This is a genomic window from Maritimibacter sp. 55A14, from assembly GCF_003122205.1.
Classification (GTDB): domain Bacteria; phylum Pseudomonadota; class Alphaproteobacteria; order Rhodobacterales; family Rhodobacteraceae; genus QEYE01.
Genome location: NZ_QEYE01000002.1, coordinates 1 through 57061 on the forward strand (window position 1 = coordinate 1; position 57061 = coordinate 57061).

General features: G+C 66.9%; 49 protein-coding genes and 2 pseudogenes (1 of these 51 cut by a window edge). 13 read left to right on the forward strand and 38 right to left on the reverse strand.

The genetic code is table 11. The features are described 5' to 3' along the window. Positions 1 to 272: 272 nt before the first annotated feature. From DDZ14_RS19925 to DDZ14_RS01640, 5 genes and pseudogenes are all read right to left on the reverse strand, one after another. Positions 273 to 505: pseudogene (locus DDZ14_RS19925) on the reverse strand (IS6 family transposase); the annotation flags it as partial. A 70-nt stretch (positions 506 to 575) separates the two neighbouring features. Continuing rightward, positions 576 to 2591, reverse strand: coding sequence for a CocE/NonD family hydrolase (locus DDZ14_RS01625; RefSeq protein WP_109423208.1), 2016 nt, complete (start codon positions 2589 to 2591; stop codon positions 576 to 578). 82 nt (positions 2592 to 2673) lie between these two features. Next, positions 2674 to 3972, reverse strand: a complete 1299-nt coding sequence (locus tag DDZ14_RS01630) for an acetyl-CoA carboxylase biotin carboxylase subunit family protein (protein ID WP_109423209.1) — start codon at positions 3970 to 3972, stop codon at positions 2674 to 2676. 81 nt (positions 3973 to 4053) lie between these two features. Next, on the reverse strand, positions 4054 to 6696 hold the full coding sequence (cphA, locus tag DDZ14_RS01635; protein WP_109423210.1) for a cyanophycin synthetase: 2643 nt from the start codon (positions 6694 to 6696) through the stop codon (positions 4054 to 4056). Beyond that, positions 6683 to 7543, reverse strand: a complete 861-nt coding sequence (locus DDZ14_RS01640; RefSeq protein WP_109423211.1) for a cyanophycinase — start codon at positions 7541 to 7543, stop codon at positions 6683 to 6685. The genes cphA and DDZ14_RS01640 overlap by 14 nt, the downstream gene beginning before the upstream one ends. Before the next feature lie 203 nt (positions 7544 to 7746). Here DDZ14_RS01640 and DDZ14_RS01645 point away from each other — a divergent pair, with 203 nt between their 5' ends. Then, on the forward strand, positions 7747 to 8673 hold the full coding sequence (locus tag DDZ14_RS01645) for an isoaspartyl peptidase/L-asparaginase family protein (RefSeq protein ID WP_109423212.1): 927 nt from the start codon (positions 7747 to 7749) through the stop codon (positions 8671 to 8673). On the opposite strand, the pseudogene DDZ14_RS20200 reads toward DDZ14_RS01645, so the two are convergent. The 4 genes and pseudogenes from DDZ14_RS20200 to DDZ14_RS01665 all read right to left on the reverse strand — a co-directional run. Beyond that, positions 8667 to 8969 (reverse strand): annotated as a pseudogene (locus tag DDZ14_RS20200) (DUF2783 domain-containing protein); the annotation flags it as partial. The gene DDZ14_RS01645 and the pseudogene DDZ14_RS20200 overlap by 7 nt on opposite strands. 220 nt (positions 8970 to 9189) lie before the next feature. Beyond that, the gene (gene der / locus DDZ14_RS01655) at positions 9190 to 10665 is read right to left on the reverse strand and encodes a ribosome biogenesis GTPase Der (protein WP_109423213.1); all 1476 of its coding nucleotides are present in this window, start codon (positions 10663 to 10665) and stop codon (positions 9190 to 9192) included. Between the two features lie 58 nt (positions 10666 to 10723). Further along, positions 10724 to 12043, reverse strand: a complete 1320-nt coding sequence (locus DDZ14_RS01660; RefSeq protein ID WP_233252436.1) for a PQQ-binding-like beta-propeller repeat protein — start codon at positions 12041 to 12043, stop codon at positions 10724 to 10726. A gap of 61 nt (positions 12044 to 12104) precedes the next feature. Continuing rightward, positions 12105 to 12740 (reverse strand): hypothetical protein, encoded by a 636-nt coding sequence (locus DDZ14_RS01665; RefSeq protein WP_109423215.1) that lies wholly within the window; start codon positions 12738 to 12740, stop codon positions 12105 to 12107. Positions 12741 to 12961: 221 nt separating this feature from the next. Between DDZ14_RS01665 and DDZ14_RS01670 the strand changes: the two genes are divergently transcribed. Further along, complete coding sequence (locus DDZ14_RS01670) at positions 12962 to 14065, forward strand: efflux RND transporter periplasmic adaptor subunit (RefSeq protein ID WP_109423216.1); 1104 nt, start codon at positions 12962 to 12964, stop codon at positions 14063 to 14065. Next, positions 14062 to 17838, forward strand: a complete 3777-nt coding sequence (locus DDZ14_RS01675; protein WP_109423217.1) for an efflux RND transporter permease subunit — start codon at positions 14062 to 14064, stop codon at positions 17836 to 17838. The genes DDZ14_RS01670 and DDZ14_RS01675 overlap by 4 nt, the downstream gene beginning before the upstream one ends. Positions 17839 to 17931: 93 nt before the next feature. Here the strand turns inward: DDZ14_RS01675 and DDZ14_RS01680 are convergent, their stop codons facing one another. Further along, positions 17932 to 19785, reverse strand: coding sequence for an ABC transporter ATP-binding protein/permease (locus DDZ14_RS01680; RefSeq protein ID WP_109423218.1), 1854 nt, complete (start codon positions 19783 to 19785; stop codon positions 17932 to 17934). 62 nt (positions 19786 to 19847) lie between these two features. Next, complete coding sequence (locus DDZ14_RS01685) at positions 19848 to 21251, reverse strand: LysM peptidoglycan-binding domain-containing protein (protein ID WP_109423219.1); 1404 nt, start codon at positions 21249 to 21251, stop codon at positions 19848 to 19850. Between the two features lie 128 nt (positions 21252 to 21379). On the opposite strand from DDZ14_RS01685, the gene DDZ14_RS01690 reads away from it, so the two are divergent. After that, a complete protein-coding gene (locus DDZ14_RS01690) occupies positions 21380 to 21937 on the forward strand; it encodes a TIGR00730 family Rossman fold protein (protein ID WP_109423220.1) in 558 nt (185 codons plus the stop codon). On the opposite strand, the gene rarD is transcribed toward DDZ14_RS01690, so the two are convergent. The 7 genes from rarD to yajC all read right to left on the reverse strand — a co-directional run bounded on the left by rarD (position 21874) and on the right by yajC (position 27859). Then, a complete protein-coding gene (gene rarD, locus DDZ14_RS01695) occupies positions 21874 to 22818 on the reverse strand; it encodes an EamA family transporter RarD (protein WP_109423221.1) in 945 nt (314 codons plus the stop codon). The two genes, DDZ14_RS01690 and rarD, sit on opposite strands and share 64 nt — an antisense overlap. A gap of 214 nt (positions 22819 to 23032) precedes the next feature. Then, entirely contained in the window at positions 23033 to 23641 is a 609-nt protein-coding gene (locus DDZ14_RS01700; protein WP_109423222.1) for a superoxide dismutase, read from the reverse strand. 98 nt (positions 23642 to 23739) lie between these two features. Further along, positions 23740 to 24093: an Mth938-like domain-containing protein gene (locus tag DDZ14_RS01705; RefSeq protein WP_109423223.1), complete on the reverse strand. Its 354-nt coding sequence runs from the start codon at positions 24091 to 24093 to the stop codon at positions 23740 to 23742. 13 nt (positions 24094 to 24106) lie between these two features. Continuing rightward, positions 24107 to 24859, reverse strand: a complete 753-nt coding sequence (locus tag DDZ14_RS01710) for a TSUP family transporter (protein WP_233252437.1) — start codon at positions 24857 to 24859, stop codon at positions 24107 to 24109. Further along, the gene (gene secF, locus DDZ14_RS01715) at positions 24856 to 25827 is read right to left on the reverse strand and encodes a protein translocase subunit SecF (protein ID WP_109423224.1); all 972 of its coding nucleotides are present in this window, start codon (positions 25825 to 25827) and stop codon (positions 24856 to 24858) included. Before secF ends, DDZ14_RS01710 begins: the two co-directional genes overlap by 4 nt. Positions 25828 to 25837: 10 nt before the next feature. Further along, the gene (gene secD / locus DDZ14_RS01720; protein ID WP_109423225.1) at positions 25838 to 27502 is read right to left on the reverse strand and encodes a protein translocase subunit SecD; all 1665 of its coding nucleotides are present in this window, start codon (positions 27500 to 27502) and stop codon (positions 25838 to 25840) included. Positions 27503 to 27526: 24 nt separating this feature from the next. Further along, positions 27527 to 27859, reverse strand: a complete 333-nt coding sequence (yajC, locus tag DDZ14_RS01725; RefSeq protein ID WP_109423226.1) for a preprotein translocase subunit YajC — start codon at positions 27857 to 27859, stop codon at positions 27527 to 27529. A 191-nt stretch (positions 27860 to 28050) separates the two neighbouring features. On the opposite strand from yajC, the gene DDZ14_RS01730 reads away from it, so the two are divergent. From DDZ14_RS01730 to DDZ14_RS01755, 6 genes are all read left to right on the forward strand, one after another. Then, positions 28051 to 28740 (forward strand): serine protease, encoded by a 690-nt coding sequence (locus DDZ14_RS01730; RefSeq protein WP_109423227.1) that lies wholly within the window; start codon positions 28051 to 28053, stop codon positions 28738 to 28740. Positions 28741 to 28920: 180 nt separating this feature from the next. Beyond that, positions 28921 to 30213 (forward strand): serine--tRNA ligase, encoded by a 1293-nt coding sequence (gene serS, locus DDZ14_RS01735; RefSeq protein ID WP_109423228.1) that lies wholly within the window; start codon positions 28921 to 28923, stop codon positions 30211 to 30213. Positions 30214 to 30249: 36 nt separating this feature from the next. Then, on the forward strand, positions 30250 to 30960 hold the full coding sequence (locus tag DDZ14_RS01740) for a hypothetical protein (protein WP_109423229.1): 711 nt from the start codon (positions 30250 to 30252) through the stop codon (positions 30958 to 30960). A 93-nt stretch (positions 30961 to 31053) separates the two neighbouring features. Beyond that, a complete protein-coding gene (gene surE / locus DDZ14_RS01745; protein ID WP_109423230.1) occupies positions 31054 to 31839 on the forward strand; it encodes a 5'/3'-nucleotidase SurE in 786 nt (261 codons plus the stop codon). Next, complete coding sequence (locus tag DDZ14_RS01750; RefSeq protein WP_109423231.1) at positions 31836 to 32477, forward strand: protein-L-isoaspartate(D-aspartate) O-methyltransferase; 642 nt, start codon at positions 31836 to 31838, stop codon at positions 32475 to 32477. The genes surE and DDZ14_RS01750 overlap by 4 nt, the downstream gene beginning before the upstream one ends. Before the next feature lie 72 nt (positions 32478 to 32549). Beyond that, the gene (locus DDZ14_RS01755) at positions 32550 to 33725 is read left to right on the forward strand and encodes a peptidoglycan DD-metalloendopeptidase family protein (RefSeq protein WP_109423232.1); all 1176 of its coding nucleotides are present in this window, start codon (positions 32550 to 32552) and stop codon (positions 33723 to 33725) included. A gap of 150 nt (positions 33726 to 33875) precedes the next feature. Here DDZ14_RS01755 and DDZ14_RS01760 read toward each other — a convergent pair whose 3' ends face one another. The 7 genes from DDZ14_RS01760 to DDZ14_RS01790 all read right to left on the reverse strand — a co-directional run bounded on the left by DDZ14_RS01760 (position 33876) and on the right by DDZ14_RS01790 (position 40129). Further along, positions 33876 to 34715 carry an ATP-binding protein gene (locus tag DDZ14_RS01760; RefSeq protein WP_109423233.1) on the reverse strand — a complete coding sequence of 280 codons (840 nt, stop codon included), beginning with the start codon at positions 34713 to 34715 and terminating at the stop codon, positions 33876 to 33878. Further along, a complete protein-coding gene (tatC, locus tag DDZ14_RS01765; protein WP_109423234.1) occupies positions 34712 to 35665 on the reverse strand; it encodes a twin-arginine translocase subunit TatC in 954 nt (317 codons plus the stop codon). The genes DDZ14_RS01760 and tatC overlap by 4 nt, the downstream gene beginning before the upstream one ends. Continuing rightward, positions 35662 to 36279: a Sec-independent protein translocase protein TatB gene (tatB, locus tag DDZ14_RS01770; RefSeq protein ID WP_109423235.1), complete on the reverse strand. Its 618-nt coding sequence runs from the start codon at positions 36277 to 36279 to the stop codon at positions 35662 to 35664. Before tatB ends, tatC begins: the two co-directional genes overlap by 4 nt. Before the next feature lie 23 nt (positions 36280 to 36302). Then, positions 36303 to 36521, reverse strand: coding sequence for a twin-arginine translocase TatA/TatE family subunit (locus tag DDZ14_RS01775; RefSeq protein ID WP_109423236.1), 219 nt, complete (start codon positions 36519 to 36521; stop codon positions 36303 to 36305). A gap of 146 nt (positions 36522 to 36667) precedes the next feature. Beyond that, complete coding sequence (locus DDZ14_RS01780; RefSeq protein WP_109423237.1) at positions 36668 to 37792, reverse strand: ABC transporter ATP-binding protein; 1125 nt, start codon at positions 37790 to 37792, stop codon at positions 36668 to 36670. Positions 37793 to 37854: 62 nt separating this feature from the next. After that, complete coding sequence (locus DDZ14_RS01785; RefSeq protein WP_109423238.1) at positions 37855 to 39255, reverse strand: sodium:proline symporter; 1401 nt, start codon at positions 39253 to 39255, stop codon at positions 37855 to 37857. Positions 39256 to 39349: 94 nt separating this feature from the next. Further along, positions 39350 to 40129 (reverse strand): SDR family oxidoreductase, encoded by a 780-nt coding sequence (locus DDZ14_RS01790; RefSeq protein WP_109423439.1) that lies wholly within the window; start codon positions 40127 to 40129, stop codon positions 39350 to 39352. A 342-nt stretch (positions 40130 to 40471) separates the two neighbouring features. Here DDZ14_RS01790 and DDZ14_RS01795 point away from each other — a divergent pair, with 342 nt between their 5' ends. From DDZ14_RS01795 to DDZ14_RS01805, 3 genes are all read left to right on the forward strand, one after another. Beyond that, positions 40472 to 41560: a Hint domain-containing protein gene (locus DDZ14_RS01795; protein ID WP_109423239.1), complete on the forward strand. Its 1089-nt coding sequence runs from the start codon at positions 40472 to 40474 to the stop codon at positions 41558 to 41560. A 69-nt stretch (positions 41561 to 41629) separates the two neighbouring features. Beyond that, positions 41630 to 43237 carry a peptide chain release factor 3 gene (locus DDZ14_RS01800; protein ID WP_109423240.1) on the forward strand — a complete coding sequence of 536 codons (1608 nt, stop codon included), beginning with the start codon at positions 41630 to 41632 and terminating at the stop codon, positions 43235 to 43237. A 199-nt stretch (positions 43238 to 43436) separates the two neighbouring features. Beyond that, positions 43437 to 44924 carry a DEAD/DEAH box helicase gene (locus DDZ14_RS01805; protein WP_109423241.1) on the forward strand — a complete coding sequence of 496 codons (1488 nt, stop codon included), beginning with the start codon at positions 43437 to 43439 and terminating at the stop codon, positions 44922 to 44924. 209 nt (positions 44925 to 45133) lie between these two features. Here DDZ14_RS01805 and DDZ14_RS01810 read toward each other — a convergent pair whose 3' ends face one another. From DDZ14_RS01810 to nuoG, 13 genes are all read right to left on the reverse strand, one after another. Then, entirely contained in the window at positions 45134 to 46804 is a 1671-nt protein-coding gene (locus DDZ14_RS01810) for a ribonuclease J (protein ID WP_109423242.1), read from the reverse strand. Positions 46805 to 46806: 2 nt separating this feature from the next. Then, positions 46807 to 47580: a type III pantothenate kinase gene (locus tag DDZ14_RS01815; protein ID WP_109423243.1), complete on the reverse strand. Its 774-nt coding sequence runs from the start codon at positions 47578 to 47580 to the stop codon at positions 46807 to 46809. Between the two features lie 14 nt (positions 47581 to 47594). Continuing rightward, positions 47595 to 48344, reverse strand: a complete 750-nt coding sequence (locus DDZ14_RS01820) for a biotin--[acetyl-CoA-carboxylase] ligase (protein ID WP_369914302.1) — start codon at positions 48342 to 48344, stop codon at positions 47595 to 47597. Then, on the reverse strand, positions 48345 to 49784 hold the full coding sequence (gene nuoN, locus DDZ14_RS01825; RefSeq protein ID WP_199221260.1) for an NADH-quinone oxidoreductase subunit NuoN: 1440 nt from the start codon (positions 49782 to 49784) through the stop codon (positions 48345 to 48347). Positions 49785 to 49795: 11 nt separating this feature from the next. Then, the gene (locus tag DDZ14_RS01830; RefSeq protein WP_109423244.1) at positions 49796 to 51346 is read right to left on the reverse strand and encodes an NADH-quinone oxidoreductase subunit M; all 1551 of its coding nucleotides are present in this window, start codon (positions 51344 to 51346) and stop codon (positions 49796 to 49798) included. Continuing rightward, positions 51346 to 53316, reverse strand: coding sequence for an NADH-quinone oxidoreductase subunit L (nuoL, locus tag DDZ14_RS01835; RefSeq protein ID WP_109423245.1), 1971 nt, complete (start codon positions 53314 to 53316; stop codon positions 51346 to 51348). Before nuoL ends, DDZ14_RS01830 begins: the two co-directional genes overlap by 1 nt. Before the next feature lie 6 nt (positions 53317 to 53322). Next, the gene (nuoK, locus tag DDZ14_RS01840; RefSeq protein WP_109423246.1) at positions 53323 to 53628 is read right to left on the reverse strand and encodes an NADH-quinone oxidoreductase subunit NuoK; all 306 of its coding nucleotides are present in this window, start codon (positions 53626 to 53628) and stop codon (positions 53323 to 53325) included. Positions 53629 to 53717: 89 nt separating this feature from the next. After that, entirely contained in the window at positions 53718 to 54332 is a 615-nt protein-coding gene (locus DDZ14_RS01845; RefSeq protein ID WP_109423247.1) for an NADH-quinone oxidoreductase subunit J, read from the reverse strand. Continuing rightward, complete coding sequence (locus DDZ14_RS01850; RefSeq protein WP_109423248.1) at positions 54329 to 54739, reverse strand: carboxymuconolactone decarboxylase family protein; 411 nt, start codon at positions 54737 to 54739, stop codon at positions 54329 to 54331. The genes DDZ14_RS01845 and DDZ14_RS01850 overlap by 4 nt, the downstream gene beginning before the upstream one ends. 58 nt (positions 54740 to 54797) lie before the next feature. Continuing rightward, the gene (gene nuoI, locus DDZ14_RS01855) at positions 54798 to 55292 is read right to left on the reverse strand and encodes an NADH-quinone oxidoreductase subunit NuoI (RefSeq protein ID WP_109423249.1); all 495 of its coding nucleotides are present in this window, start codon (positions 55290 to 55292) and stop codon (positions 54798 to 54800) included. A gap of 2 nt (positions 55293 to 55294) precedes the next feature. Further along, entirely contained in the window at positions 55295 to 56332 is a 1038-nt protein-coding gene (gene nuoH / locus DDZ14_RS01860) for an NADH-quinone oxidoreductase subunit NuoH (RefSeq protein ID WP_109423250.1), read from the reverse strand. Positions 56333 to 56347: 15 nt separating this feature from the next. Next, positions 56348 to 56761, reverse strand: a complete 414-nt coding sequence (locus DDZ14_RS01865) for a hypothetical protein (RefSeq protein ID WP_109423251.1) — start codon at positions 56759 to 56761, stop codon at positions 56348 to 56350. Between the two features lie 6 nt (positions 56762 to 56767). After that, positions 56768 to 57061: the 3' end of an NADH-quinone oxidoreductase subunit NuoG gene (nuoG, locus tag DDZ14_RS01870; protein ID WP_109423252.1), read on the reverse strand. Its footprint extends 1725 nt past the window's final position; the window shows 294 of its 2019 coding nt (coding positions 1726–2019); its start codon lies beyond the right edge, outside the window; its stop codon occupies positions 56768 to 56770.

A 57061-nucleotide genomic window follows, 5' to 3' on the forward strand; every position in this document is an offset into this window, starting at 1 on the left:
GCCTGAAGTATCAGACCCCGGAGGAGTTCGCAGCCGCGCGCCCCTTCGACAAGACGCAATGGGCGCAGCCGCTTGAGCTACCTGATGGCTCCGCGCCTGCGCCCATTGCTCATGCCGCCGAATGATGACACACAAAAGGGGAACAAGCTCGACTTACGAGTGGCCCTGAAAAAAGGGGCAGGTCAGCGGCCGCAGCCAATTACGTGAGAAACCACAACTGGTGCTGTCGGACAGATTCTAACCAGTCTCGTCAAGGGCAGGAAGACGGTCCCTTATGCCGCGCCCAGACCTCGCCACTCGGCGAGAGCGGCGGCGCGGTTCTTCTTGAAGATGGCGCGCGAGGTCAGGTTGCGGTCGGAGTTGAAGCGGTTCGTGACAGAGGCATGAACGGAGGCAACATCTCAGGATTTCGAATGCGCCGAAACCGCTGCATCGCCCTTTCCCGCCTTCGGAGCGGAAGGTGAGAGTTCTCCGCCCGATGGTTCAACCAACGGCCAGTTTCCTGCCCGCCTCGGGACAAGTACCTCCGATATGACCGTCCATGCCGTTGTCACCGTTGGATGGAGGGTGGACGGTTAAACAAGGTTGCGCGGGATCGAGACGTCCCAATCCTGGTCCCGGACCAGCGTCTCACCCTCCCAGGCTTGAAGCCGGGCGGCGATGTGAAAGCTGCGCGCATCACCCGTCAGGCGCGTGGTCGTGACGGTCTTGACAGACCATCCGTTGCGGCGCATCTCGTGCGTCCAGCAGGCCTCACCCTCGGCGGATGCCGGATCGTCCGGCAGGATGGAATAGCGTTCGCGGCCCTCGGCGGAATGATAGAATTCGTGCGCCTTGATCACCGCGCCGCCTTCGTGATCGCGGACGATGACGGTCGTGCGGCCGGTGTCGCGGTCCTCTTCCACGACCCACTCCGCCTGCGGCGCCACCTCGAAGCTCATGTCGAGCGGCTGCCCCGCGCGCGGCGGACCGAAGGCGGGAACGTCCCGATCACCGGCCGCGCGGACCGGCAGGTCGAGTTGCGAGCGCCCCGGCAGTACCGTCAGGGTGACGGGCTCCGGCGTCGGCCAGGCCAGCGGGAAATAGCTGGTCGAAAGCGCCAGGCGAATCCGGTGCCCGGCGCGGAAGGTCTGCGCCACATGCTTGAATGGCACCTCCACCACATAGTCGCGCCCCGGCTCAAGCGGCTCGGGATGCTCATGACTGTCCCGGTGGGTCAGGTTCAGCAACCCGTAGCTGACCCGTGTCGCGGCACCGTCCGGCGCAACATCCGAAAGCCGCGCGGCAATCTGGGCAACCGGACGGTCTGACCGGATCGCAAGGCGCAGTCGGGCATCGCCCGCAATGTCCAGATCCGCATCAAGCGGCGCGGTCTCGAAGACAAGGCTGCCGGCATCGTCACGGCGCTGATCGCCCGGCTGGTCGCCGGGATGCGCATAGGAACACCATTTGCCCCCCTGCACCCCGACCCAGAGCGGGGATCTGATCGCAAGGCTGGCCGCCGGGTCCGCCGGCTCGCCTCCCAGCCCGCCGTCGGCCCCAAGCGCAAGGGCCTTGCGCGTGATATTGGGGGAAGGCCAGGCCGGTTCGGTAATCCAGCGCCCCTCGCGGCTGTCATAGTGGCTGCGCGGTTCGGCATGGTCCTGAAGAAAGAGCCGCAACGGCGGCTCGTCCATTATCCCGGTGTCCCGTCCCTTGAGCCACTGATCCCACCAGCGCGTCTCCTCGGTCAGCCAGTCGATGGCCGGACCCGGCGCGCCCAGATACGGATATCTGTGCGCCCAGGGACCAATGAGGCCCTTGACGGGGCTCTTGAGGTTTTCAACCAGCCGGAACACCGACCTGCAATAGCCATCGGCCCAGCCGCTGACCGCGTAGACCGGAACCTCGATATCCGAGTAGTCTTCGCTGACCGAACCGTGTTTCCAGAATGCGTCCCGCGTCTGATGCTCCAGCCACGTCTTCAGCCACAGCCCGGACCCGTCGAGCCGCGCCTCCCACATCTCGCGCCAGCGGTCGCCCACATGCACGGGATCGGGCGGCAGGCTGTTGATGCCGAACATCACCGACGCCCAGGAGAGTTGATCGCAAAGCAGCGTGCCCCCCATGTAGTGAATGTCGTCGGCATATCGGTCGTCGGTCGAACAGATTGTCACGACGGCTTTCAGCGCGGGCGGACGCAGCGCCGCGATCTGCAATCCGTTGAACCCGCCCCAGGAAATGCCGACGATCCCGACCCCGCCATCGCACCATGCCTGATCGGCGATCCAGGCGATCACGTCGCAACCGTCCTGCAACTCGATCTCGGTGTATTCGTCGGTCATCACGCCTTCGGATTCGCCGGTGCCGCGAAGGTCGACGCGGACATAGGCGTAACCCTGTGCCGCGAGCCAAGGGGCACGGGCATGATCGCGCTCCAGCGTCTTGTCGTTCTTGCGGTAGGGGATGTATTCGAGGATCGCCGGGACCGGCCGCGCTTCGGCGTCCTCGGGCACCCATATTCGTGCCGCGACCCGCACACCATCGGGCATCGCGATCTCCACGTGCTCGATTTCCCGCACGGAAATAGGAAGTTGGCTGTCGATATTCATGGAGAACTCGAAGTGATCCGGGGCCGTTTTCGACTGCCGGTTATCGCTGGCGGACCGCTGAAAGTCCAGCGTCTTCGCGCCACTATTCGACGATATCGGTGAACTCGTAATTGAGCTTCTTCATCACCTGTTCGTAGTTCCACAGAAGTTTCGACTGCTTTTTCGCCCCCATCCAGACAGAGGCCACCGCGTAGCTGTAGGCATCCTGCTCGGGCAGATCGGAGAGTTGCGTGTTCTTCGAAACGTAGGAGACGATGCGCGTACCCTCGACCTGCTCCGCCGCCACCTCGATCTCGGCGCGGGACGGGACGCGAGCGACGGTCGCATCGTTGAAAAAGACCCTGTAGAAAAACTCCGCCGCAACGTTGTCGGTGCCTTCGCCCTGCGGCATGTCCGGCTTGCGCCCGAGGCCCAGATCGACCGTAACCTGCTGATGGCTGACGCCATCGACCATTTCAAACAGATCGCAATGCGACTGCGCGATGCGGGTGTTGATCTCCAGCAGCCAGATCCTGTTCTGCACCTCGTCCCAGTAATACTCGACATTGAAGCCGGCATTGTCGTAGCCGATATGGCTCATCACCTTGCGGGTGACCTCCCACATGGTTTCCTGCACGCGGCGTGGCAGAGTCGAGGGGTAGAGATAGTAGAAAAAGCTCAGAACCTGTGGATATCGAATCGAATCCACCGTGCCATAGGGGACGACATCGCCGTCATGGACATATCCCTCGACCGTGCATTGGCGCCCGCCGATGACCTGCTCGGCCATGCAGTAATGCCCTTCCACCGCCTTGATGTCGTCGGGCAGGTCGGCCTGATCCAGGACATAGTTGAACGGCTCGGAAATCTGGCCGATCTCGGCGCGCAGCTTTTCCGTCGCGTAGTCGAAATCCTCGGGGCTGTCGATGCGAAAGCCCAGCCGCGAACCCGAAGACTTGATCGGCTTCACGAAAAAGGGAAAGCGCAGATCGGCCTCGCCGATCCTGGACAGGGCATTGTCGTCGAACGGGTCGAAGGCGGTGAAGTTCGGCGTGTGCTCGGGGATGACCTCGGCCATTGCCTTGCGCGACCAATACTTGTGCTCGCATTTCAACAGGCTTTCCAGGGACGCGTTGCGGGTTCCGTATTTCTTGCACAGCAGCGGCAGCATCGTGGAAACGGGAAAGTCGATATAGCCGACGATGGCGTCGATAGAGCCGTCGAAGGCGTCGAGCTTCGCTTCGGCCTCCATCAGCATCGCGGGGATATCGAAATCCTGCGTCTCGGACACCTGCGCCGGAGTCAGAAGCTGGTGGAACACGACATCTTCTACGCCGCGCAGACGCTTCAGGCGCTCTGCGTTCATGTCGTTAAGACCGATGACGAATACGTTCCTGGTCATTGTTTTTCTTCTCCCTGTCAAAGCGTTAACGCGGTGGACGGCCATAGGGTTCCGCCCCCAACATGCGCGTTTGCTGAGATGTCAGGCCTGCGCGAGTTCCGCCTGGGTCGGAAAGCTCCGCCCCTTGAGGCGTTCGGTCGTGCCTTCGATGTCGTCGACAAGAAGCAACAGGAAATCGCCCGGCTTCGCATCGCCGATGGCCTTCGCCACGGCCTCATGTTCGCTGAGGATCGTCTCGACGCGCGTGGCGCCGCCGGCCCCCACCGCGCCGTCACGGATCAGCTTCGCAGTTTCCCCCGTCTCGCGTCCGCGCGAATCCGTTTCGTAGATGAAGAGCAGGTCGCACATCCCGGCAAGCTGTTCGCCGAGCGCCGACAGGTCTTCGTCCCGGCGGTTGCCCGGCGCGGTCGCGACGCCGATTTTCCGCTTCGTGGCCAGCCCCTTGACGAGAGGTTCGAGCGCCTGCAAGGCGGGCACGTTGTGGCCGTAGTCGATCAGGCATTTCACACCGTCGGCCTCGAAATAGTTCGTGCGCCCCGGCATCTGCGCCGGCGTCGGGTGAAACGTCAGCAGCCCGGCCCGGATGTGGTCCATCTCGACCCCGAGGGCGATGGCCGCGGCGGCCGCGGCCATAGCGTTCTGCACGTTGAACGGAGCATGGCCCTCGAATGCGATGGGCACGTCGTTGACCTCGACGATCTCGACCGTGACCTTGCCGCGCAGAAGCACGATCTTGCCATGCTTGACGGTCAGCAGCATGCCGAGATTGGCCAGATGTTCCTTCAGCGCCGGGTTGTCGGGGTTCATCGTGAAATAGATGATCTCGCCCCGCGCCCAGTAAGTACCGTATTCCATCACCATCGGGTCGTCGGCGTTGAGGACACAATAGCCGCCCTCCTTGCGCACGGCATCTACGACCACGGTCTTGCAACGGGCAAGCTCCTCGAGCGTGTGGATATCGCGTTCCCCAAGATGGTCGGAGGCGATGTTGAGCAGCACGCCCACGTCGCATTCGTCGAAGCCGAGTCCCCGGCGCATGATCCCGCCGCGGGCAACCTCGAGCACGGCATGTTCGACTGTCGGCTCGCGCAGCACCGTCTGCGCCGCCGCCGGGCCGGAATAGTCGCCGCGCAAGATCACGTGGCTGTCGATTTCAACTGTCCCGGTGCAACCCATGCCGACCGAGTTGCCCGCCTGCCGCAGGATATGCGTGGTCAGCCGGGTGGTCGTCGTCTTGCCGTTTGTCCCGGTGATCGCGGTGATCGGGATCCTGCCATTGTCGGTCGGATCCGGGAACAGCATTTCGACCACATGCTCGCCCACCGGGCGGGGCGTGCCGTGGGTGGGAGCCATATGCATCCGGAAGCCCGGCCCCGCATTGACCTCGACCACACCGGCCGATTGCTGGTCCAGCGGAACGGAGAGGGTTTCGGCAAGAAGGTCGATGCCGATCACGTCGAGCCCGACAAGCCGCCCTATCCGCTCCATGGTGAACTTGACCTTCGGGTGCACCTCGTCTGTGAGATCGGTCGCCGTGCCGCCGGTGGAGATGTTGGCGGTCGATTTCAGGAATGCGATTTCGCCCTTGGGCAACACGGTCTCGAGCGTATGGCCCGCCTGATCGAGCAACCGCAGGGTTTGCTCGTCGACATGTATCTGCGTCAGCAGGTTCTCATGGCCGACACCGCGGCGGGGATCGGAATTCTCGATATCTATGAGTTCCTGCACCGTGTGCCTGCCGTCGCCGATGACATGGGCCGGACGGCGGCGCGCCGCCGCGACGAGTTTGCCGCCGATCACCAGAATCCGGTGATCCTCGCCCTTGATGCAGCTTTCGACAATCACCGCCCCTGAATCGTCGCGCACGCGGGCCAGCGCGGCATCGAAGCCGGCCTTAAGGTCCTCGGCGCTGGCAATGTCGGTGGAAACGCCACGGCCGTGATTGCCCGACAGAGGCTTGGTCACCACCGGCCAGCCGATCCAGTCGGCCGCGGCCTGCGCGTCCTCGTAGGAATGGCATATCTGCCCGCGCGGAACCGGCACGCCGGCATCCTCGAGCACCTGCTTGGTCCATTCCTTGTCGTCGGCGATGGAATGCCCGATGATGCCCGACGCGTCCGTCACCGTGGCTTGGAACCGGCGCTGCTTGATGCCGTGGCCAAGCTGGGTATAGCTCGTCCCCTCGGTCAGATTGTACCACGGAATGTTGCGCGCCTTCGCGGCGTTGACGATCGACCCGGTCGATGGGCCCAGCGCGTTGGCGTCGCGCACTTTCTTCAGATGGTCGATGATGGGGCCGAGCGCGACCTCTTCGCCATCATAGAGCTTCTGGACGATTTCGACCGCAGCCTCCCCCGCCGCGAGGCCGCTCGCCTCGTCCCGGTAGCGGTAGATGATGTTGTAGATGCCGGGTTCGTAGCTGTCGACGCACTTGCCGTATCCGACGGAAAATCCGATCAGGTTCTGCAATTCGATGGCCACATGCTCGACCATGTGGCCCGCCCAGGTACCGTGCCGGACACGCACCAGGAAACCGCCCGGTTCACCGACCGAACAGCGGTGGTCGTGAATGCTGGGGATCAGGGACTGAAGTCTGTCGACGATCCCCGGCACCTTGTCGCTCGGTCTGTCTTCCAGTTCCTCGATGTCGAGCCGCAAAAAAATCGCTTGGTAGCGGCTGTAGTAATTGGGGCCGCGCAGGGCGCGATGTTCAAGAATACGCAATCCTATGCTCCAGGTTCTTGGCCCTGAGCTCTTCGGGTCCCAGGACCCGCCGGTCTGTCAGGCTGTATCCATAGCCATCGACCAGTGCATGCATGATGACGTCGTGGACGCTTACCGCCTCACCGTCTGCTAGATCTGAAACATTGGACCCGGTTATCTGCGAACTGTCAACGATGATCACGTGACCGGGGCCAAAGGCGAGCATCAAATCGCCCTCGAACAGGACGGCCGCATCCTCGCCCAGGCCCACGCCAACGTATTCCGGATTGGTGGCGCCGACTTCCATCAGGCGCGAGAATCGGCCGCGCTCCAGGAAATGGGTGTCAATGATGACGCCTTGCACCAATCCAAAGCCCGCGGCCATCTTCACCGCCCCCTTGCGCAACGAGTCGTCGGCCGGGCCGCCATAGACCATCGTCTGTGACTGGCAGGCCGCACCGGCGCTGGTCCCCGCGACCACCGCGCCTTCGGCGTGCCGCTCCCGGATCGCCTGAAGTGCGCGCGAGCCGCCCAGAACGTTCGTCAGGCGCATCTGGTCGCCGCCGGAGATGAAGATCACATCCGCGCGGCGGATCATTTCGACAACGTCGTCTGCCGCCGCGTCCTTGCGTTCGCGGACCCGGATATCGAGGATCTCGCCCGAACCGATCTCGTCAAAAGCGGTCTGATAGGCCCCGAACACCTCGTCGGGAATGCTGCTCGCGGTCGTGATGATGCCGACGACCGGCCGCTCCTTCCCCGACAGCGCCACGAGGCGGCGCAGGATCTCCGCGCGGGAGGTCTTGTCCTCTGCCCCACCTATCGCAACCAGGGGGCCCTTGGGGATAACTTTAACCGGCATGTTCATATACTGCGCTCCGTTCCCGTCTTCGGGCTACATGTTGCGTGTCAATGTAGCATTTGGCCATAGGATTTACAGGGTCTCACGCATTGATTTGACGTCACGATGCCAATGCGTCACATATTTTTGCGGCGACACTGGGGCGGCGGCCCTCGGTGCTGACAGACGCGGACGAAACTTCAGGCAGCAATCAATCAGGGGGGACGCACATGATCCGCGGTTTCAGTCTCGCGATCCACGGCGGGGCCGGCGTCATGCCGCAGAGCCGAACAACCCCCGAACGCGAGGCGGCCTGTCACGCCGCACTGGCCCGTGTTCTGGACGCGGGTGAGGCGGTTCTGGCGCGGGATGGAGATGCTCTCGACGCGGTGACGGCGGCGGTTTGCGGGCTCGAGGACGAACCGCTCTTCAACGCCGGGCGCGGCGCGGTCTTCACCCGAGAGGGCCAGCATGAAATGGACGCCGCGCTGATGGACGGTCGCGACCGGCGCGCGGGTGCGGTGGCCGGGATTTTCGGACCGAAGAACCCGGTTCTCGCGGCTCGCGCCGTGATGGAGTGCACGGACCATGTGCTGATGATCGGCGAAGGGGCACTGGCCGTGTCGCGCGCGGCCGGTCTGGAGTTCCGAACGGCGGAATACTTCTTCACGCAGGAGCGCTGGGATACTCTTCAGGAGACGCTGAAGATGGAGGAGGCCGGAACGCTCGACGACGATCCGGCGCGGCGCCACGGCACCGTCGGTGCGGTGGCGCGCGACCGCCATGGCAACCTCGCCGCGGCGACCTCGACCGGCGGCATGACGGCGAAACTGCCTGGCCGTGTCGGCGACAGCCCGGTGATCGGCGCGGGTACTTTCGCCGACAACGCGACCTGCGCGGTCTCGGCCACCGGCGACGGAGAGGTTTTTCTGCGTTTGTCCGTGGCGCACGAGATCGATGCAAGGATGCGCCTTGGCGGGATGGACCTGACACGCGCTGCCGAGGCGGTGATCCTGGCGGACCTGACGGCCTGGAATGGCTCCGGCGGCCTCGTCGCCATCGACCGCGACGGGACCATTGCCGCACCGTTCAATTGCGAGGGCATGTATCGCGGCTGGAGCGTCGAAGGCGGCGGCCGGGGCACGGCGATCTACTGAGGCGCGGCAAACGCCAGGGGTGCATGGCGGATCTGCCCTGTCGCCACGGCTTTCCGATCCTGGATGAGCTTGGCTATCGGCCCGTCGCCCAGAGACCCACAGCGGGTGAGGGGCGAAGACTTTTGTTCGGGGCTGGCCGCCTGGCGCGCGGCGGCCAAGGCCTGGCTCAGTACATTCTGATCGCCGATGTGACTTGCGAGGATCGGGATGAGACGTGCGTTGAGCGCGTGCATACAGGGGTCCGCCAAGCCGTCATACGATTTGAGCGAATCGGCGTGAAAGTCATCAGTGTTTTCAAGGTTGGGGGTGCCGGGGCGCTGTTGATGGTGTGGATGGCCCCCGCGCGGCTCGTCCCGGACTTGCCAGCGAGCGCAGGGCCATCCTCACCATTTCGATCTCGGGCGTTCAGGACTTGGCAACAAGGTCCGGCGCAGGCTGGGCGGCAACGTTTCCTCGCTGGATCATCAGCCGCTCAGAATCGCGGCGCCGTAGCCCTGCCGGCGCCGCCGCAGGCGGTTACCTGTCCAGCGGCGGCTTCCCCAGATGCTTGCGCAGCCGCGACGGCGTGGATTTCTTCCGTCCCTTGTAGGGGTTCTTGTCGGACTGGCTGCGCATGGTCAGCCGGATCGGCGTGCCCGGCATGTCGAAATCCCGGCGCAACCCGCCCACCAGGTAGCGCGTATAGCTCTCCGGCAGGTTCTCGGGATGCGAGCACATCACCACGAAGCCGGGCGGGCGCGTCTTGACCTGCGTCATGTAGCGCAGCCGGATACGCCGGCCGCCCGGCGCGGGTGGCGGATGGGCCTCGATCATCTCGGCCAGCCAGCGGTTGAGCCGTGCGGTCGAGACCCGGCGGTTCCACATGTCATAGGCTTTCAGCACTGCGGCGTGCAGCCGGTCGAGCCCTTTGCCCGTCTTCGCCGACACCGTGACCAGCGGCGCCCCCCGAAGCTGCGGCAGCAGTCGCTCGAATTCGGCCCGCAACTCGGCCAACCGGGCCTGCTTGGCCGGCTCCAGATCCCATTTGTTGACCGCGATCACCACCGCGCGGCCCTCGCGTTCGGCCAGGTCGGCGATCCGCAGATCCTGCGTCTCGAAGGGTTTCTCGGCGTCGAGCAGCACCACCACGACCTCGGCGAAACGCACCGCGCGCAGCCCGTCGGCAACCGACATCTTCTCCAGCCGGTCGTTGATGCGCGCCTTGCGCCGCATACCGGCGGTGTCGAAGATACGCACCGGTGTGCCGTCCCAGTCGAGCCGCAGCGAGATCGCATCGCGCGTGATCCCTGCCTCGGGTCCGGTCAGCAGCCGGTCCTCGCCCAGGATTCTGTTGATCAGCGTCGACTTGCCCGCATTGGGCCGCCCGATCACCGCGATCTGGAGCGGGCGCGCCATTGTCGGCACGGGCGCGCCGGCCAGCGCGTCGCCATCACCCTCCGCCGCGCCGTCATCGGCCACCGCCACCTCGGTTTCCGGCAACTCATCGCGCGCCGCCGCTTCCCCGGCCGGGCCGCGCAGCCGATCGATCAGGTCCACCAGCCCCTCGCCATGCTCGGCGGAAATGCGCACGGGCTCGCCCAGACCCAGACCGTAGGCGTCCAGAAAACCGCTCTCGCCCGCGCGCCCCTCCGACTTGTTGGCCACCACCACCACCTCGCGCGCGCGCTTGCGCAGGACCCCGGCGAAAAGCTCATCGGCGCCCACCACGCCCGCCCGCGCGTCGATCATGAAGAGGCACAGATCGGCCTCGTCCACCGCGCGTTCGGTCAGCCGCCGCATCCGGCCCGGCAGGCTCTCGTCGCTGGCATCCTCCAGCCCCGGCGTGTCCACCGCGATGAAACGCAGGTCGGCCAGCCGCGCCTCGCCCTCGCGCAGGTCGCGGGTCACGCCGGGCTGGTCGTCGACCAGTGCCAGACGCTTGCCGACGAGGCGATTGAAGAGCGTGGACTTGCCCACATTGGGCCGTCCCACGATGGCGACTGTGAAGCTCATGACCTGCCTTGCCCGCTGGGGGGTGGATTCCAGTGCGGGGGCCTACACGGTTTGCGCCCTATTGGAAAGCGTGCAGTTGGCCGCGTTCCGACACGATATAGAGCCGCCCGCCCACCACCACCGGCGCGGCCGCCGCGCCGCCGCGCAGTTCGGTCGTCCCGGTCAGCGCGCCGCTTTGCGGGTCGAAGAAGCGGATCAGCCCGTCATCGGAGGCCACGATCACCCGCCCCCCGGCCAGCACCGGTCCGTAATGGGTATAGACCTGCGTCCAGACGCGCGAGCGCCGACGGGCCTTCACGAAGCCCGGCAGTTCGGCGCCCCAGATGCGCTCGCCGGTCCCGGCGTCGAGCCGCAGCAATTCCGTCGCGTCGGAGAGCACAAAGAGCGACCCGCCCGCCGGCCAGACCGGCCCCATCGCGCCGGTATCGGCGGTCCAGAGCCGCGCGCCGCTGCGCAGGTCGAAGGCCACCAGCTTGCCCGCCTGGTTGCCGATATAGACCCGGCCCCGGTCAATCACCGGATCGCCGGTAATGTCAGAGATGTTGGACCGCGCGAGTCCCAGCCGCCCGCCCGACACCCCGGCCTGCCAGAGACGGATACCGTTCTTCTTGAGCATCGTCACCACATCGCCCGAGCCGAAGGGGAAGACCACCAGCCCGTCACTCACCGCGGGGCCCGCGCCGCCCGTGACCACCGCCTGCGGGGTCACGCCGGCCTGTTCCCAGCGGATGCGGCCGTCGCCTGCATCGAGCGCCCAGGCCCGGCCGTCGCGCGAGACGGTATAGACGACGCCTTCGGAGACCGTGACACTGCCGGTGACCGCGGCGTCGAGCTTCTGTTCCCATACGCGCGCGCCGGTGGCCGGGTCGAGCGCGTAGAGCGCGCCGAACCCCGTCGTCACGTAGAGCCGGTTGCCCGCCACCGTCAGCGCTCCGCCCGAGGCGTCGCCGGGCTTGTCGGCATGCGGCGTCAGATCGACCGACCAGAGCCGCGCGCCATCGGTGGAATGGGCCGTGACCAATGCCCGCGCATCGAGCGTGAAAATCCGCCCGCCAGAGATGACGGGCGCGGCGGTGATGCGATGCTTGCGGGTGTCGCCGGTGCCGATCGAGGCGCTCCAGACCGGCTCCAGCGGCAGGCGCAGCGCGGGGTGGTCGATCCGGTGCTCGGGCGTGCCGTTACGATGCGTCCAGGCGGCGTGATTGACCTGCGCGGGCAGGCTGATGGGCGCCGCCCGGTCGGCCTGCGCATCCGCCGCGCCGCTTTCGATGCCGGCGCGCACCTCCTCGCGTTCGCCGCGCAGGATCACGTCGCGGTCGCCGCAGGCGGCCAGGGCCAGCAACAGAACCGCCGCCGCGATACCGGGTCTCTGTCTCACTGCTGCCGCCCCCCACATCTGACCGTCACTCGTGCGCCCCGCGCGGGGGTCTCGCACAGCGTTACAAACCCGCCGGATCCTCGCCCAGCGCCACCATCATCTGACTGGCGCGCTGACGCAAGCCCGGCGTCGTGGCGGCATCCTCCATCACGCGCCGCAGCGTCTCGGCCGCCGCCACGCGGTCGCCCGCCTCGATCTGCGCCAACGCCTGCTGTTCCAGCGCCAGGCCGCGGAACGGCCCGCCGGGCTGCGCGTAACGCTCGAGTTGTGCGATCCGCGTCTCCGGCGCCAGGTCCGGGGCTTCGAGGATCAGCGCCTTGAACCCCGCCAGATCGCGATAGACCTGGGCGATCCCGTCACGCGTCGAGACCTCGCGCAGCAGCGCCGCGGCGTCCGCACGTTCGCCATCCTCGGCCAGGGCGGCGGCACGCACGAAATCGACCAGCGCCTGGGCTTCGGGGTCCGCCGAGCTGACCTGCGCCAGCGCCGCGGGGCTGTCGGTAGCCAGCAGCGCGTCGCCCAGGGCCTGGGCTGCCGCGGTTTCCGTCGCCTTGCGGTACTCGTTCCAGGCCGCGCCGCCGACGACCGAAAGCACCGCGACGATCGCGATCCAGCCATAGCGGCGCAGATAGCCGTAAAGCCGGTCGCGCCGGATTTCCTCGGTCACCTCGTCAATGAAACTGTCGGTATCGCTCACGCGCCGCCCTCCGTTTCGCTTCGCGCCGTCTTAACGCGAAGCCGCGGCGGATGCCAAGGGCAAAGCGCGCCTGGCACCCCATGGAACCAGGGCAGGAACGGCGTTGCCGCGCGGCCGCCGGGCGCCGGCGGTGCATCAGATTAATCTTGCTTTGGCCCGGCCAGAGTCCTATCTAAACGACATTGTTCAGTAACGCGCAATTTCGCGCGACCGGAGTTGCCATGCGCGTCTTGCCAATTCTGACCGCCCTGCTTGTGATGGCCGCGCTCTATTTCCTGGTGATCGAGCGCGATACGGTTCTGGCCCTGGCCGGCGACGAGCCCGCCACCCAAACCAGCGCGGACGACGCCACGGCCGCTCCGAAGGACGAGCCGGAACCCGCGGTATCGGTGGTTGCGCTGCGCTCGGAAGCGCAGATGATCGACACCGGCGTGACCCTGCGCGGCCGGACCGAGGCGCTGCGCCTCGTCGATGTACGCGCGGAGACATCCGCGCGGGTCGTCTCCGAACCCCGCCGCAAGGGTGCCTATGTGAAGAAGGGAGAGCTGCTCTGCCATCTCGACCCGGACACGCGCGAGGCCGATCTCGCCGAGGCCGAGGCGCGGCTGGAGGAGGCGCGCATCAACCAGCGCGCGGCCAGCCAGCTTGTGGAACGCGGCTTCACCTCCGAGACCGGCAAGGCGGCCGCCGACGCCGCCCTCCGATCGGCACAGGCGCAGGTGGACCGCGCCCGGCTGGAACTGGAGCGGCTGGAAATCCGCGCGCCTTTCGCCGGACATCTGGAATCCGACACAGCCGAAATCGGCGCGCTGCTGCAACCGGGCGGGCTCTGCGCCACGGTGATCCAGCTCGACCCGATCCGGCTGGTGGGCTTTGTGCCGGAAACCGAGGTCCAGCGGGTCGAGACCGGCGCCCGCGCCGGCGCGCGCCTGGCCACCGGCGAGCGGGTGGAGGGGCGCGTCACCTTCCTGTCGCGCTCCGCCGATCCCACGACGCGCACCTTCCGCGTCGATATGGAGGTGCCCAATGCCGATTTCGCGATCCGCGACGGCCAGACTGCGGATATCGTCATCCAGACCGAGGGCCAGAAGGCCCATAAGCTTCCGGCTTCGGCGCTGACGCTCAACGACGCGGGCGATCTGGGCGTGCGTCTGGTCGCCGAGGGTGACCGCGTGCGCTTCGCGCCGGTGACGCTGGACCGCGACACCGATAGCGGCATCTTCGTGACCGGACTGCCCGACACCGCGGCGGTCATCGTGGTGGGCCAGGAATACGTCACCGAAGGCAGCCGCGTCGAAGTGACCTGGCGGGAGTCCGGCTCATGACCGGGCTGGTGGATTGGGCCACGGGCCGCGCCCGGATGATCATCGCCTTCGTGGTGCTGTCGCTGGGCGTCGGCACCACGGCCTTCCTGACCCTGCCCAAGGAGGGCGAGCCCGATATCCAGATCCCGGCCCTGTCGGTGACGGTGGTGTTTCCCGGTATCTCCGCCGAGGATAGCGAGCGGCTGCTGATCCGTCCCCTCGAGGCGGAGTTGCAGGATATCGACGGGATCAAGACCATGTCCTCCACCGCGGCGGAGAATTACGCCGGCGTGTTCATGGAGTTCGAGTTCGGCTGGGACAAGACCGCCACCCTGGCCGAGGTCCGCGACAAGGTCGATCAGGCCCAGTCAGAATTCCCGGAAGGCTACGAAGAACCGTTGATCGACGAGATCAATTTCTCCGAGTTTCCGATCCTGGTGGTGGCGCTGTCGGGCGATCTGTCGGAACGCACACTCCTGCGCGAAGCCAAGGAATTGCAGGACAGGCTGGAGGCGCTGCCCGCCGTGCTTGAAGCCGAGCTTGCCGGCGACCGCGAGGAAATGCTGGAAGTCCTGATCGACCCGCTGAAGCTCGAAGCCTACAACGTCACCGCCAGCGAGCTGATCAATGTCGTTGTCAACAACAACCAGTTGATCGCCGCGGGCGAGGTGCGCACCGGCGATGGCGCCTTCTCGGTCAAGATCCCCTCCTCCTTCGACGCGCCGCAGGATGTCTACGACCTGCCGGTGAAGGTGAACGGCGACCGGACCGTGACGCTGGGCGACCTGGCCGAAATACGGCTGACCTTCGACGACGCCGAGGGCACCGCGCGGTTCAACGGCGACAAGACGATTGCGCTGCAGGTGGTCAAGCGCAAGGGCTTCAACATCATCGACACGGTGGCCGAGATACGCGAGAGCGTGGCCGCCGCGCAGGCGGCCTGGCCGGAGGATCTGCAACAGGCGGTGCAGGTCGATTTCTCGATGGACGAGAGCATCAATGTCCGCAACATGGTCAACCAGCTCCAGGGCTCGGTTCTGACCGCGATCGCGCTGGTGATGGTCGTGGTTCTGGGCGCGCTCGGCACCCGGTCGGCGCTGCTGGTGGGCTTCGCGATCCCGACCTCGTTCCTGCTCTGCTTCGCCTTCCTCGCGCTGATGGACGTGGCGATCTCCAACATGGTGATGTTCGGACTGATCCTGGCGGTGGGCATGCTGGTGGACGGCGCCATCGTGGTGGTCGAATACGCCGACAAGCGCATCCAGAGCGGGATCGGCCCGATGCGCGCCTACGGCGAGGCCGCCAAACGCATGTTCTGGCCCATCGTGGCGTCCACCGCGACCACGCTCTGCGCCTTCCTGCCGATGCTCTTCTGGCCCGGCGTGCCGGGCGAGTTCATGTCGATGCTGCCGATCACGCTGATCTTCGTGCTCTCCGCTTCGCTGGTCGTCGCGCTGATCTACCTGCCGGTGATCGGCGGGGTGGCGGGGCGGCTCTCGCGAGCCCTTGGCCATATCTCCGATACGCTGCGCCGCCTGCCCTGGCCGCTGCGCGCGGGGCTTTTCGCGGGCGCGACCTTGCTCGCCTGGACCGGCGCGATGCAGGCGCTCAACCCCGCCTACCTGCCCGGCCTCGTGGCGCCGGGGGCCGCCGGCATGATGGCGATGCTGCCGGGCATGGCGATCATGCTGGGCGGCCTGATGGCCATGTCCGTGACGTTGGGCGCGCTCACCATCCACCGCAAGCCCCGGCGCATCCGGGCGGGCTACCGGCGCACGCTTTTCGGCCGGTTCATCGCGCTCATCGCCGGCAACCCGGTGATGCCGCTGGTAACGATCGGCGCGGTTTCGGCCGGGGTCGTGATCACCTTCATGACCTATGCCGAAAACAATCTGGGAACCGAGTTCTTCGTCGAGACCGAGACCGAGCGCGCCATCGCCTATGTCCGCGCCCGCGGCAATTTGAGCCTGGAGGAGAAGGACGCGCTGGTGCGCGAGGCCGAGGCGCGGGTCATGGCGGTGCCGGGCGTCGATGCGGTCTTCGCCTTCGCCGGGAATGGCGGGCTCAATCAGAACAACGGCGGCGCCACCGCGCCCCTGGACACGATCGGCCAGATTCAGATCGAGCTGGCCGACTGGGAGACCCGCCGCAAGGGCGACCTGATCGTGCAGGACATCCTGGCCGATATCAGGCGCATCCCCGGCATTCAGGCCGATCTGCTTGAACAGGCGCGCGGCCCGGCGCAGGGCAAGCCCGTGGACCTGCGGCTCAAGTCCAACGACTGGCAGGCACTCCAGGAGGCCGCCGCTTCCATGCGCGCCCGGTTCGATCGCACACCGGGGCTGACCGACGTGGAGGACACCCGCCCGCTGCCCGGCATCGACTGGCAGATCGACGTGGATGTGGAACAGGCCGGACGCTACGGCGCCAATGTCGCCGCGGTGGGGGCAATGGTCCAGCTCGTTACCCGCGGGCTGATCCTCGACACGATGCGCATCGACAGTTCGGATGACGAAATCGACATCCGCGTGCGCTTCCCCGAGGCCGAGCGCGTCCTCTCCACCCTCGACGCGCTTAAAGTGCGCACCGAAAACGGCCTGGTGCCGCTGTCTAATTTCATCACCCGGACCCCGGTGCCAAAACTGGCGCAGATCAACCGCGTCGACCAGTCCCGCTATTTCGACGTCAAGGCGGATGTGGCGCCGGGGCTTCTGAAGCTCTCCGACGCCGCGGGCGCGCCGTTGGCGATGGCCCGCCCGCTGGCGGACGGCGCCGAAGGCGGAAGCCTGACCCTGCCCGGCGGCGACGGGGCGGAACTGGTGGCGCTCCTGGGCGGCACCACGCGCGCGGTGCTCGAACGGGCGCTGGCGGAGGGCGGCGTCGGCACGACCGTGGTCAACGCCAATGAACGTATCGCGGCCTTCACCGATTGGCTCGAGGCCGAACAGCCCCTGCCCGCCCAGGTCAGCTACGAATGGGCCGGTGACACAGAGGAACAGGCCGAAAGCCAGGCCTTCCTGTCGAAGGCCTTCATCGGCGCGCTGGGGCTGATGTTCGTGATCCTGCTGGCGCAGTTCAACAGCTTCTACAACGCCGTCCTGGTGCTTCTGGCGGTGGTGCTCTCCACCACCGGCGTGCTGGTGGGCATGATGGTGATGAACCAGCCCTTCTCGGTCATCATGACCGGCACCGGAATCGTTGCTCTGGCGGGGATCGTGGTGAACAACAATATCGTGCTGATCGACACCTATCAGGATTACGCGCGGCACATGCCCCGGCGCGAGGCGATCATCCGCACCGCCGAGGACCGCATCCGCCCGGTCCTGCTGACCACGATCACCACGATGGCGGGCCTCACCCCGATGATGTTCGGCATCTCGCTCGATTTCTTCGCCGGCGGCTACACCATCGACGCTCCCTCCGCGCTCTGGTGGAAACAGCTCGCCACCGCCGTGGTCTTCGGGCTCGGGATCGCGACACTGCTGACCCTGGTCTTCACCCCCTCGCTGCTGGCGCTGCGCTATTGGGCGGCGGCCGGCGCCTACGGCACTGCGCGCGGTCTGGCGGCGGTCCTGCTGGGCCAGCGCAGCCGCGTGGCCCGTGACATCGCGCTCGGCCGCGCCACGCGGCATCTGCGCGGCCCGCTCATCCTCTGGGGCGAAACGCCCGACCTGCCCACGGCCCCCTTCGAGGCCCCGGCGCCAGCCCCCGCGCCGATCCCCGCTCGAATCGAGCCCGAAACCCGCGACAGCGACACGCCCCCCGCGCCCACCCCGCTGCGCGCAGCGGAATGAGCCAACCCTTTCTTCTTGCATGAAATATCCCGGGGTCCGGGGCAGCGCCCCGGCCTGCGATCCATCGCGGGCAGTGCCGCGGCCGCGGTGCGCTCAGGCGGCGCTCTCGTCCTCGGCTTCCGCCTGCTGGCGGCGCCACATCGCCGCATAGCGCCCGCCGCGCGCCAGCAGCGCCTCATGGGTGCCGCGCTCGCTCACCCGGCCGGCCTCCAGCACCACGATCTCGTCGGCATCCACCACGGTTGAGAGCCGGTGCGCGATGGTGATCACGCTGCGCCCCGCCCCCATCTCGTGCAGGCTGAGCTGGATGTCGCGCTCGGTTTCGGTGTCGAGTGCGCTCGTCGCCTCGTCGAGCAGCAGGATCGGCGGGTTCTTGAGCAGCGTGCGCGCGATGCCCACGCGCTGCTTCTCGCCGCCCGAGAGCTTCAGGCCCCGCTCGCCCACCTGCGTGTCATAGCCCTCCGGCAGCCCGGCGATGAAATCATGGATACGCGCGGCGCGCGCGGCGGCCTCGATCTGGGCTCGTGTCGCGCCCTCGCGGCCATATGCGATGTTGTAGCCGATCGTGTCGTTGAAGAGCACCGTGTCCTGCGGCACGATCCCGATCGCCGCGTGCAGGCTCTCCTGCGTCACGTCGCGCAGATCCTGCCCGTCGATCCGGAGCGCCCCCGAATTCACGTCGTAGAACCGGAAGAGCAGCCGCCCGATGGTGGATTTGCCCGACCCCGACGGCCCGACGATAGCCACCTTGGTGCCCGGCTTCACGGTCAGGTCGATGCCCTTGAGGACCGGCCGCGCCGGGTCGTAGCCGAACACCACCCTGTCGAAGCGGATCTCCCCGCCCGTCACCTCCAGCGGCTTCGCGTCCGGCTTGTCGGTCACATCGGCGGGGCGTTCGAGAAGGTCGAACATCTCGCCCATATCCACCAGCGACTGGCGGATTTCCCGATAGACCGTGCCCAGGAAGTTGAGCGGCATGGTGATCTGGATCATGTAGGCGTTGACCATGACGAAATCGCCCACCGTCAGGCTGCCCGTCTGCACGCCCATCGCCGCCATCACCATCACCGCAACCAGGCCCGAAGTGATCAGCGCGGATTGACCGAAATTCAGCGCCGAAAGCGACCAGGCGGTCTTGAGCGCCGCGGTCTCGTAGCGTTCCATGGCGCTGTCGTAGCGCATCGCCTCGCGCGACTCGGCGCCGAAATACTTGACGGTCTCGAAATTCAGCAGGCTGTCGATGGCCTTCTGGTTGGCGTCGGTATCCTGCCTGTTCATCTCGCGGCGGACCCGCACGCGCCATTCCGTGACCGTGAAGGTGAACCAGATATAGACGGCGATCGTGCCCGCTACCACGGCCAGATACCAGATGTCGAAGACCACGAAGAGGATGACGCCGATCATCATGAGTTCCAGGATCAACGGCCCGATGGAGAAGAGCATGAAGCGCAGCAGGAAGTCGACGCCCTTGACGCCGCGCTCGATGATCCGCGAGAGCCCTCCGGTCTTGCGGGTGATGTGATAGCTCAGCGAAAGCTGGTGCATGTGGCTGAAGGTCTCCAGCGCCAGACGGCGCAACGCGCGCTGGCCGACCCGCGCGAAGATCGCGTCGCGCGCCTGCGCGAAGCCCACCCCCATCAGCCGCGCCACGCCATAGGCCACGGTCAGCCCGACCGCGCCGATGGCCAGCATCCAGGCGGCAGTGTCGGCAGCCTCCTGCGCGGGAGCCAGCGCATCCACCGCCGCTTTGTAGAAAAAGGGCGTGGAGACCGCGACCAGCTTGGACGCGAAGAGCGCCACCAATGCCCAGACCACGCGCCGCTTCACCCATGCCTGCCCCTCGGGCCAGAGATAGGGCGCCACGCGCCGGATGGTGCGCCAGCCGCTGCGCCGTTCCTGCCCTGCATCCGGCGCGTCGCCGTGATCGGATAATCTGTTTCTTCGCATGCCGCTCCTGCCTGCGACAGACCTAGGGCCGGGGACGGGATTTGGCCAGTGCGCCCGGCCGATCAGTCGGCTGGGACCTCGAATATCTGGCCCGGATAGATCAGGTCGGGGTCGCGGATCTGGTCGCGATTGGCCTCGTAGATCCGCACATACTGGAAGCCGTCGCCGTAATTGCGCGTGGAAATCCCCCAGAGCGTGTAACCCGGCTGCACTGTGACCAGCATGACCTGCGGCAGATCGGGGGCAGCCGGCGCGGCGCTCTCGGACGCGGCGGGCGCCTCGGGTTGCTGTGTGGCCGCCTCCGCGGGCGCCGCGCTGCCCGCCGCGGTCATGGCGCGGCGGATATCGGCCACGGATTCGCGCTGGAAGGGCGTCTCGACCCGCGAGGTGACGCTCCCGTCGGTGTCGATCTCGTCGATGCGCAGGCTGTAGACGCCCGCCGCGATGTCGGGCAGCACGCCCTGCCAGGTTCCGTCCGGGGCGATCTCGGCGGTCTTCACGGGCTGGTTGTCCACGTAGATGCGGGCGAAATGCGACGGCCGCCCGCGCCCGGCCAGTGTCACCGCGCCAGCCGCGTCATAGGAAATCGCCTCGATCGAGAGCCGGGTCAGCGCGTCGGGTGCGGGTTCCGGCCCGCCGGGTTGCAGGATGCGCGCGCCGTCACGGCCCGTGAGGATCACGGCAGGCGGACTGGCAGGACGGAGGTCCGGCGGCGCGTCGCCCGGACCACTCGACGTCGCCGCGCCGGGCGCATCCGACATCGCCGCGATCCGGTCGGCCTGCGATCCGTCCGCCCCGGTCCCGTCCCCCGGCACGGCCTGCGATCTCTCCGTTTCGCCCTGCCGGTTCGGCGCGGGCGCGGCGGGCTCCGTGCCGGCCTGCGTCTCGGCGGCGCCGCCGGATGCCACGGCTTCGCCGGCCTCCGGGCGGCCGGCAAGCTGCGTTTCCCCACGCGGGCCGGGGGCCACGATCACCGTGTCGGCAGAAACCATGCGCCGCCCCGCGCCGTCATCCGCGACCAGCGACAAGGCGCGGGGTTGGTCGGAAGGCTCCAGGTCGAAGAGCGCCACGAACCTGCCGTCACGATCGGTATCTGCCTCGGCCATCAGCACGCCATCGACATAGATCTCGACATGGTTCGCGGGACCGGCGCGCCCAGCCACTACCGCCGCGCCGGCGCCATCGACCCGGACCAGGTCGAACTCCGGCAGCCCGCCGGGCCGGGAGTCGTCCTCGACCTCGGGGCTCTCCGCACCGGTCTCCGGCGTGATCCCTGCGGCGGGCTCGGTTGCGGCGGTTTCGTCCCCCGCCACGCCCTGTTCCGGAGCCGGGGCCGGCGCGTCGATGGCGGCGGAGGGCGCTTCTCCCAGTCCGCGGTAATAGACGAAGCCGCCCAGCGCGACCAGCGCGGCCACCGCCGCGGCCGCGATCCATCCGCCTGATGCTTTCCCCGGGCCGAGCGCCATGATCCGTTCTTTCCATCCCGCCCGCCCGGCAAACCTGCGCCGGCGGGTGGCGTATCCTGCAACGGCTTGTGGGAGCTTTGCAACACCGTTATCACGGCACCAGACCCTCCCGAAAGACGAGATGCACCATGCCCCAGCCCCTTCGTTCCGTCTGTGTCTTCTGCGGCTCGCGCACCGGCGACGACCCGGTCTATGCGGAGGCCGCGACGGCTGTCGGCCGGGCGCTGGCGGAAAGCGGCTGGCGGCTGGTCTACGGCGCGGGCGAGGTTGGCATGATGGGTCGCGTCGCGGCCGCGGCACGGGATGCCGGCGGGCAACGGCTGGGCGTGATCCCGGTGCACCTGCTGGAGCGCGAGGCTCCGGGCCGCGACCTGCGCCAGTGCGTGGTCACCGAGAACATGCACGAGCGCAAGAAGGTCATGTTCATGAATGCCGATGCGATCGTCACCCTGCCCGGCGGGCCCGGATCGCTCGACGAGTTCTTCGAGGTCATGACCTGGCGCCAACTCGGGCTGCACGAAAAGCCGATCTACCTGCTCAACATCGGCGGCTACTGGGATCCGCTGGTGGCGCTGATCGACAATATCATCTCGCAGGGCTTCGCCGATCCGGGCTTCCGCGACTACATGCGCGTCGTGCCGGACGTGGCGACGCTGACCGCGCGCCTGCGCGCCGATCTTTCCTGACGCAGGCTCTCCAGCGAATAGAAGCCCAGCGCGACCCAGATCATCGGGAAGGCGATGGCGTGCCAGTCGGTGAAGGGTTCCGCAAAGACCAGCGTGGCGACCAGGAATTGCAGCGTCGGGTTGAGATACTGCACCAGCCCCACTGAGGCCATCGAGAGCCGCTTCGAGGCGTAGGAAAAGAGGATCAGCGGCGTTGCGGTCAAGATACCCGAGGCGGCCAGCAGCAGGCTGTCACGCCAATTCGTGCCGAACCAGGCTCCGGGCCGGTCGACGATCCCGCCCCAGCCCAGCACATGCACGCCCCAGAGCCAAAGCGCCGCGAGCGGCGCAAGCAACAGTACCTCGGTGGTGACCGAGACGACAGGACCGGCGGGCACGCGGCGCTTCATCAGCCCGTACATGCCGAAGGTTCCTGCCAGCACCAGCGACACCCAGGGTGCCACGCCGAGCCCCCAGGTCAGCAGCGCCACCGCCCCGGCCGCCAGCGCCACGGCGAGCCATTTCAGCGCGCTCAGCCGCTCGCCCAGCACGAGGCGCCCCAGCATCACCGACACCAGCGGGAAGATATAATAGCCCAGGCTGGCCTCCACCGCCTGGCCGATCTGGATCGAGAAGATGAAGAAGAACCAGTTGGTGGAGATGAAGAGCCCCGCCGCCGCGACCACCGCCAGCGTGCGGCGATGCGCGAAGATGCGGCCGATCTCGGCCAACCGACCCTGGAGCGCGAGCACCAGCCCGAAGAAAGCCAGCGACCAGAGCGTGCGGTGGCTCAGGACCTCCAGCGGCGGGACATGGGCAATGAGCTTGTAGAACATCGCCGAGAGCCCCCACACCGTGCAGGCCGCCACCATCGCCGCTATGCCCCTGACCGGATCGCTCATCCCGTTCCTCGCATCTCGCCGTCCATAGGCCACGATCGGGCGGCGAAGGCAATCGCAATGCGCGCCTGCGGCGCAGGTCATGGCTTGCGGCCCTGCGGGCCGCGCCGGGGCGCTGCCCCGGACCCCGGGATACTTGCGGCAAGAAGAAGGGGGGCCACGAAAAGGGCCGGCGGTGCGCATCCGCCGGCCCTGGAAGGGTGCGCGGTGGCGGGGGTCAGGCGTTGGAGAGCCGCTCGGCCACGTTTTCCCAGTTCACCAGGTTGTCGAGAAAGTTCTGGAGATAGGCGGGGCGCTTGTTGCGGAAGTCGATATAGTAGCTGTGCTCCCACACGTCGCAGCCCAGGAGCGCGGTCTGGTCGAAGCAGAGCGGGTTCACGCCGTTCTCGGTCTTGGTGACCTTGAGCGTTCCGTCGGCATCGACGACCAGCCAGGCCCAGCCCGAGCCGAACTGCCCGGCGCCGGCGGCGGCGAAGTCGTCCTTGAACTTGTCGACCGATCCGAAGGCGTCCGTGATGCGCGATTCCAGCTCGGAGGGCATCGTGGAGGGGCCGGGCCCCATCATTTCCCAGAACTGGCTGTGGTTCCAGTGCTGCGAGGCGTTATTGAAAATGCCGGTCTGGGCCACGGCGCCGGACTGGTAGGTGCCCTTCACGATCTCCTCCACCGGCTTGCCTTCCCATTCGGTTCCGGCGATCAGCTTGTTGCCGTTGTCGACATAGGCCTTGTGGTGGATGTCGTGGTGATATTCCAGCGTCTCCCTGGACATGTTGGCTTCGGCCAGCGCGTCATGGGCGTAGGGAAGATCGGGGAGTTCGAAAGCCATGGGATTACCTCGTGTCCTGGTGGTTGTCGTTTGCGTCATCCGTTAAGTGGGGCCGGAAGGCGGCGATCGTCAACCCCGCATCCCGGCGCTCGTGGTATTCAGACCGGCATCAGCGCCGCGGCGATGCGCCGCCCTTCGGAGAGCAGCACGTTGTAGCTGCGGCAGGCCGGCGGGGTGGCCATCGCCTCCACGCCGATGCCCGCTTTCTCCAGCCGGGCGCGCAGCGCGGCGGGGACGTGTTCGGTCTCCGCGCCGGTTCCCACGAAGAGAACGTCGATGCGCCCGGAGAGTTCCTCCAGCCGGACGGCGTCGTCCATGCCGCCCCAGCCGGTCACGCCGTCGGGGCGGATCAAGACCGGGCCCTCGACCACCTCACCCCCGATCCGGAAGAATCCGGGGCCGTAGCCGTCCACCGGCAGGCCGCTGTCGAAATGCATCTCGGTCAGTCGCATCGGCATTCCCCCTTCAGCCGAAGAGCGGCAGGCCGCGCAGGGCCGAGGCCGCGATGACAAGATAGGCGACGGCACGGTAGAGCCGCTGCCTCTCGGGTTTGAAGATAGCAGCCCCGGCAATATTGGCAAATGTGTAGGGCAGCGCCAGCACCGCGCCCACGAGAACCGGGGCCGTCCCGACGAGGCCGCTCAGCCCGAAGACCGCCAGCATCAGCAGATCGGTGAGCAGCAGGTAGAGCAGCAGATTGGCCCGGATGGCGGCGGCGGGCAGCGGGCGGGCCATGTAGAGCATGATGGCCGGCGGCCCCGGCAGCCCGGCGCCGCCGGCCAGGACGCCCCCCAACGCGCCGGTGCCGAAGACCAGCGGCCGCGTCATCGCGCCGCGGTAGCGCAACCCGCCGGCGAGCAGCGCGAGCAACAGGAGCGAGATCAGCGAGACCGCGTAGCGGAAGACCTCCGGCGGGACCGCGACCAGGAAGCCGACCCCGAGCGGCAGCCCTGCAAGCGCCCCGAGCCCCAGACGCAGCACATCGCGGGCGTGGCCGTCGCGCAGGGCACGCGGCACGTTGGGCAGCGGCCCGATCAGGTCCATCACCACCAGCGTGGTCAGCGCCCAGACGGGTTCCAGCACCGCGCCGGCGAAGGGCAGATAGACCATCGCCGTGCCGAAGCCCGAGAAGCCGCGCACCAGCCCGCCCAGCGTGACGCCGACCAGAAGCCAGCCCAGCCCGTCCAGCGCCAGGATGGGCTGGAGCGCCGCGATCACGCGTCGATATTGGCGAATTGGGTTCCCGCGCCGCCCGGAGGCTTGGACCAGTCGCGCTTGACGCCCAGCCGCAGCAGGATCGCCGAGGCCACGAAGACCGAGGAGTAGGTGCCGACCACAACGCCCCAGATCATCGCGAAGACGAAGCCGCGGATCACGTCGCCGCCCAGCGCGAAGAGCGCAATCAGCGCGATCAGCGTGGTGACCGAGGTCATCATCGTGCGCGACAGCGTCTCGTTGATCGACATGTTGAGCACCTCCTGCAGGCCGGTCTTCTTGTATTTGCGCAGGTTCTCCCGCACCCGGTCGAAGACCACCACCGTATCGTTGAGCGAGTAGCCCACGATCGTCAGAAGCGCGGCGATGATCGCCAGGTCGAACCGAATCTGGAGCAGGCTGAAGACCCCGATGGTCAGCGTCACGTCATGGATCAGCGCGGCGACCGCGCCCACCGAAAACTGCCATTCGAAACGCAGCCAGATGTAGAAAAGCACCGCACCGATGGCCAGCAGCACCGCGATCACGGCGGACTGGATCAACTCGCCGGAGACCTTGGGGCCGACGCTTTCCACCGAGGGGAAGGTCATGTCCGGGTCGATCGCCTGTTGCAGCACCGCCTCGACCTCGGCGATGGTCTCGGCGGTGACCGCCTCTTCGCCTTCCTGGGCCTGGATGCGGATCATAGTGACATTCTGTTCAGGGCCGAAATTCGGGTCGAAAACCTCGGAGATCGCGACATCGCCCAGCCCCAGGCCGGAGATCGCGTCGCGATAGGCGCCGACATCGACCTCCACGGTGCTCTGGGTGCGGATCGTGGTGCCGCCGCGGAAGTCGATGCCGAAATTGAGGCCCACGACGAAGAAGATCACGATGGATGCCACCATTGCCAGCAGCGAGGCGCCGAAGGTGATCTTCCAATAGCGGAAGAAGTCCCAGTTGGTGGTCTCGGGTACGAGTTTCAGGCGCATCACACTCTCCTCATACCGTGACCGTCCTGGGACGGCGGCGCTCGAACCACAGAATCACGATCAGCCGCGTCACATAGATCGCCGTGAAGACCGAGGTCAGGATCCCCAGCCCCAGCGTGACCGAGAAGCCCCGTACCGGCCCGGAGCCCATCGCGAAGAGGATCACCGCCGCGATCAGCGTGGTGATATTGGCGTCCAGGATCGCCGAGAACGCCTTCTCGTAGCCCAGTTCTATGGCGCGGGCCGGGCCACGGGCGGTCTTCAACTCCTCGCGGATACGCTCGAAGATCAGCACATTCGCATCGACCGCCATGCCGATGGTCAGCACGATCCCGGCGATGCCGGGCAGCGTCAGCGTCGCCCCGATTGCCGAAAGCAGACCGAAGATCAGCGCCACGTTGAAGATCAGCGCCAGATCGGCGAAGAGCCCGAAGAGCCCGTAGGAAAGCGCCATGAAGATCAGCACCCCGGCAAAGGCCACGAGGCAGGCGATGCGCCCGGCCTCGATGCTGTCCTGGCCCAGTTCGGGGCCGATGGTGCGCTCTTCCAGGAAGGTCAGCTCGGCGGGCAGCGCGCCGGCGCGCAGCAGGATCGCAAGCTCGGTCGATTCCTCGACGGTAAAATTGCCGGTGATGATGCCCGAGCCGCCGGGAATGTGCGACTGGATCACCGGGGCCGAGATCACTTCTTCATCGAGCACGATGGCGAAGGGCGAGCCGATATTTTCCGCGGTGTAGTCGCCGAACTTGCGCGCGCCATGCGGATTGAAGCGGAAATTGACCGCCGGGCGGCCGTTCTGGTCGAAGGCGGGCTGGGCGTCCACAAGATCCTCGCCGGTGACGACCGGGGTCTTCTCGAGACGGTAGAACACCCCCTCCTCGTCGAGCGAGGGCAACACGATATTGCCCGGCCCCGGATTGGCCTCGGCGCTGCCGGCGCGGCCCAGAACCGGGTGGAAGGTGAGCTGCGCGGTGGTGCCGATCAGCGCCTTCAGTTCGCCTGCCGAGCCGATGCCGGGCACCTGGATCAGGATGCGGTCGGTCCCCTGGCGCTGGATCGTGGGTTCGCGCGTTCCGACCTCGTCGACGCGGCGGCGGATGATCTCGAGCGACTGCTGGATGGTGCGGTCATCGGTGGCGCGCGCCTCGGCCTCGGTCAGGCGGACGATCAGCGTGTCGCCCTGGCTCGAGACCTCCAGATCGGTGGTGCCGACCCCGGTCAGGCTGACCACAGGCTGAGCCAGCGCGCGCACTTCTTCCAGCGCGGCGGACATGCCCTCGGGGCGCGACAGCCGCACGCGCAGCTCATCCGGCGGACCGTCCTGGCGGCGGATCGTGCCGACCGTGTCGCGCACGTCGCGCAGCGCATCGCGCACTTCGGGCCAGAGCGCATCCATCCGCGCGGCATAGACATCCTCCACCTGCACCTCGGCCAGAAGGTGAGCGCCGCCCCGCAGGTCGAGCCCCAGGCTGACCAGCGACGAGGGCAGCCAGCCCGGCCATTGCGCCAGGTCGGCGCGCAACTCCGGCGTCTCCGGCGCGCCGGACTCCAGCCCGGCGGCGGCGTCGTTATGGGTCTCGACGCGGTTGTAGAACAGGTTGGGCAGCGCCAGCGCGACGCCGAGCGCCACCAGCGCCCAGATCAGCACCCGCTTCCAGATCGGGAAATGCAGCATGGCCGCTCCTGCGCGGGGGATGGATCAGTCGTTCGCGGCGGCCGGTTCGGTCTTCGAGACAACCTGGGCGATGGTCTGGCGCATTACCCGCACCTTGACGCCCGTGGCGATCTCGACCTCGACCTCGTTCTCGTCCTTGACCTTGGTCACCTTGCCGATCACGCCGCCCTGGGTGATCACCTGGTCGCCGCGCCGCAGCGCCTCGACCATCGCCTTGTGCTCCTTAGCCTTCTTCTGCTGCGGGCGGATCAGGAGGAAATACATGATCGCGAATATCAGGATCAGCGGCACGAAGCTGGCGAACGCGCCCCCGGCCCCACCACCGGCGGCCTGAGCGAATGCAGGGGTGACAAGCATATGAGGTCCTCATGTCTAGATGGCGGGGCCGCGCGGACCCCTGCGTGAATTGCGGCGCACCCTAGCCCCCGTCCGGGACCTTGGCAAGGCGGGCTGGCCCCGGCGGCCGGGGCTTCCTTCCGCATGGATTGAGCGCCATATGGGGGACGACCGGCACGCGGTCAATCGGCACAACGCGGCAAGGGGGCGGAATGCGACATTTCGGCAGGGCGGGCATGGCGGCGGCACTCTCGGCAGCGCTCTGGCTCTGGCCCGCGCCGGGCGGGACCGAGGGGCTGGAACCCGCGGGCGCGAGCCGCTGGCCCGCCATCGGCAGGCTCAGCGTCGGCGGGCTGGCGGCACGCGGGTTCTGCACCGGCACGCTGGTCGCGCCCGACCTGGTGCTGAGCGCGGCGCATTGCCTGCGCGGGGTGGACGATCCCGAACGGCTGAGCTTCGCGCCGGGCTGGATCGCGGGCCGCGCGCCCGCCACGCTGCGCGGGGCCGAGATCATCCGCACCGACGGGCCGGGCGGCAGTGGCGACGACATCGTGCTGATCCGGCTGGCGCGGCCGGTTCCGGCCGAACTGGCGCGCCCCTACCCGCTCGCCCCGCCGCCACGAGGCGACGGGCCGCTCGCCATCATCGGCTACAGCCATGCCCGCCCCGATGCGCCCGAAGCGCGCGACGACTGCTACCCGATCGCGCGGCAGGGCGTGCTGCTGGGCCTCTCCTGCCCGGTGGTGGCGGGCAATTCCGGCGCCCCGGTGCTGGTGCGCCACGACGGGGGCTGGCACGTGGTCGCGGTGATCCGCAGCCGTTTCGCGGTGATGGAACGCGCCGCCGCCATCGCCGTGATCCCGCCCGAAAGCTTCCGACGCCGCGCCGCCGGGCGGGATTGAACGACCGCGGCAGCCTCACCTGGATCCGCAACATCTGGCCTTGCGCGAACCCGCCTCCGTTGCCCCGCCTCAGGTCGCCGCGAGGCCGCCTTCCCGCACATCGCAACCCTGGCCTACACCCCGCGGAAAATCTGGTGCATAAGGCGGGCAGCGACTCAAACAACCCGATGGCCCGCCCCCATGCACGACATCCGCCTGATCCGCGAGAACCCCGCCGCCTTCGACGCCGCGCTGGAACGCCGGGGGCTGGCGCCCGTATCGGCCGACATTCTGGCGCAGGACGAGGCGCGGCGCGCGCGCATCCACGCCGCCGAGACCACGCAGGCCGAACAGAACGCGGCCTCCAGGAAGGTCGGCGCCGCCAAGGCCGCCGGCGACGAGGCGGAATTCGAGCGCCTGCGCGCCACGGTCTCCGAGAAGAAGGCCGAGGTGGCGGCGATGCAGGCCGAGGCCAAGGACCTCGACCAGCAGCTTGCCGCCACGCTGATGGGCCTGCCCAACCTGCCGCTCGACGACGTGCCCGACGGCGCCGACGAGACAGAGAATGTCGAGCTCTACCGCCGCGGCACGCCGCGCGATTGCGATTTCACCCCGGTCGAGCATTTCGAGATCGCCGGCGTGAAGCCCGGCATGGATTTCGAGACCGCGGCAAAACTCTCGGGCTCGCGCTTCGTCGTGCTTTCGGGCGCGGTGGCGCGCATCCACCGGGCGCTGGCGCAATTCATGCTCGACACCCATATCGAGGAGAACGGCCTCACCGAGACCTGGACGCCGGTTCTGGTGCGCGACGAAATGATGTACGGCACCGGGCAGCTTCCCAAATTCGGCGAGGACAGCTACCGCACCACCAACGGCTGGTGGCTGGTGCCCACCGCCGAGGTGACGCTGACCAATATCGTCAACGGCCTGATCGTGGAGGAAGGCACCCTCCCCCGCCGCTACGTGGCCCACACCCAGTGTTTCCGCTCCGAGGCCGGCAGCGCGGGCAAGGACACCGCCGGCATGCTGCGCCAGCACCAGTTCGAGAAGGTCGAGATGGTGTCGGTCACTCATCCCGACCACAGCCGGGCCGAGCTCGACCGCATGACAGGCTGCGCCGAAGGCATCCTCGACCGGCTGGACCTGCCCTATCGCACCGTGGTGCTCTGCACCGGCGACATGGGCTTCGGCGCGCGGCGCACCCATGATATCGAGGTCTGGCTGCCCGGCCAGGACACCTATCGCGAGATCAGCTCGGTCTCGCTCTGCGGCGATTTCCAGGCCCGGCGGATGAACGCGCGCTTCAAGCCCGCCGGCGGCGGCAAGCCGGAATACCTGCACACGCTCAACGGATCGGGCCTGGCTGTCGGGCGTTGCCTGATCGCGGTGCTGGAGAACGGCCAGCAGGCGGACGGGTCGGTGAGCTTGCCGAACGCGCTGGCGCGCTATCTTGGCGGCAAGACCACGCTGACGCCCGAGGGCGCGCTCGCCTGAGCCGCGCGTGGGCGCGGCCCGCTAAAAGGGGAACCGATGGTGCGCATGAAGGCGATTTTCCTGCTGGTGGCGGCGCTGCTCTTCGCGGCCGCGCCGACGATCTATCCGGGATTCAAGGGGATCGACCCGCAGTTTTATCCCAACCCGCAGGCCGACCCGCCGATTGTGCCCGCGGGTTACGCCTTCGCGATCTGGGGGCTGCTCTATCTGTGGCTCATCCTGCATGCGGGCTTCGGGCTGCTCAACCGGTCGGACGATCCGGGCTGGGACAGGGCGCGCTGGCCGCTGATCGTCAGCCTGACGCTGGGCAGCGTCTGGCTGGGCGTGGCGATGCGGGCGCCTCTCCAGGCGACGGCGCTGATCTGGGTGATGCTGGCCGGCGCATTGATCGCGCTCTTCGCGGCCGCGCGGGTCGGCGACCGCTGGTGGTTCTCGATACCGCTGGGGCTCTATGCCGGGTGGCTGACGGCGGCAAGCTGGGTGGCGCTGGGGCTGAGCGGCGCGGGCTACGGGCTGATCTTCGGCGAGACCGGATGGGCGGTGGCGGCGCTTCTCGGCGCGCTGGGCATGGCCGCGCTTGTGCAGTCCCGGTTGCCGCAGGCCCCAAGCTACGGACTGGCGGTGATCTGGGCGCTGGCGGCCATCGTGGCAGGCAACGCCGGCGAGGCGCCCGCCATCGCCGCGCTCGCGGGGCTGGGCGCGCTGGCGCTGGCCGGACTCCTGATCCGGCAGCGCCTCGCCGCCTGACGAAGGCCCGCGCGCGCCTGCCCGGCACGCGAAGGCTGGACCTGCCCCGGCGCAGGCGATACACCGCCAAGGACGGGCACCAGCAGGACATCCATGCGCATTCTCATCACCAATGACGACGGCATCAACGCCCCCGGTCTGGAGGTGCTCCATGGCATCGCCACGGACCTGGCCGGCCCGGACGGCGAAGTCTGGACCGTTGCGCCCGCCTTCGAGCAGTCGGGTGTGGCGCATTGCATCTCCTACACCCATCCCACGATGATCGCCGAGCTGGGCGCGCGGCGTTTCGCCGCCGAGGGCTCGCCGGCGGACTGCGTTCTGGCAGGGCTCCACGACGTGCTGTCGGACGGGCCGCCGGACCTGGTCCTCTCGGGGGTCAACCGGGGCAACAACGCGGCCGAGAACGCGCTCTATTCCGGCACGATCGGCGGTGCGATGGAAGGCGCGTTGCAGGGCATGCGGTCAATCGCGCTCTCGCAATATTACGGCCCCGGCAACTACGCGCTCGACGATCCGTTCGAGGCCGCCCGCGCCCACGGCGCGCAGCTTGTCCGCGACTTGCTCGAGAAGGGCATCTGGCAGGACCGCGAATACGGCGTCTTCTACAACGTCAATTTCCCGCCCGTGGCCGCCCAGGACGTCAAGGGAACGCGGATCAGCCGCCAGGGCTACCGGCATGACGTGAATTTCACGGTCGATGTGCATTACTCGCCCTCGGGGCGCAAGTTCCTGTGGGTCAAGGGCGGGCCGCAGCACACGCCGACCGCGCCGGGCACCGATGCCGCGGTCAACCTGGAGGGCTTTATCTCCGTCACCCCGATGCGCGCCGATCTCACCGCGCATGAGGTGATCGACACCCTGGCCGAGAGGTTCGGATGACCACCAACGCGGAGCGGAAGATGCGCTTTCTCTACGCGCTCCGCTCCAGGGGCGTCACCGACGCCCGCGTCCTGACGGCGATGGAGACTGTGGATCGGCGCGCCTTCGTGCGCGGGCTGTTCGCGGAACGCGCCGAGGAGGACATGCCGCTGCCCATCGCCTGCGGCCAGACGATCAGCCAGCCTTCGGTCGTCGGGCTGATGACCCAGGCGCTTCAGGTCACGCCGCGCTGCAAGGTGCTGGAGGTGGGGACCGGCTCGGGCTATCAGGCGGCGATCCTCAGCCAGCTCGCGCGGCGCGTCTACACCGTGGACCGGCACCGCCGGCTGGCCAACGAGGCGCGCAACGTCTTCGAACGCCTCGGGCTGACCAATATCACCGTCATCGCCACCGATGGCAGCTTCGGCTTGCCCGAACAGGCGCCCTTCGACCGCATCATCGTGACTGCCGCCGCGGAGGATCCGCCCGGTCCCCTCTTGGCGCAACTGCGCGAGGGCGGTATCATGGTGGTGCCGGTGGGCCAATCCGACGCGGTCCAGAGCCTCATAAAGGTCGTGCGCACTGCCGAGGGGTTCGACTATACCGAATTGCGCACCGTGCGTTTCGTACCGCTGGTCGAGGGCATGGCGTCAGACTGAACCGGAACCGGCAGGAACAAGGTCCGAAACAAGGGGCCGGCCAAAACCGAGAGCGTATCGAGGAGCGAGCAGATGCCCACGACCACCGCCCGTCACACATTCCGCCTTGTCGCAAGCGTAGCTGTCGCCGCACTTCTGGCCGGCTGCGAGGAGCAATACGATTTCTCCAATCTGGGGCCGGGGCTCAACAACCCCTATGGCGGCTCGCCCAGCGTGGAAACCGCCCCGCGGCCCGAAGCCGACACCCGCGGTCTGCTCAGCTATCCGGGTTACCAGATGGTCGAGGCCCGCCGCGGCGACACGGTGGCCGACGTGGCCGCCCGGATCGGCATGCCCGCCGGAGAACTGGCACGCCATAACGGGCTGCAGCCGGAATACGAATTGCGCGAGGGCGAGATCCTGGCCCTGCCCCGCCGGGTCCAGACTGCGGGCGGCGCAGACATCACCTCCATCGCGTCGAGCGCCATCGACGAGGCCGACCGGAGCCGGCCCGCCGCCGCCGGACAGCCCGGCGCAACGCCGGGCGCCCAACCGCTGCGCCACCGCGTGGCGCGGGGCGAGACGGCCTTTTCGATCGCGCGGCTCTACAATGTCTCGGTCCGCTCGCTGGCGGACTGGAACGGGCTGGGGCCCGATCTCGACGTGCGAGAGGGCCAGTACCTTCTGATCCCGGTCGCCGCGTCCGGCGCCACGCGCCAGGCCGCTGCCGTCACCACCCCGCCGGGTCAGGGCAGCCCCACGCCGGTGCCGCCCAGCGCCTCGAAACCGCTGCCGCGCGAGGTGGAAACCGCAACCCTGCCCGCCTCGCCCCAGCTTGACCAGTACCAGACCGACCAGCAGGACGGCGGGACCGCCACGGCTGCCGCGCCAACCCCGAAACCCAAGCCCGAACCCACCGACACGGCCCAATTCCTGCGCCCGGCGCGGGGCGAGGTGATCCGCGGATACGGCAGCGGCAATGACGGCATCGACATCGCCGCGCCCGCGGGCAGCCCCGTGCAGGCCGCGGACAACGGCAAGGTCGCGCTGATCTCGAAATCCGTGGGCAAGAGCACAATCGTGCTCGTTCGCCATGACGAGAACGTCTACACCGTCTATTCCAACGTGGTGGATGTGCCGCTGAAGAAGGGCGACAGCGTCTCCCGCGGCCAGACCGTCGGCAAGGTCGCCTCGGGCAGCCCCAGCTTCGTGCATTTCGAGGTGAGGCGCGGGACCGAGGCCATCGACCCCGATCCGTTCCTGAACTGACGGGCCGCTCTCGATTTCATAGCATGTTGCACTCGATCCGAACGATCACGCCCCGGCTTCAGAGCCGGGGCGCGGAGGCCTCCGAATCGCCAGCCCGTCCGGGACCGGTCCGACAATCCCGCCGCCGCAGTCCCGCAGCTTGCCCGAGCCTCAGACGCGGACGCCGCGCCGGCCCGCCAGATCGGTGAAATACTGCCAGGCGACCCGGCCGGAGCGCGCACCGCGCGTCTGCTGCCACTCGATGGCCTCGGCGTGCAGCGTCTCGTCGTCGATCTTGACCCCGTAGGCCGCGCAATACCGGCGGATCATTTCCAGATAGGCGTCCTGATCGCAGGGATGGAAGCCCAGCCACAGCCCGAATCGGTCCGACAGCGAGACCTTTTCCTCCACCGCCTCGGAGGGGTTGATCGCGGTTGAGCGTTCGTTCTCGATCATGTCGCGCGGCATCAGGTGGCGGCGGTTCGAGGTGGCATAGAAGACCACGTTCTCGGGCCGCCCCTCCACGCCGCCATCGAGCACCGCCTTGAGCGACTTGTAATGGCTGTCGTCATGCCCGAAGGAAAGGTCGTCGCAAAAGAGCACGAAACGCGCATCGGCACCGCGCAGCAGGTTCAGCAGGCGACCGATCGAGGGCAGATCCTCGCGCAGCACCTCCACCAGTTTCAGCGTCGGCGCATCCGTCGCGACGCTGGCATGCACCGCCTTGACCAGCGACGACTTCCCCATCCCGCGCGCGCCCCACAGGAGCGCGTTGTTGGCCGGCAGACCGCTCGCGAAATGCCGGGTATTTTCCAGAAGCGTGTCCGCCGCCCGGTCGATGCCGACCAGCAGTTCCAGCGGAATGCGGTTGACCTTCTCCACCGGCGCCAGCCGATCCGGCGCGGTGTGCCAGACGAAGGCCTCCGCGGTGGCGAAATCCGGCGCGGCGGCGGCGGGCGGGCTGATGCGTTCCAGCGCCTCCGCGATCCGAGTCAGCGCCACGTCGCTCATGACTTGCCGGGGTCCCCGCCCGGATCGGCGTCGGGATCGAACTCCTCGCCCAGTTCGTAATCTTCGTCGGAACCTTCCCCGTCGTCATCGTCGTCGTCGAAGTTGAACTCGTCCGGGTCGATGCCCTGGGCGCGCAATTCCGCGTCGCGCTTAGCCTCCACCCGGCGCACCAGCCAGATCGACACCTCGTAGAGCCCGTAGACGACCACGAACAGGATCACCTGCGTGATGACATCCGGCGGCGTGACCAGCGCGGCGAGCACCAGGATGCCGACCACCGCGTATTTGCGCACATTGCCCAGCCCCTCGGAACTCACCAGCCCCGCCTTGCCCATCAGCGTCAGCAGCACCGGAAGCTGGAAGCAGAGCCCGAAGGCCACGATGAACTTGATCGTGAGGTTGAGATATTCCTGCGCCGAGCCCTGAAAGACGACACTGAGCGGCGCGGCAGCCTGCGGATCGCCCTCGGGCAGCGCCTCGCCGCCAGTGCCGAACTGCTGGAAGCCCAGGAAGAAATCATAGGCCAGCGGCGTCACCACGTAGAAGGCGAAGGCCGCGCCGAGGAAAAACATGAAGGGCGACGCGATCAGGAAGGGCAGGAACGCACCCTTCTCGGATTTGTAGAGCCCTGGCGCCACGAAACGCCACATCTGGTTGGCAATGTAAGGGAAGGCCAGGATGAACCCGCCCAGGAGCGACACCTTGATCGCGACGAAGAAGCCCTCCTGCGGGGAGATGAAGATCAGGTCGCAATCCTGCCCGCGCTCGGCCAGTTCCTGGCAGAGCGGCGCGGTTAGGAAATTGAAAATCGGTGTCGCCACGGTGAAGCAGATCACCATGCCGATGATGAAGGCCACAAGCGAATGGATCAGGCGGTTCCGCAGCTCGGCCAGATGCTCGATCAGCGGCGCGCTGGTGCCTTCAAGCTCATCGTCTGCGCGCTCGCTCATGATGCGTCATCGGCCTTCGTGGCAGCGCGTTTTTTCGCCGCCGGTTTCTTCGCCGCGTTCGTGCCGGCGCCCGCACCCGCCGTCTTGCCCCTGGCGGCCGGTTTCTTCGCGGATTTCCGCGCCGGGGTTGCGGTCTTGGAAGCGGATTTGGCGCCTGCCTTGCCGCTCGCCGGCGCAGCCTTAGGCGTGGCGCCGGCCTTCTCGGCCTCGGCCGCCTTGGCCTCGGCGTCCAGCCGGGATTGCGCGGTCCGGGCGGAATGTTCCTCGATCTTGCGCTTGGCCTCGGCGCGCGCCTCCGACAGCTTCTTGGAGTCGGCGCTCTCGGCCTTCTCCTCGTTGGGCATGTCGTTGCTCTCGAGACTCGACAGATCGCGCAGCGCGTCCATTCCCATCGCGCGGGGCGACGTCATCGAGCGCAGGTCGGACGCGACATCCCGCATGCCGGTCTCGTCGGCGGCCTCGTTCATGGAGCGCTGGAAGTCGCGCGCCATGGACCGGATCTGCGCGGTGAACCGGCCCAGGGCACGGAACATACCCGGCAGATCGTTCGGCCCCACCACGATCAGCGCGACGATGCCGATCAGCAGAAGCTCGGTCCAACCGATGTCAAACATTTGCGGGTCCGTCTATGCGGCCCTCAGGCCTTGTCTTTTTCGGTCTCGGGGGTGACGTCGCGCGCCTCTTCCGAGGCACTGGCGTCGTCGATTTCCTTCTTGCCGTCCGACACGCCCTTCTTGAAGGCGGTGATGCCCTTGCCGACCTCACCCATCAGCGACGATATCTTGCCGCGGCCGAAGAGCACGAGTACCACCACCGCAATCAGAAGCAGGCCGGGTAGCCCGATATTGTTGAGCATGAACTCTCTCCCTTGTGCGGGCCGGCGCGGTGATGCGCGCAGCCCAAATCATCATCCAACACATTTATTGACTATGAGGCGGAGATCAAAGCCCCAATCCGCCCCTGTTACAGATTTCTTCGCTGCGGTCCGCGCCGGGGCCCCCCTCACTCGGCAGCGCGGCCGTAGGGATCCACCACGCGGCTCTGCACGCGGCAGGGCATGACGAAGCAGCGGTCGCGGCGCATCGACAGCCAGAGCGGCGTACCCGGCGCGGGCAGAAACACCGCCGGCACGGTCGCCTTCAGCCGCGAACCGTCGAAATCCATCACAAACTCTACCAGGCTTTCGGAGCCCATGAACCGGGCGCGCTCCACGGTGCCGCGCGCGGCGGTGCCGTCGCGGGGCGTGGGGTTGGGTCCGCGCCCGCCGCGGTCGAAATCCATCTTCAGGTGCTGCGGGCGGATGATGATCTCGACATCGGTTCCGTCCACCATGCCCGGCGTCAGGAAGAGCCCGAAGGGCGTTTCCACCTGCATGTTCTTAACATTGCCGTGTATCACATTGATATCAGAAAAGAAAGCGGCGGCCTCCTTGTCCACGGGATTGTTGTAGATGTTGTAGGGCGCACCGCGCTGCACGATCCGGCCGGCGCGCATCAGCGCGATCTCGTCGGCCATGCGCATCGCCTCGTCGGGCTCGTGGGTCACGAGCAGAACGGCCGTGCCCTCGTCCTTCAGCACCTCCAGGGTCTGGTCGCGGATCTCGTCGCGCAGCCGGTTGTCGAGCCCCGAGAAGGGTTCGTCCATCAGCATGATGCGCGGCCGCGGGGCGAGCGCGCGGGCGAGTGCGACGCGCTGCTGTTCGCCCCCGGACAATTGGTGGGGAAAGGCGTCGACATATTTCTCCAACTCCACCCGACCCAGCAAGTCGAGCACGCGGGCCCGGCGCGCGGCCCTGGGACCGCTCAGCCCGAAGGCCACGTTCTCGCCGACGCTCAGATGCGGGAAGAGCGCGAAATCCTGGAACATCATGCCGACAGAACGGCGTTCGGGCGGGATACGGTGGACGGTGTCGCAGACCAGCTTGCCGTCGATCCAGATCTCGCCCTTGTCCTGCATCTCAACGCCAGCGATGGCGCGCAGCGTGGTGGATTTGCCGCAGCCCGAAGGCCCCAGCAGGCAGGTCACCTGCCCAGGCATCACCGTCAGCGACACATCGTCCACGACCGCGCGGCCGTCATAGCTGCGCGACAGGTTCCTGACTTCCAGCCGTGGCGTCTGGGTGCTCACGTCTATGCCGATGCTCCGCCGTTTCCCGATAGAAATAATCGGTTAAAGGCGGATTACCAGCCTCAACCGCCCCCGGCAAGTCCGCTCTGACGGCTCGAGCCGGCCCAGCAGGCCACAAAACCGGCAAGCAAAACCACGGCGCAGATCCACAGGAGCTGCTCGTATTTATGGGCCTCGGGCAAGATCGCCGCCAGCGCCGCGCTATCGCGCAGGAAATAGGCGACGGCACCGGCCAGCGCCGCACCGAATGCCGCCAGATAGGCCCAGAGCGCCACGCGCCGCCTGAGCGCCAGCCCGAATACCAGGACCGGCGTGAGGAAGAGCGAGGCCGTGCCCGAAACCGCGACCGCGTCGAAAAGCGTCGAGTTGCCCCAGAGCGTGAGCCCCGCCCCGGCCAGCGCGAAACCTGCCATCGCCACGCGCCCGCCCATCAGGCTGCGCGGCAGGAGGCGCAATTCCTCGACCACCAGCCGGGAGGCCGAGGCCAGCGCCGAATCGAGCGTCGAGAGCGCCGAGACCGCCAGCGACGCGACCAGAAGGAAATAGACCCCCGGCCCGAACATACCCTGCCAGGTGCCCAGAAGCTGGCCCTCATAGGGCGCCCCCGCGATGGAGGCCTGCACCCCAAAAAGGCCGAAGAAGAAGATGCAGAGCGCGGAAATCCAGAACGCATGGGTGAAGCTGCGCCGGGTCGTCGCCGGATCGGCCAGAAAGCCGCGATCCATCATCACCGGGTCATGCGCGGGGTAGGAGAAGACCTGAAGGAACGCCACCGCCAGCAGGATCCAGCCCGGCCCGGTGCCGCTCGCGCCCGGCGCACTCAGAACCGCGGAGACGGAAAAGCCGGGCGCCAGCAGCAGCGCCGGAAGCGCCAGCGCGAAGACCACCAGGAAAAGCCCCATCTGCACGACATCCGTGCGCAGAGAGGCACGCAACCCGCCCAGCGCGGAATAGACCAGCGCCAGCCCGGTGACCGCCCAGACCGCCGCCGCCTCGGCCCCGGCGACCTCGGGAAGGGCGGCGCGCACGATCAGCCCCACGACCAGCAGATTGGCGAAGACCTCCGACAGAAGCCGCAGGCCGATCACGGCGTTATAGGCCGTCACGCCGGCGGCACCGTAGCGCGCCGAAAGCCAGCCCTGAAGCGACCGCCCGCCCTGCGCGCGGACCCGTGCCACGATATAACCGCCGGTCAGGAAGGAGCCGTAATAGGCGGTATAGGCCAGAACCCCCGGCAGGCCGTAGAAGTAGCCCAGGATCGCAGCGTTCATCAGCGAACGCGCGAAAATCCAGGTCGTCACCTGGGAAAATACGAGCGTCCAGAGCCCCGGCGCGTCGCCCCCCGCATCGCGCCCGGCAAAGAAGCCGTCGATCGAGACGCGCCGCGGCGACACGGCGATGCTCAACACCGCGATCCCCGCGAAAAGTGCCACCAGCGGGGCGGCCTGAAAAAGCACATCCATTTGTATTTTCCCTCGAAATAAGCCTGACTGGAAAACGCCTAGCACCCGGCGCGGGGCGCGCCAACTGCCCTTGACGATAAGTTGATGGGCGATGTCAGAGCGTCGCATTCACCGCGCCGCCGTCCAGCAGGACGTTCTGGCCCACGATGAAACCGGCCTGGTGCGAGCAGAGGAAAGCGCAGGCCGCGCCGAATTCCTCGGGCGTGCCGTAGCGCCCGGCGGGGATCGTCTCGCACCGGCGGGCCCTGGCGTCGTCCAGACCGATGCCTTCGCGCTCCGCCACGGCGCTGTCGAGCGCCACCGCCCGGTCCGTCGCATGGATGCCGGGCAACAGGTTGTTGATCGTGACCCCGGCGCGCGCCACCTGCCGCGCGGTGCCCGCGACATAGCCGGTCAGCCCCGCCCGAGCAGTGTTCGAGAGGCCAAGCGCCGGGATCGGCGCCTTGACCGATTGCGAGGTGATGTTGACCACCCTGCCCCAGCCGCGCGACATCATGCCCGGCAGCACCGCCTTCATCAGCGCGATCGGCGCCAGCATGTTCGCGTCGAGCGCGGCGATGAAATCCGCACGCTCCCAATCGTACCACATGCCCGGCGGCGGCCCCCCGGCATTGGTCACCAGGATATCGGGCGCGGGACAGGCCGCCAGCAGCGCCGCGCGCCCCTCTTCGGTCGTGACATCGGCGGCGACGGGGGTAACGGTCACGCCATGCGCGGCGGCGATCTGCGCGGCGGCGGCCTCCAGCGCGGGTGCCCCGCGCGCGTTCATCACCAGATCGACCCCCTCGGCCGCCAGCGCCTCGGCGCAGCCGCGTCCGAGCCCTTTCGACGACGCACAGACGATTGCCGTCCTGCCCTTCAGTCCCGTTTCCATCCGCACCTCCCGTGCTTGTCCGGTCCGGTCCAGCCGATACCATTCCCGCATGGCGACGGAAAGTCCCGGCCGATTCGGTGGCCCCGGCGGACCCGCCCGGCGATTGGGGACGGGATGCCGTAATGGTCCAACCGAATTCGGACAACTGTTTAGGTATTGGCGACAATTAACTGAAATAAAATGGTTTTTAAAGATAGATGGTTTACACACTAATGTTCACGAATTAGTGTTTTCGTGTAACGGGGCGTAGGTGTGCGTCAGGGGTGGACGGGATGCATGCTGGGTGCATCCCGCCTGTCGCCCCGAGGAGACCGCCCCGCCCGTAATCGAGTTTCGAGTCCCATGACAAACACGTTCAATCCCGGCCTGACGCCCAGCTATTCCTGCCATGTCTTCGCCGCGGAAGACCTGACCGTGACCGCCGGTGCCTGCGAGGGCGATCCGCTTTGCAGCTTCGCCGAGGTCTGCCCGGGCGATATCTACATGCTCAACCCCGGCGCGGACCCGGTGCATCTGGCGGTGCGCGACCGCGACGCGGCCAGCCATTGCGGCGACCGGTTCATGGCCTGCTCGGCACATGGCCACAGCATTGCCACGGGGTCCGAATTGGGCCATCCCGGCGACGCGGTCACGCTCGATGCACGCTACACGTTCATGTCTGCCGAAGGCGACACGGTGGAGATCCTGCTCCTCTCGTTCGCGCCGCGCCCCGGTCCGCGGCCGGCCTCGCTGCATTTCCTGCCGCTCGCACCGGTCGCGCCGGGCATCGCCTATACGCTGATCCGCACCGATGCCGACCCCGGCCATGTCCGGCTAAGCGACATCACCTCCGTCGCCTTCACGCGCGGCACGCGGATCACGCTGGCGGGCGGCGAACAGCGCGCCGTCGAATACCTGATGCCGGGCGATTGCGTGCTGACTCGCGATCACGGCGCACAGCCGCTGCGCTGGGTCGGGCGGCGCCGGGAACGCGCCATCGGCCCCTACGCCCCGGTGGTGATCAGCAAGGGCCTGCTGGGCAACGCCGCCGATCTGATCGTCAGCCAGCATCAGCGCATCTTCATCTATCAGCGCGGCCCGGACCGGGTGACGCCCACCGCCGAGGCGCTGGTCAAGGCCAAGTATCTGGTCAACGACGAGACGGTCTTCATCCGCAACGGCGGCTATGCGGAGTATTTCCACCTCGTCTTCGACCGGCACGAGATCATCTATGCCGAATGCATCCCGACCGAGAGCCTGCTGGTCAACGAGCGCACGCTCTCCAGCCTGCCCGAGGAAATGGCCGGAGAGGTGGCGCACACCCTGCCCCGCCCCTGCCACCGGCCGCATGCCGGGACCGAGGCCAGCCGCGAGATGCTGTCGCGGATCGGCGTGAACACGGTGCTGGGCCGGGCCCCGCGCCGGCGAGAGCCCGACCGCCACGACGGTTGAGCCTTGCTCACGCCAGCGCGGGCGCGCATCTGCTTGCCATCGGACCCGGCCCGACCTATACGCGCGGCCATGCTGGAACGTAGCCACAACGCCCCCGACCTGCCGGCCGAGATCGCCCGGCGGCGCACCTTCGCCATCATCTCGCATCCCGATGCGGGCAAGACGACGCTGACCGAGAAATTCCTGCTCTATGGCGGCGCGATTCAGATGGCCGGACAGGTCCGCGCCAAGGGCGAGGCACGGCGCACCCGCAGCGACTTCATGCAGATGGAAAAAGATCGCGGCATTTCCGTCTCGGCCTCGGCCATGTCCTTCGATTTCAAGACGTTCCGCTTCAATCTCGTGGACACGCCCGGCCATAGCGACTTCTCCGAGGACACGTATCGCACGCTGACCGCGGTGGATGCCGCGATCATGGTGATCGACGGGGCCAAGGGTGTCGAGAGCCAGACGCAGAAGCTCTTCGAGGTCTGCCGCCTGCGCGACCTGCCGATCCTGACCTTCTGCAACAAGATGGACCGCGAAAGCCGCGACACGTTCGAGATCATCGACGAGATCCAGGAGAACCTGGCCATCGACGTGACCCCGGCAAGCTGGCCGATCGGGCGCGGGCGCGACTTCCTGGGCTGCTACGACATCCTGCGCGACCGGCTGGAACTGATGGACCGCGCCAACCGGAACCGCGTGGCCGAGAGCATCGCGATCGAGGGGCTCGACGACCCGCGCCTGGCCGAGCATGTGCCGCCCGACCTGCTGGAGACCCTGCGCGAGGAACTGGAGATGGCCCGCGGCCTGCTCCCCGCCTTCGACGCGCGGGCGTTCCTCGACGGCACGCTGACGCCGATCTGGTTCGGCTCGGCCATCAACTCCTTCGGCGTGAAGGAGCTTATGGACGGCATCGCCGATTACGGCCCCACGCCGCAGCCGCAGCCCGCCGAGCCGCGCCATGTCTCGCCCGACGAGACCAAAGTGTCGGGCTTCGTCTTCAAGGTTCAGGCTAACATGGACCCCAGGCACCGCGACCGGGTCGCCTTCGTGCGGCTGGCCGCGGGGCATTTCAGGCGCGGCATGAAGATGACGCATGTGCGCTCGGGCAAACCGATCACCGTCTCCGCGCCGGTGCTTTTCCTGGCCTCCGACCGGGAACTGGCCGAGGAAGCCTGGGCCGGCGACATTATCGGCATCCCCAATCACGGGCAGCTTCGCATCGGCGACACGCTGACCGAGGGCGAGGTGCTGCGCTTCACCGGCCTGCCCTCCTTCGCGCCGGAACTGTTGCAAACCTGTCGCGCGGGCGATCCGATGAAGGCCAAGCACCTGGAAAAGGCGCTGATGCAGTTTGCCGAGGAAGGCGCGGCCAAGGTCTTCAAGCCCGCCATCGGCTCGGGCTTTATCGTCGGCGTGGTGGGGCAGCTTCAGTTCGAAGTGCTGGCCAGCCGGATCGAGCTGGAATACGGCCTGCCGGTGCGGTTCGAGGCCTCGCAATTCACGTCGGCCCGCTGGGTGACGGGGCCCAAGCCCGCGCTCGACAAGTTCGTGTCGGCCAATTCCGGGCATCTGGCCCACGACAATGACGGCGATCTGGTCTACCTGACCCGGCTGCAATGGGATATCGACCGGGTGGAGCGGGATTACCCCGACCTGACGCTCAGCGCGATCAAGGAAATGCAGGTCTGAGCATGGGGTTGGACATCAGGCCTGGAAACAGTATATATCAATGAGCGGGAATTGTTCACGTGACCGTGCAACAGATTGACCGCAGGGACGGATTCGCGTACCACCCCTCCATTCACGGATCGCCCCGCCGCGCGGATGCGGCATGATGAGCGATCATGACCGATCTTGCGGCGCGGAATGCCGCAGCCGACGGATACATATGACGAAATTCACCGATCTCGAACTCGACCCGAAAGTCCTCAAGGCCATCGCGGAAGCCGGCTATGAGGAACCGACTCCGATCCAGTCGCAGGCGATCCCGCCGGCGTTGCAGGGGCGTGATGTGCTGGGCATCGCCCAGACCGGCACCGGCAAGACCGCCGGTTTCGTGCTTCCGATGATCACCATGCTGGGGAAGGGGCGCGCCCGCGCGCGAATGCCGCGCAGCCTGGTGCTGGCGCCCACCCGTGAACTGGCGGCGCAGGTGGCGGAAAATTTCGACACCTATGCCAAGTACACCAAGCTGACCAAGGCGCTGCTGATCGGCGGCGTCAGCTTCAAGGAGCAGGACAAGCTCATCGACCGCGGCGTGGACGTGCTGATCGCGACGCCGGGCCGCCTGCTGGACCATTTCGAACGCGGCAAGCTGATGCTGACCGGCGTGCAGATCATGGTTGTGGACGAGGCCGACCGGATGCTCGACATGGGGTTCATCCCGGATATCGAGCGCATCTTCAAGCTGACGCCCTTCACCCGGCAGACGCTCTTCTTCTCGGCCACGATGGCGCGCGAGATCGAGCGGATCACCAACGAATTCCTGACCAATCCCGCCCGTGTCGAGGTCGCCCGCCAGGCCACCACAGCCGAGACGATCGACCAGCATGTGGTGGAGCTCAAGCCCAGCCGCCGCGACCGCGCCGCATCCGAGAAGCGTGCGCTGCTGCGCGCACTGATCGACGGCGAGGGCGAGAAGCTCAAGAACGGCATCGTCTTCTGCAATCGCAAGGTCGATGTGGATGTCGTGGCCAAGTCGCTCAAAAAGCACGGCTATGACGCGGCCCCCATCCACGGCGATCTGGACCAGTCGGTGCGCACGCGCACGCTGGACGCCTTCCGCGACGGCGCGCTGAAACTGCTGATCGCCTCGGACGTGGCTGCGCGCGGGCTCGACGTGCCCTCGGTCAGCCATGTGTTCAATTTCGACGTGCCCAGTCATTCGGAGGATTACGTCCACCGGATCGGCCGCACCGGCCGGGCCGGTCGCGCGGGCTGCGCGCTGATGATCGCGGCCCCGCAGGACGACAAGAACCTCGCCGGGGTCGAGGCGTTGCTGCAACGGCAGATCCCGCGGCGGGACAATCCGCTGACGGCGAAGACGCCCGAAGCGGCTGAGGACGGAAAGGCGGAGATGTCCGGGAAACCCGACCGGCCGGAGAAGCCGGAGAAGGCCAACAAGCCCGCCCCCAAGCGCCGCCGCAAGAAACCTGACGACGCGCCCAAAGCCGAGGAGGCCCAGGTGGAAGCGATGCAGCCCGAGACGAAGGCGGACGAGGCGGACGAGGGCACGAAGAAGCCCGCGCGCAGCCGTGGCCGCGGCGGGCGCAAGCAGGGGGACGAGGACCGCCGCTCCGACGACAAGGTCGTCGGCATGGGCGACCACGTGCCCGACTTCCTGACCCGCAGCTTCACCGACCGCCGCGTCGGGTAGGACGGGACGACCGGACCCGACGCACGACAGTGCGGCTGGGTCCGGCAGAGCCTGCCAGCGAGGCGGCGCATCGCGCTTCCATCCGCAAGAACCGGCCAGCAGCCCCTTAGTGAAATTTGCACTCAAGCGGCACCATCACGCCCCTGATCAGGGGCGTGATGGTGCCGCGACAAAACAATGCCTGCCATTCGGGGTCGGACGGCCCCCGCCTACTCCGCCATCAACCGGCTGATCAGGACCGTCACCTCGGGCTTGCGGCCCACCAGATCGACCGCGGCCTGCCGGGTACGGCGGCGGACCAGCGTCTCCAGCTTGTCGTCGTCGAGCACCGTGCGTTCATCGGCCTGGCCCAGCGCCTCGGCCACCTCGTCCTCGATCAGGTCGACCAGTGGCGCGCCGCTCGCGCCCTTCTCAGGCAGGCCCTTGACCTCCACCCAGGCGTCTTCCAGCGCCTCGTCGCTCTCGTCCACGATCACACCGACCGTCACATGGCCGTTGAGCGCCATGCGAATACGGTCGCGCACGACCCCGTCCATCGCGCCGATGAGCACCGTGCCGTCCAGATAGGTCCGGCCCGCCTCGATATGGTCCAGCACCTCCGGCGCGTCGCCGCTGATGTCGAGCATCGTGCCGTTGGGGGCGACGGCGGCCGCCATGCCCTTGGAGATGGCCAGGTTGGCGTGTTCGCGCAGATGCCGGTGCTCGCCATGCATGGGGATCACCATCTGCGGCTTCACCAGGTCATGCACGGCTTCCAGATCGGGCCGGTTGGCATGGCCGGAGACGTGGTAGCGCTCATCCCCCTCCACCACGTCGACGCCCATTTCCGAGAAGGCGTTCATGATCTGGATGACCGAGCGTTCATTGCCGGGGATGGTCTTGGACGAGAAGATGAAGAGGTCGCCCTCCTTCAGCGTCAGCCCAAGATACTTGCCGCGTGATAGCTGGGCCGAGGCCGCGCGCCGCTCGCCCTGGCTGCCGGTGACCAGCAGCATCAGGTTCTCCCGCGGGACCTGCAGCGCATCCTCGACGGGCGTGGTGGCGGGGAAGCCCGTCAGAACGCCGGTTTCCTCGGCCACGCGGACCATGCGCTGCATGGCGCGGCCCAAAAGCACGACGGACCGCCCGGCATCGCGCCCGGCCTCCGCCAGCGTCTTCACCCGCGCCACGTTGGAGGCGAAGGTCGTGGCCACGACCATCCCGCGGGCCCCGGCCACCAGCGCGGCGAGATTGTCGGTCAGCGTCGCCTCCGACCGGCCCGGATGGGGCGAGAACACGTTGGTGCTGTCGCAGATCAGCGCCTTGACCCCACCGGCGGCGGCCTCGCGCCAGATCTCCGGATCCCAGGGCTCGCCCACGCCGGGGGTCTCGTCGAGCTTGAAATCGCCGGTATGGATCAGCCGGCCTGCCGGCGTATCGATCACCAGTGCCGAACTCTCGGGGATCGAATGCGATACCGGCAGATAGCGGACCCGGAACGGCCCCGCCTCGGTTTCCGCGGGCCAGGGCTGAACGATCTTGACCTTCTCCTCCGGGTGGCCGCGCTCCTTCATCTTCAGCCGCGCGATCGCGGCGGTAAAGGGGCGGGCATAGACCGGCGCGCGCAGCCGGTCCCACAGCAGCGACAGCGCGCCGACATGGTCCTCATGCGCATGTGTGATGAAGATCGCCTCCAGCCGGTCGCGCCGGGCCAGAAGCCAGGCGATATCGGCCATGATCAGATCAACGCCCGGCGTGCTGTCCATGTCCGGGAAGGCGACGCCGCAATCGACCAGGATGAAGCGTTCCTTGCCCTTGGCCCCATAGCCGTAGACATACATATTCATCCCGATCTCCCCCGCGCCGCCGAGGGGGAGGTAAATCAGTTTACTTCTGCTCATGCTCAGATTTCGTCCTTGTTGAAATCGTGGATGACCGTCAGTCCGTGCATGGTGAGATCGTCCTCGAATACATCAAACAGCGGCCCGCCCTGCTGGAAAAGCGGGGCCAGCCCGCCGGTTCCGATCACTTTCATGGGCCGCGCGCGTTCTTCCTTGATCCGGCTGACGATCCCGTCAACCAGCCCGACATAGCCCCAGAAGACGCCCGACTGCATGCAGGCCACGGTGTTGGTGCCCACCACGCGTTCGGGCATCGTCACATCCACATGCGGTAGTGCCGCCGCCGCCTGGTGAAGCGCCTCCAGAGACAGGTTGACACCCGGAGCGATCACGCCGCCCACATAGGCCCCGTCCGCGGCTACCACGTCGAAGGTCGTGGCGGTACCGAAATCGACAACGATCAGGTCGCCGCCATGCAGATCGTGACCCGCGACGGTGTTGACCAGCCGGTCCGGCCCCACCTGGGTGCCCGCATCCACCCGCACATCGACCGGCAGCTTGCAGTCGGGCTTGCCCACCACCAGCGGCCGGCAGTCGAAATAGCGCGCGCAGAGTACACGGAGGTTGAAGACCACGCGCGGCACCGTGGTCGAGATGATGACCGCGTCGATCTTCACGTCGATCTTGTGATGGGCCAGCAGCGTGGAGAGCCAGACGTAGTACTGGTCGGCCGTGCGCTGATGCTCGGTCGAGGTGCGCAGCGTGCACAGGAACTTCTCGCCGTCCCAGATCGAGAAGACGGTATTGGTGTTGCCGCAGTCGATCGCCAGAAGCATGGGCTGCCCCGCTCTCAGAAAAAGACCTCAGCCGCCGGGATCGCCACCCGGCCGCGGGGGCCATTTAGAACCAGCGCGCCGGTTTCGTCCACCGTCTCGAAGGTGCCCTCATGGGTCTCGCGGGCGGTGCGCGCCGTGATCGGCTGGCCCAGACGCGCCGCATGGGCCAGCCAGGCGCTGCGTATCGGGGCGAAGCCGTAGGTGGTGAACTGGTACTCCCAGCGCGCATAGGCGGCGGCGAGCGCGTCGAGAAACGCCTCCTGCCCCGGCCGGATGCCGGTTTCCGGTGCCAGCGCAACGGGCGGCGTTGCGCCAGGCTCCACCGCCTCGGGTGGGGGAACGGCGGTGAGGTTGACACCGATGCCGATGGCCAGATGGGTCAGGCGTCCGCCCGCGCCCACGCTCTCCAGCAGGATGCCGGCCAGCTTGCCGCCGTTCAGCAGCACGTCATTGGGCCATTTCAGGCTGAAGGCTGCCTCCCGCCCGGTCAGCCCCGCGCAGGTTTCGCGCAGCGCCAGCGCCGCGACAAAGCTGCGCAGCGCGGCCTGTCCGGGCGCCTCCGCCGGGCGCAGCACCAGGGTCGCGGCGAAATTCCCCTCCGGGCTGGCCCAGGCGCGGCCGCGCCGGCCGCGCGCGGCGGTCTGGCGGCGCGCCATGATCCAGCAGGGGCCGGCCAGGCTGTCCGCAATGCGGGCGGCCTCGGCATTGGTGCTGTCGACACTGTCGAGGACGCGACGCTCCACCCCCTCGGGCCAGGACATCATCTAGCGCGCGAGCGTCTCGGCGGCGGCGGCGGCCAGGGCCTCCACGCCAAAGAGATTGGCGACGCCCAGCACCATGATCGCGGCCGATCCCATCAGCGCCACCCACTGCACCGGCGGCATGGTCCGGTCCAGCGCCTCGCGCGGTTCGCCGAAATACATCAGATAGACGATGCGGATATAGTAGAAGGCGCCGATCACGCTGGCCAGAACGCCGGCCACGGCCAGCCAGACCATGTCCGCATCGACCGCCGCCTTGAGCACGTAGAACTTGCCCAGGAAGCCCACCAGCGGCGGCACGCCCGCAAGGCTGAACAGCAACACCAGCATCGCCAGCGCCTTGAGCGGCTCGGCCCGCGAGTACATGTTCAGGCTGTCGATCTCGGTCACCGGCTGCCCGTCGCGGCGCATCGACAGGATGAAGGCGAAGGTGCCGATATTCATCGTCACGTAGATCGCCAGGTAGATCAGCAACGCCTGGAGCCCGCCCACGGTCCCCGCCGCGAGACCGATCAGCGCATACCCCATATGCGCGATCGACGAATAGGCCATCAGGCGCTTGATATTGGTCTGCCCGATCGCCGCGATCGAGCCCAGGAACATCGACAGCACCGCCAGAAGGGCGACGATCTGGCTCCAGTCCGCGGTGGCCTCGCCAAAGGCCGAGTGCATCAGCCGTGCGAACATCACCGCCGCGGCCACCTTGGGCGCGGTGGCGAAAAAGGCGGTGACGGGCGTGGGGGCGCCTTCGTAGACATCGGGCGTCCACATGTGGAAGGGCACGGCGGAGACCTTGAAGGCCAGGCCGGTGATCATGAAGACGAGACCGAAGAGCAGACCCAGCGAGACATGCCCGCCTTCGGCCGCCGCGATGATGCCCGAGAAAAGCGTCGTACCGGCATAGCCGTAAGTCAGCGAGGCACCGTAGAGCAGCAGGCCCGAACTGAGCGCGCCCAGCACGAAATACTTGAGGCCCGCCTCGGTGGAGCGCACGGAGTCGCGCCGGATCGACGCCACGACGTAAAGGCACAGCGATTGCAGTTCGAGCCCCATATAGAGCGCCATCAGGTCGCCCGCCGAGACCATCATCATCATTCCAAGCACCGACAGCGCCACCAGGATCGGATACTCGAAGCGCATCAGGCCGAGCCGCGTCATGAAGTCCTGGCTCATCAGCAGAACCGCCGCCGCCGAGACCAGGATCACCACCTTGGCGAAGCGCGCGAAGCCGTCATCCACGAAGGCGCCGCCGAAAGCGGTATCGGCGCCCTCGGGCGAGAAGCCGATCCAGAAGGCCAGCACCGCCATCAGCGCGGCGGTGGTCCAGAGCAGCAGCGGCGCGGTGCGGTCCTTGCCGGTATAGACGCCGTACATCAGCGCGAGCATGGCATAGACCGCGAGGATCACCTCGGGCAGGACGACGGAAATATCTGAACCAATCATCGCGTGTTCCCTCAATGTTGCGCCAGTTGCACGGCCGGCGCGGCGGCGCCGTCATGCAACGCGGTCTGATAGCTCTCGAGCAGCGCGCCCACCGACGGGCCGGTGACATCCAGCACCAGTGCCGGGTAGATGCCGAGCAGGATCGTCATCGCCACCAGCGGCGCGAAGACCCAGCGTTCCCGCGCGGTCATGTCGGTGATGGATTTCAGGCTTTCCTTGATCAGGTCGCCGAAGACCACCCGGCGATAGAGCCAGAGCGCATAGGCCGCCGACAGGATCACGCCGGACGTGGCGAAGGCCGCGACCCAGGTATTGGCCTGGAAGGCGCCCACCAGCGTCAGGAACTCGCCCACGAAGCCGCTGGTGCCCGGCAGGCCAACATTGGCCATGGTGAAGAGCATGAAGACCATCGCATAGGCCGGCATCCGGTTGACCAGCCCGCCATAGGCATCGATCTCGCGGGTGTGCATCCGGTCGTAGATCACGCCCACGATCAGGAAGAGCGCACCGGAGACGAAGCCGTGGCTGATCATCTGGAAAATGGCGCCGTCCACGCCCTGCTGGTTCGCCGCGAAAATGCCGATCGTCACGTATCCCATATGCGCGACCGAGGAATAGGCGATCAGCTTCTTCATATCCTCCTGCATCATCGCCACCAGCGAGGTGTAGACGATCGCGATCACGCTCAGCCACATCACGAACCCCGCCAGCAGGTCGGCGGCGACCGGGAACATCGGCAACGAGAAGCGCAGGAAGCCGTAACCGCCCATCTTCAGCAGGATCGCCGCCAGCACCACGGAACCCGCGGTGGGCGCCTGCACATGGGCGTCGGGCAGCCAGGTATGAACCGGCCACATCGGCAATTTCACCGCGAAGGAGGCGAAGAAGGCCAGGAACATCAGCGTCTGCATGCCCCCCGCGATCTGCCAGCCCAGCAGCGTGATCGGCCCGGAGGAGAATTCATGGTCCAGCAGCGTGGGGATGTCGGTGGTGCCCGCATCCATCCACATCACGATCATCGCCACCAGCATCAGGACCGAGCCCAGGAAAGTATAGAGGAAGAACTTGAAGGCCGCATAGATGCGGTCCTTGCCACCCCAGATGCCGACGATCAGGAACATCGGGATCAGGCCGGCCTCGAAGAAGATGTAGAAGAGCACCAGGTCGAGCGCCATGAACACGCCCAGCATCAATGTCTCCAGCACCAGGAAGGCGATCATGTACTCCTTGACCCGGTGCTCCACGTTCCAGGCCGAGGCGATGACCAGCGGCATCAGGAAGGTGGTCAGCAGCACGAAGAGGATGGAAATGCCGTCCACCCCCATCTTGTAGCTCAGCCCCAGCAGCCAGGGCCGTTCCTCGACGAACTGGAAGCCCGTATTGTCGGGGTCGAACCCGGCATAGACGAAGAGCGAGACGATGAAGGTCACTGTGGTGGCGGCCAGCGCCACCCATTTGGCGTTCTTCGCCGCCGCCGCGTCGTCCCCGCGCAGAAAGAGCGCCAGGATCGCGGCCGCGATAAGCGGAATGAAGGTAATGATGGAAAGAAGATTGCCGGCCATCACTGCGCACCCCCGCTGATCGTCACCCAGGTGATGAGCGCCACGACGCCCAGCACCATGGCGAATGCGTATGTAAAGAGATAACCGGACTGCGCCTTCTGGCTGAGCCGGGTGAGGAAAGGCACCGCCCCCATCGCCACGCCGTTGATCGTGCCGTCGATCACGTCGCCGTCGCCCCGCTTCCACAGGAACCGCCCCAGCCATTTGGCGGTGCGCAGGAAGACGATCTCGTAGAGCTCGTCGAAATACCACTTGTTGAGCAGGAAGAGGTAGAGCGGACGTTGCGCCTGCGCCAGGCGGCCGGGCAGCGACGGATTGGCGATGTAGAAGACCCATGCCAGCGCCAGACCCAGCGCCATGGCGATGAAGGGCGAGACCTTCACCCAGCCCGCCACCTCGTGGGCGTCGTGCAGGACGTGGTTGGTCTCGTGATTGATGTAGACGGAGCTGCCGAAGAACTCCTCGACATGATGGCCGAAGAAATCACCGTACCAGACCATGCCCGCAAAGATCGAGCCCAGCGCCAACACGCCCAGCGGCACCAGTATCGTCATCGGGCTCTCATGGGCATGCTCATGGGCGTGCTTGTCGCCCTTGGGCTTGCCGTAGAAGGTCATGAAGATCAGCCGCCAGGAATAGAATGAGGTCATGGCCGCCGCCATGACGAGCAGCCAGAAGGCATAATCCCCGACACCCGACTGCGCGGCATAGGTGCTCTCGATAATGGCGTCCTTGGACAGGAAGCCCGCGAAGCCGATATTGGTCAGCGGAATGCCCACCCCAGTGATCGCCAGCGTGCCGATCATCATCGCCCAGAACGTATAGGGGATCTTGCGGCGCAGCCCGCCGTAATTGCGCATGTCCTGTTCGTGGTGCATCGCGGTGATGACCGAACCGGCCCCGAGAAAGAGCATCGCCTTGAAGAAGGCATGGGTGAAGAGATGGAACATCGCCGCCTGATAGACGCCGACCCCGGCGGCGGCGAACATGTAACCCAGCTGCGAGCAGGTCGAATAGGCGATGACGCGCTTGATGTCGTTCTGCACCAGCCCGATCGTGGCCGCGAAGAAGGCCGTCGTGGCGCCGATCACGGTGACGAAGGCCAGCGCCTGTGGCGCGTATTCGAAGAGCGGCGACATGCGGCAGACCAGGAAGACGCCCGCGGTGACCATCGTCGCGGCGTGGATCAGCGCGGAGACCGGTGTCGGGCCCTCCATCGCGTCCGGCAGCCATGTGTGCAGGAAGAGCTGCGCCGATTTGCCCATCGCCCCGATGAAGAGCAGCACGCAGATCAGGTTGGCCGCGTTCCACTCGGTCCACAGGAACGTGATGTTGGTCTCGGCCAGCAGGTGGCCTTCGGAGAAGATATCTCCGAAATTGATGCTGTCGGTGATGAAGAAGATCGCGAAAATTCCCAGCGCGAAGCCGAAATCGCCGACCCGGTTCACGATGAACGCCTTGATCGCTGCGGCGTTTGCCGAGGGCTTGCGGTAATAGAAGCCGATCAAGAGGTAGGAGGCCACGCCCACGCCCTCCCATCCGAAGAACATCTGCAGCAGGTTGTCGGAGGTCACCAGCATCAGCATCGCGAAGGTGAAGAACGAGAGATAGGCGAAGAAGCGCGGCCGGTAGCTCTCCCCCTCGCGGAAATTCTCGTCATGGGCCATGTAGCCGAAGCTGTAAAGATGGACGAGCGCCGAGACGGTGGTCACGACGATCAGCATGATCGCGGTCAGCCGGTCCAGCCGGATCGCCCAGTCCACCGACAGCGTGCCGGAGCTGACCCAGCGGAAGAGCGGGATCTGCTCGGTCGGGCCGTGGAAGGTCAGGAACACGATCCAGGACAGCAGCATGGCCAGGAAGAGCAGGCCCGTCGCGGTCACGGTCGCGGCTTTCTCGCCGATTAGCTTCCAGCCGAAGCCGCAGATGATGGTGCCGACGACGGGGGCAAAGAGGATGATGGTTTCCATGGCGCCTTACCCCTTCATCCGCTGGATGTCTTCGACGTCGATCGTGCCGCGGTTGCGGAAATAGCAGACCAGGATCGCCAGCCCGATCGCCGCCTCGGCCGCGGCCACGGTCAGCACGAAGAGCGTGAAGACCTGGCCCACCAGGTCGCCCAGATGGGTGGAGAAGGCCACGAGGTTGATATTGACCGCCAGCAGCATCAGTTCGATCGACATCAGGATGATGATGACGTTCTTGCGGTTCAGGAAGATGCCGAAGATGCCGATCACGAAAAGTGCGGCGGCGACTGTCAGGTAATGTTCCAGTCCTATCATCACGTCCCTCGTATCGTGGCCGGGTCGGTGTCCCGGTCCTGTTTGTTCTCCGGCATCCCGGCCCGGGTCCGGCGCGGGTCAGGTGGCGGTCACAGCCCCTGCCCCGGCTTGACGTCCTTCAGTTCCATCGCCTTGGCCGGATCGCGGTAGATCTGGGACAGGATATCCTGGCGCTTGATGTCGGTACGGTGGCGCAGTGTCAGCACGATCGCCCCGATCATCGCGACCAGCAGGATCAGCCCCGCGGCCTGGAAGAGATAGATGTACTGCGTATAGAGGATCTGCCCCAGCGCGGTGGTGTTGTGCATCTCGGCCACCGCCGGCGTCACCGCGGCGCGCGCGCCCTCGGCGGTCTCGGCATAGTGCCAGTCGCCGAAGACCAGCCCCATTTCCATCAGCAGCACGAGCCCGATCAGCAGCGCCACCGGCAGGTAGCGCGCCATGCCCGCCTTCAGCTCCGAGAAATCCACGTCGAGCATCATCACCACGAAAAGGAACAGCACCGCGACCGCGCCGACATAGACGATGACCAGCAGCATCGCCACGAATTCCGCCCCCATCAGGATGAAAAGCCCCGCCGAGGACAGGAAGGCCAGGATCAGCCACAGGACCGAATGCACCGGGTTGCGCGACACCACCACCATGAAGCCCGAGGCCACGACGACGATGGCAAAGAGATAGAAAATCAGTTCCGCGACGCTCATGACGGGTCATCCTCTTCTGTCTCGTTCGTCACCTGGCGCGCCAGTTCGGCGGCGCGGGTGACGGCGGGAAGGCCGGCGAAGACGGACATCTGCCCGATCACCTCGGCGATTTCCTGTTTCGTGGCGCCGGCCTCCAGCGCATGGCGCACGGTCATGCGGATCTGCGGCTCGGCCTGCGCGCCCTGGCAGGTCAGCCCCGCCAGCGTCAGGAAAAGCCGCGTCTTGGCGTCGAGCCCGTCCTTGTGGATGGCGTTGCCGAAGGCCATTTCCATCCATTCCTTCGGCATGGTCGGCCAGAGCTTTTCCAGCTCCGCGGGCGAGAAGCCCTCGAAGGAATGGTTGAACGCCTTGGCCATCTGCTGGACCTGCGCCAGCATGGCGTCGAAGGGCGATTTCGGATCGCTCATGCGGACCTCCCGTTCCGGCGCCGGCCCTGGCGGCCGGGGTGATATGCGCCCGCCCCGCTCACCGGTACGGCGCGTCCAGCTCGAGGTTGCGGGCGATCTCGGCTTCCCAGCGGTCGCCGTTCTCCAGAAGCTTCGCCTTGTCGTAGTAAAGCTCCTCGCGCGTTTCGGTGGCGAATTCGAAATTCGGGCCTTCCACGATCGCATCCACCGGGCAGGCTTCCTGGCAGAAGCCGCAATAGATGCATTTCGTCATGTCGATGTCGTAACGCGTGGTCCGGCGCGAGCCGTCCTCGCGCGGTTCCGCGTCGATGGTGATCGCCTGCGCGGGGCAGATCGCCTCGCAGAGCTTGCAGGCGATGCAGCGTTCCTCGCCATTGGGATAGCGGCGCAGCGCGTGCTCGCCCCGGAAACGGGGGCTGAGCGGCCCCTTCTCATGCGGGTAGTTCAGCGTCGCCTTGGGCGCGAAGAAATAGCGCATCCCCAGCTTCAGGCCGCCTATGAAGTCGGCCAGCAGGAAATAGCGTCCGGCGCGGGTCCAGTCGATCTGGGTCATTGTCAGCCTCCCAGGGTCCAGCGGGCATAGGCGCCGCCGAACCAGCCGTATTGTGCGAAGAATGCCACGATCACCACCCAGGCCAGCGACATCGGCAGGAAGACCTTCCAGCCCAGCCGCATCAGCTGGTCGTAGCGGTAGCGTGGCGTGATGGCCTTGACCATCGCGAAGAGGAAGAAAAAAACCGACATCTTGGCGACCATCCAGAAGGCACCGTCGGGCAGGCCGGGGATGGGGCTGAGCCAGCCGCCGAAGAAGAGCAGGCTCATCAGCGCGCACATCAGGAAGATGGCGATATATTCACCGGCCATGAAAAGCAGGAAGGGCGTCGAGGAATATTCGACCTGGTAGCCCGCGACCAGTTCCGACTCCGCCTCGGGCAGGTCGAAGGGCGGGCGGTTGGTCTCGGCCAGTGCGGAGACGAAGAAGAGCGCCACCATCGGCAGATGCGGCAGCCAGTACCAGGAGAAGAAGCCGTAGCGTCCGTCCTGCGCCTCGACGATGGCGGTGAAGTTGAGCGACCCGGTGGAGATAAGCACGCCCACGATGATGAAGCCGATCGACACCTCGTAGGAGATCATCTGCGCGGCCGAGCGCAGGCTGCCCAGGAACGGATATTTCGAGTTCGACGCCCAGCCGCCCATGATCACGCCATAGACCTCCAGCGAGCCGATAGCGAAGACATAGAGGACCGCCACGTTGATGTCGGCCAGAACCCAGCCCGGCGCGAAGGGGATCACAGCCCAGGCAAGAATCGCCAGAACGAAGGACAGCAGCGGCGCGAGCAGGAACACCGCCTTGTCGGATCCGGCGGGGATCACGACCTCCTTGACCACGTATTTCAGCGCGTCCGCGACGGTCTGCAAAAGTCCGAAGACGCCCACCACGTTGGGTCCCCGGCGCATCTGCACCGCGGCCCAGATCTTGCGGTCGCCATAGACCAGGAAGAGCAGCGAGATCATCACGAAACCCGTGACCGCCAGGCATTGCGCCAGGATGATCACGAAAGTTCCGAGCCCTGTCTGGAAAAACTCAGCCATGTTCCCTCTCGCCTCTCAAACCGTCGGTATGCCTTTTTGCGCGCAGTCCGCAACCGCCTCGCGGGCGTCGATAATGCGCAGCCCGCGCGGCCGGTCCGCCGAGACGGTATAAACCGCATCTCCGCGCCAAAGGCCACCGTCTTCTTCCACATTCGTGCGCAGATGCCGCGCGAAGCCGTAGCCCCGGTTCAGAGCATGGCCCGCGGTCGCGCATTTGCCGTATTCGGCCACCTCGGCGCGGTCGCGCGCGCCGCGCATAGACAGCCGGATATTGATCAGGTCGCTGTCCAGCAACCGGGCCTCGGCGCCCAGATATTGCGGCGAAGCAGCGGCGCGGTCGGCCTGCGCACCCTCCCCGGACGCACAGGCCGACAGCCCGCCCGCCAGCACCAGCGCCAGTCCCGCCCGGATATGGATCAGCGCCCCCATCGTGCGCTACTCGGCCGCCACGCCCAGCCCACCGCGGGCACGGGCATTGGCGCTGAGTTCCGCCATCAGGCTGGAGGCCCGCGCGATCGGGTTGGTCAGGTAGAAGTCCCGCACCGCCTGACGGAAGTCCCCGCGGCCCAGCTTGCCGGGCTCCAGAGGCTGCCAGCGGTTCTCGGGCACGCTGTCGATCTCCGCCAGATGGCCCACCTCCGCCACCAGCGCGCGGCGCAGCGCGGCCAGGTTGTCATAGGGCAGCGTTGCCTCCAACTCGGCCGAGAGGGCGCGAAGTATGGCCCAGTT

What these genes read in the sequence shown, in the direction of transcription:
- DDZ14_RS01625 (WP_109423208.1), bottom strand. Translation starts at nt 2,591, where the DNA reads ATGAATATCGACAGCCAACTTCCTATTTCCGTGCGGGAAATCGAGCAC.
- DDZ14_RS01630 (WP_109423209.1), bottom strand. Translation starts at nt 3,972, where the DNA reads ATGACCAGGAACGTATTCGTCATCGGTCTTAACGACATGAACGCAGAG.
- DDZ14_RS01640 (WP_109423211.1), bottom strand. Translation starts at nt 7,543, where the DNA reads ATGAACATGCCGGTTAAAGTTATCCCCAAGGGCCCCCTGGTTGCGATA.
- DDZ14_RS01645 (WP_109423212.1), top strand. Translation starts at nt 7,747, where the DNA reads ATGATCCGCGGTTTCAGTCTCGCGATCCACGGCGGGGCCGGCGTCATG.
- der (WP_109423213.1), bottom strand. Translation starts at nt 10,665, where the DNA reads ATGAGCTTCACAGTCGCCATCGTGGGACGGCCCAATGTGGGCAAGTCC.
- DDZ14_RS01670 (WP_109423216.1), top strand. Translation starts at nt 12,962, where the DNA reads ATGCGCGTCTTGCCAATTCTGACCGCCCTGCTTGTGATGGCCGCGCTC.
- DDZ14_RS01675 (WP_109423217.1), top strand. Translation starts at nt 14,062, where the DNA reads ATGACCGGGCTGGTGGATTGGGCCACGGGCCGCGCCCGGATGATCATC.
- DDZ14_RS01680 (WP_109423218.1), bottom strand. Translation starts at nt 19,785, where the DNA reads ATGCGAAGAAACAGATTATCCGATCACGGCGACGCGCCGGATGCAGGG.
- DDZ14_RS01685 (WP_109423219.1), bottom strand. Translation starts at nt 21,251, where the DNA reads ATGGCGCTCGGCCCGGGGAAAGCATCAGGCGGATGGATCGCGGCCGCG.
- DDZ14_RS01690 (WP_109423220.1), top strand. Translation starts at nt 21,380, where the DNA reads ATGCCCCAGCCCCTTCGTTCCGTCTGTGTCTTCTGCGGCTCGCGCACC.
- rarD (WP_109423221.1), bottom strand. Translation starts at nt 22,818, where the DNA reads ATGAGCGATCCGGTCAGGGGCATAGCGGCGATGGTGGCGGCCTGCACG.
- DDZ14_RS01700 (WP_109423222.1), bottom strand. Translation starts at nt 23,641, where the DNA reads ATGGCTTTCGAACTCCCCGATCTTCCCTACGCCCATGACGCGCTGGCC.
- DDZ14_RS01705 (WP_109423223.1), bottom strand. Translation starts at nt 24,093, where the DNA reads ATGCGACTGACCGAGATGCATTTCGACAGCGGCCTGCCGGTGGACGGC.
- secF (WP_109423224.1), bottom strand. Translation starts at nt 25,827, where the DNA reads ATGCGCCTGAAACTCGTACCCGAGACCACCAACTGGGACTTCTTCCGC.
- secD (WP_109423225.1), bottom strand. Translation starts at nt 27,502, where the DNA reads ATGCTGCATTTCCCGATCTGGAAGCGGGTGCTGATCTGGGCGCTGGTG.
- yajC (WP_109423226.1), bottom strand. Translation starts at nt 27,859, where the DNA reads ATGCTTGTCACCCCTGCATTCGCTCAGGCCGCCGGTGGTGGGGCCGGG.
- DDZ14_RS01730 (WP_109423227.1), top strand. Translation starts at nt 28,051, where the DNA reads ATGCGACATTTCGGCAGGGCGGGCATGGCGGCGGCACTCTCGGCAGCG.
- serS (WP_109423228.1), top strand. Translation starts at nt 28,921, where the DNA reads ATGCACGACATCCGCCTGATCCGCGAGAACCCCGCCGCCTTCGACGCC.
- DDZ14_RS01740 (WP_109423229.1), top strand. Translation starts at nt 30,250, where the DNA reads ATGGTGCGCATGAAGGCGATTTTCCTGCTGGTGGCGGCGCTGCTCTTC.
- surE (WP_109423230.1), top strand. Translation starts at nt 31,054, where the DNA reads ATGCGCATTCTCATCACCAATGACGACGGCATCAACGCCCCCGGTCTG.
- DDZ14_RS01750 (WP_109423231.1), top strand. Translation starts at nt 31,836, where the DNA reads ATGACCACCAACGCGGAGCGGAAGATGCGCTTTCTCTACGCGCTCCGC.
- DDZ14_RS01755 (WP_109423232.1), top strand. Translation starts at nt 32,550, where the DNA reads ATGCCCACGACCACCGCCCGTCACACATTCCGCCTTGTCGCAAGCGTA.
- DDZ14_RS01760 (WP_109423233.1), bottom strand. Translation starts at nt 34,715, where the DNA reads ATGAGCGACGTGGCGCTGACTCGGATCGCGGAGGCGCTGGAACGCATC.
- tatC (WP_109423234.1), bottom strand. Translation starts at nt 35,665, where the DNA reads ATGAGCGAGCGCGCAGACGATGAGCTTGAAGGCACCAGCGCGCCGCTG.
- tatB (WP_109423235.1), bottom strand. Translation starts at nt 36,279, where the DNA reads ATGTTTGACATCGGTTGGACCGAGCTTCTGCTGATCGGCATCGTCGCG.
- DDZ14_RS01775 (WP_109423236.1), bottom strand. Translation starts at nt 36,521, where the DNA reads ATGCTCAACAATATCGGGCTACCCGGCCTGCTTCTGATTGCGGTGGTG.
- DDZ14_RS01785 (WP_109423238.1), bottom strand. Translation starts at nt 39,255, where the DNA reads ATGGATGTGCTTTTTCAGGCCGCCCCGCTGGTGGCACTTTTCGCGGGG.
- DDZ14_RS01790 (WP_109423439.1), bottom strand. Translation starts at nt 40,129, where the DNA reads ATGGAAACGGGACTGAAGGGCAGGACGGCAATCGTCTGTGCGTCGTCG.
- DDZ14_RS01795 (WP_109423239.1), top strand. Translation starts at nt 40,472, where the DNA reads ATGACAAACACGTTCAATCCCGGCCTGACGCCCAGCTATTCCTGCCAT.
- DDZ14_RS01800 (WP_109423240.1), top strand. Translation starts at nt 41,630, where the DNA reads ATGCTGGAACGTAGCCACAACGCCCCCGACCTGCCGGCCGAGATCGCC.
- DDZ14_RS01805 (WP_109423241.1), top strand. Translation starts at nt 43,437, where the DNA reads ATGACGAAATTCACCGATCTCGAACTCGACCCGAAAGTCCTCAAGGCC.
- DDZ14_RS01810 (WP_109423242.1), bottom strand. Translation starts at nt 46,804, where the DNA reads ATGAGCAGAAGTAAACTGATTTACCTCCCCCTCGGCGGCGCGGGGGAG.
- DDZ14_RS01815 (WP_109423243.1), bottom strand. Translation starts at nt 47,580, where the DNA reads ATGCTTCTGGCGATCGACTGCGGCAACACCAATACCGTCTTCTCGATC.
- DDZ14_RS01820 (WP_369914302.1), bottom strand. Translation starts at nt 48,344, where the DNA reads ATGATGTCCTGGCCCGAGGGGGTGGAGCGTCGCGTCCTCGACAGTGTC.
- nuoN (WP_199221260.1), bottom strand. Translation starts at nt 49,784, where the DNA reads ATGATTGGTTCAGATATTTCCGTCGTCCTGCCCGAGGTGATCCTCGCG.
- DDZ14_RS01830 (WP_109423244.1), bottom strand. Translation starts at nt 51,346, where the DNA reads ATGGCCGGCAATCTTCTTTCCATCATTACCTTCATTCCGCTTATCGCG.
- nuoL (WP_109423245.1), bottom strand. Translation starts at nt 53,316, where the DNA reads ATGGAAACCATCATCCTCTTTGCCCCCGTCGTCGGCACCATCATCTGC.
- nuoK (WP_109423246.1), bottom strand. Translation starts at nt 53,628, where the DNA reads ATGATAGGACTGGAACATTACCTGACAGTCGCCGCCGCACTTTTCGTG.
- DDZ14_RS01845 (WP_109423247.1), bottom strand. Translation starts at nt 54,332, where the DNA reads ATGAGCGTCGCGGAACTGATTTTCTATCTCTTTGCCATCGTCGTCGTG.
- DDZ14_RS01850 (WP_109423248.1), bottom strand. Translation starts at nt 54,739, where the DNA reads ATGAGCGATCCGAAATCGCCCTTCGACGCCATGCTGGCGCAGGTCCAG.
- nuoI (WP_109423249.1), bottom strand. Translation starts at nt 55,292, where the DNA reads ATGACCCAGATCGACTGGACCCGCGCCGGACGCTATTTCCTGCTGGCC.
- nuoH (WP_109423250.1), bottom strand. Translation starts at nt 56,332, where the DNA reads ATGGCTGAGTTTTTCCAGACAGGGCTCGGAACTTTCGTGATCATCCTG.
- DDZ14_RS01865 (WP_109423251.1), bottom strand. Translation starts at nt 56,761, where the DNA reads ATGGGGGCGCTGATCCATATCCGGGCGGGACTGGCGCTGGTGCTGGCG.